Consider the following 50228-nt stretch of genomic DNA (forward strand, 5'->3'; position numbering starts at 1 on the left):
CGCCGGGTGCTGGTAGAGGTGTCTGAGCCGTCCTCCGGCCGCGATGACGAATTCCGCGTTCGTCAGGCCCTGCCGCATGTTGTGCGCCATGCGGTTGCCGCCGGGCTGGGCGGTCAGCACTTCCTCCCTGGCCGACCGCGAGGCGTTGCGGATGGCCGCGCGAATCCGGTCCTGGCCTTCGATCACGGTGATCGAGTGGTTGGGGTCCTCACCGGCCATCGCGGCCAGCGGCATCAGTGACCGGGTCAGCGCGGTGGTCAGCCGGAGGCGTGCGTCGATCTCCCGGCTGAGGGGACCGAGCAGTTGCCCCAGGGCCGCGGACGGGGGTACGGGACGCAGCCACGCGTCGTCCCGCGGATCGGGCAGGAGCAGGGCGAGGCCGACGAGGCAAGAGGCGGGCTCGATGGCGCTCCGGGCGATGCGGCCTGCGGTGAGGGCCTCCGCGTAGAGGGCGAGGCCGGCTTCGCACAGCTCCTGCCCGCCGTGGGGGTGCGGCACCGTCACCTCACGGCGCCTTCCGTGATGCCGGTCTGGACGAGCAGGGCGCCGAGGTGGGTGCGGCTGGTGGCGCCGAGGGTCTGCATGAGCCGGGAGATGTGGGCGCGGCAGGTGCGGACGCTGATGCCGAGCTTGCGGGCCACGACCTGGTCGGTGTTCCCCTCGACGAGGAGGCGGGCGACGCTCAGTTGGGCGGCGGTGACCGCGGTGTGGGGCGGAGCGGCCTGGAGGGGGGATGTGAGCGGTTTGGCCTGGGCCCAGAGCACTTCGTACACCTGGACCAAGTAGCGGACGAGCGCCGGGTGGCGGATCTCCAGGGCGACGTCGCGGCTGGCGCTGGCGGGGATGAAGGCCACGGTGCGGTCGAAGACGATGAGCCGCTCGACCGTCTGCTCAATGGTGCGCACCTGGATGTGGCCGGGCGGCACCTCGTTCAGATAGGCCTTGATGGCCGGGCTGTAGCGGGCCGGGTGCTGATAGATGTGACGCAGTGCCACACCTCTCTCGACCATGGCCAAGGCGCGCCCCAGCGCCTTGGAGAGCCTCTCCTCGTGCCCGGTGCCACCGGGTTGCAGGGTCAGGACCTCGTTCCGTGTGCTGTCCAGGGCGTTCTCGATGGCAGAGTCGATCAGCGGGACGCCTTCGAGAACGGTGATGGCGAGATTGGGATCGGTGCTGGCGACGGAGGACAGGGGGGCGAGGGAGTCGGCCAGGGCGGCCGAGAGCCTGATGCGGTCGTGAACCTCCCGTATGACGGGCTGCAGCAGGTGGGTCAGCGCCGCGGACGGCGGCACGGGACGTATCCAGTCATTGTCCTGGGGGTCCGGGTGGACGAGCGCCAACTCGATGAGACAGGGAGCTGGTCCGAGCGCGGTACGGGGTACCCGGCCCGTGCTGAGTGCCTCGGTGTAGACCCTGATCCCCGCATCGCAGAGTTTGAGGTCACCGTGCGGGTGATGCGATATGTCCTCGTCCTTGCCCATTCGTGACCCCCCACTTTCGACAGTGCAGCAAGATGACGGTGGTGGAAGCGTAGTCCCCGGGCCACTGTGGGGGGTGTCGGGGAAGCCGGGAACTTCCCCGGCTGATCCAGGGCATGGCCACGCTTCTCCCCCGTTGGGTGGCCACGCCTTGCCGGCCCGGGGGGTGGGGGTCTTTGGGGTCCGGTCCGGTCAGGAGTCCTGTTCCAGGATTCCTGACCGGGCGATCAAGTAGCCGAGCTGGGCCCGGCTGTTGCTGCCGAGCGCGGCGCTGAGCTTGGCGACATGCGCGCGGCAGGTCCGTACGTTCATGCCGAGTCGGCGGGCGATCGCCTCGTCGACGTAACCCTCGATGAGAAGCTTTGCTATGGAGCGCTGGATGCCGGTGATGCCGTCGTTGGGCGGAGTGTACGGTGCCTCGTCGCTGAGCGGGGTCGCCAATTGCCAGAATTGGTCGAACACGGAGATCAGGTACTCGACGAGTCCGGGATGGCGTAGTTCGAGCGCTACCTGCCTGTCGCGGCGGGCAGGTATGACGGCCATGGAACGGTCGAAGATGATCATGCGGTCGATGAGCTCTTCCAACGTCCTGATTTCGACGTTTCCCGCGTGGAGCCGCTCCAAGTAGGCGAAGACACCGGCCCCATGGCGAGCTGTGTGCTGGTAGAGCGTGCGCAACCGCACGCCACGGCTGAGAGGTCCCTCCACGCGTTCGAGAGACTGGGTGAGCACATCGAGGTTCCGGACGCCGCCGGGCTGGATTGTGAGAATTTCCTTCGTGCACTGGGCCGTCGCGGTGTCCAGCGTCGCGTTGATGGCCTGAAGCCCCTCCAGAACGGTGATCGCGTGTGTCGTCACTGAAGGCTGTGAGCTGATGGCCATGAATGGCTCGAACGCGTCGGCCAATTCGATGGTGATGCGCCGGCGGTCCCGGATTTCGCGTTCCAGTGGGTGCAGGCGCTGAGCGAGCACGGCCGACGGCGGAACGGGACGGAGCCAATTCGCGTCGTCCGGGTCCGGGCGCAACAGACCGAACTCCAACAGGCACGGTGCCGGGCCGATCTCCGACCGGGCGATCCGGCCGGCACCCAGGGCACTGCCGTACAGCCGTGCCCCCTCGTCACAGAGCTCTGTGATGAGGTGAGGATGCGTAGGTTTGATGCTTGTTGTGAGCAAATCTCCGCCCCCCAGGGTCCTGAACGTACAGGAACATGATGCATCGCTCCTGTGGCTTCGACGTGCCCAGTTGCGACATGGTCTTGGTAGAGCCGGGGGAGAGGGACCTACCAAGTGAGGACGAAGCTGACCATGTACAAAAAATTGCTTCGCTCGGTTCTCGCCGTTGCCTTTGCCGCTACGGCGTTTGCCGTGGCGGCTGGGGCGGACGTCCTGAGTCCAGGCGGGGGGGACGTGTCCTGGAACAACACGTCTCTGAACGAGCTCAGCACCTCTGACGTTTCATGGGATGTCCTGCCTGCACGTAAGGTCACGGCCCCATGACCACCCCGCCGGACGACCGGACCTTCCGGCGCGAGATGGCGACCGCCTACCGGTCAGGGTGGCATTTCATCGATCTCGTCACGGCGCTGCCCCACCGTGGTGACTCGTTGATGGTCACTCTGTTCGGCGACCCGGTCGTCGTCGCCCGCGAGGACGACGGCGAGGTCCGCGCCTACCGTTGCCTGCGCAAGCCGCGGGGCGCGCCGCAGCCGGTGCGCTGCGCCATCCGGTACGACATGATTTTTGTGAACCTCGCACAGCGTGACCACCAGCTGTTCGAACCCGAAGCCATTTCCGCCACCCCCCGCAGTGCCTGAGCGATCCCCCGTCGTTCCACGTCGCTCAGTCACTCCCCCACACAACGGCGCCACCGTGACCTGAACACGGTGGCGTCGTTGTGCTGTGTCCGGACGCGCTCAGCCGCGACCGAGCGCCCGGTCGAGGGTGATCTCGATGACGACCCGGTTCGGGTTGGGCGAGGGAACGCGCCCGTAGCGCTCCGTGTGGCGGCGTACCGCGTCCGCGACCCTGTCCGGCTCTGTGCTGACCCGGGCCACGCCCTCCAGGGTCGCCCAGCGGCGGCGGTGCACCTGGCACGCCGCGACGCGGGCCCCGTCCGGGCCCGCGGCCAGGATGTTGGCGACCTTGCGGCTGTGCTTGTTGGTGATGACGCGGGCGAGACCGGCCTCGGGGTCGTACGTCACGCAGACCGGCACCACGTGCGGGGTGCCGTCGGGGCGGACCGTGGTGAGCGTGCACACGTGGTTTTCACGCCAGAACGCGAGGTAATCGGGACCGGGATGGTGTACGTCGACTGCCATGGGCCCCAGCGTAGGCGGGCCCCGGGGCGCTGCGGTGGCGGGCTCCCGGGGTGGCCGCTTCACTCGAACGAGGGTCGGGTCACGTTTTCGCCTTGAGTGGAATGGGCTCAACCTGAGCGCGACCGGCCTTGAGTGGAATAGACTCAACTTTGTACACGTTGACCGTGTCAGACCAGTGAGTACGGACCCCGTCATCGCGAGGAGGAGACAGCGCACGTGGACGCCGAGCTGACCAACAGGAGCCGGGACGCCATCAACGCGGCCACCAGCAGGGCCGTGAAGGACGGCCACCCCGATCTGATCCCGGGGCATCTGCTGCTCGCGCTGCTCTCGGGCGAGGACAACGAGAACCTCATCGATCTGCTGGCCGCCGTCGAGGCCGACCAGATCGCCGTACGCACCGAGACCGAACGGCTCCTGGGCGCGCAGCCCAGCGTGACCGGGTCGACCGTCGCACCGCCCCAGCCCAACCGGGAACTGCTCGCCGTCATCGCGGACGCCGCGCAGCGCGCCAAGGACCTCGGCGACGACTACATCTCCACCGAGCACCTGCTGATCGGGACCGCCGCGAAGGGCGGACGCGCCGGTGAGATCCTCGACGGGCAGGGGGCCAGTGCGAAGAAGCTGCTGGACGCGTTCGAGAAGAGCAGGGGAGGGCGACGGGTGACCACTCCCGACCCGGAGGGCCAGTACAAGGCCCTGGAGAAATTCGGCACGGACTTCACCGCCGCCGCGCGCGAGGGCAAGCTCGACCCGGTCATCGGGCGCGACCAGGAGATCCGCCGCGTCGTCCAGGTGCTCTCGCGGCGCACCAAGAACAACCCGGTGCTCATCGGTGAGCCCGGCGTCGGCAAGACCGCCGTGGTCGAAGGGCTCGCCCAGCGCATCGTCAAGGGCGACGTCCCGGAGTCCCTGAAGAACAAGCGGCTCGTCTCGCTGGACCTGGGCGCCATGGTCGCGGGCGCGAAGTACCGCGGCGAGTTCGAGGAGCGCCTGAAGACCGTCCTGTCCGAGATCAAGGAGAGCGACGGCCAGATCATCACGTTCATCGACGAGCTGCACACCGTCGTGGGCGCGGGCGCCGGCGGCGACTCCGCCATGGACGCGGGCAACATGCTCAAGCCGATGCTGGCCCGCGGCGAGCTGCGGATGGTCGGCGCCACCACGCTCGACGAGTACCGCGAGCGGATCGAGAAGGACCCCGCCCTGGAGCGCCGCTTCCAGCAGGTGCTGGTGGCGGAGCCGTCCGTCGAGGACACCATCGCGATCCTGCGCGGGCTCAAGGGCCGTTACGAGGCCCACCACAAGGTGCAGATCGCGGACGCCTCGCTGGTCGCCGCAGCGACCCTGTCCGACCGCTACATCACCTCCCGCTTCCTGCCCGACAAGGCCATCGACCTCGTGGACGAGGCCGCCTCCCGGCTGCGCATGGAGATCGACTCCTCGCCCGTCGAGATCGACGAACTCCAGCGCTCCGTCGACCGGTTGCTCATGGAGGAGCTGGCCCTCAAGAACGAGTCCGACCCCGCCTCCAAGCAGCGCCTGGAGAAGCTGCGCCGCGACCTCGCCGACAAGGAGGAGGAGCTGCGCGGCCTCAACGCCCGCTGGGAGAAGGAGAAGCAGGGCCTCAACCGGGTCGGTGAGCTGAAGGAACGCCTGGACGACCTGCGCGGCCAGGCCGAACGCGCCCAGCGCGACGGCGACTTCGACACCGCGTCCAAGCTGCTGTACGGGGAGATCCCCGGCCTGGAACGCGAGCTGGCCGAGGCCGACGAGGCCGAGCAGGAGGCCGCGCGCGAGCCCAAGGAGACCCTGGTCAAGGAAGAGGTCGGGCCGGACGACATCGCCGATGTCGTGGGCGCCTGGACCGGCATCCCGGCCGGACGCCTGCTGGAGGGCGAGACGCAGAAGCTGCTGCGCATGGAGGCGGAGCTCGGCAGGCGCCTCATCGGGCAGACGGAGGCCGTCCAGGCCGTCTCGGACGCGGTGCGCCGCACCCGCGCCGGCATCGCCGACCCCGACCGCCCCACCGGCTCGTTCCTGTTCCTCGGCCCGACCGGTGTCGGCAAGACCGAGCTGGCCAAGGCGCTCGCGGACTTCCTCTTCGACGACGAGCGGGCCATGGTCCGCATCGACATGAGCGAGTACAGCGAGAAGCACAGCGTCGCCCGCCTGGTCGGCGCCCCGCCCGGATACGTCGGTTACGAGGAGGGCGGCCAGCTCACCGAGGCGGTCCGCCGCCGCCCGTACAGCGTCGTCCTGCTCGACGAGGTCGAGAAGGCCCACCCCGAGGTCTTCGACATCCTGCTCCAGGTCCTGGACGACGGCCGGCTCACCGACGGGCAGGGCCGGACGGTGGACTTCCGCAACACCATCCTGATCCTGACGTCCAACCTCGGCAGCCAGTTCCTCACCGATCCCCTGACCAAACCGGAGGAGAAGAAGCGGCAGGTCCTGGAGATCGTCCGGGCCTCCTTCAAGCCGGAATTCCTCAACCGGCTGGACGACCTGGTGGTCTTCTCCGCCCTGTCCGGCGACGAGCTCGCGCACATCGCGGGGCTCCAGATCGACCGCCTCGCGGCGCGCCTGGCCGACCGCCGGCTCACCCTGGAGGTCACCCCTCAGGCCCTGTCCTGGCTGGCCGAGGAGGGCAACGACCCGGCGTACGGCGCCCGGCCGCTGCGCCGCCTCATCCAGACGGCGATCGGTGACCGGCTCGCGAAGGAGATCCTGGCGGGCGAGATCAAGGACGGCGACACGGTCCGCGTGGACCGGTTCGAGGACGGGCTGATCGTCGGCGCGGCGACGTGAGCGGTGCGCCGACGCCCGTAACCGGAACCCGCACGGCGTAACCGGAACGCCCAGGGCCCCGTTCCCCACCGGCCGGATATCAGCTTGTGGCGGATCGGGGCCTTCCGGGCTTGCCATGCCCCGCCCGGCATGGGAGAGGATGGCAGCCAACCGCACGAAGGGAAATTACGGTGAGCATCGATCCGTCCTCGATTCCTAACTTCGGGGGCCAGCCCGAACCGCAGGCGGCAGGACCGGAGGGCCCCGTCGTCCCTGACCAGGACCTCGTCAAGCAGTTGCTGGACCAGATGGAGCTGAAGTACGTCGTCGACGACGAGGGCGACCTCGCCGCGCCGTGGGAGGAATTCCGCACGTACTTCATGTTCCGCGGCGAGGGCGAGCAGCAGGTCTTCTCGGTCCGCACCTTCTACGACCGCCCGCACGAGACGGACCAGCGCCCGGTCCTCCTCGACGCGATCGACGACTGGAACCGCCGCACCCTGTGGCCCAAGGTCTACACGCACACCCACGAGCCCGAGGAGGGCTCCGAGGAGGCCGGCCCCTCGGTCCGCCTGATCGGTGAGGCGCAGATGCTCATCGGCACCGGCGTCTCCCTGGAGCACTTCGTCTCCTCGACGGTCAGCTGGGTGCGCGCCTCCATCGAGTTCGACAAGTGGCTGCTGGAGCGCCTGGGCCTGGCCCCGGCCGAGGAGAAGGCGGCTGATGGCGCGGACGGCACGGAGACGGCCGCCCCGGACGCCTGAGCCACCACCGCACCACACCGCGAAGCCCGGCACGGGAACCTCCGTGCCGGGCTTCGCGGTGTGTCGAGCTTCCTGAGCCGGTTGACGGCCTCCTGCACTTCGGGCCGTTTGCAGAAGGTGAACGCGCGCGCATCGAAGGCCGGACGGTCCCCCTTGAAATCAGATCGTGATCTGAGTAAGCTCTGATTATGTCTACCGTGCGTCTGGAAGCCGAAACGGAATCCGTCTCCTTCACCGATCTCTCCCGCAACCCCAAAGGTGTCGCCGCCAGAGCTGCTGCCCTGGGACGGCTTCGGGTCACCCATCGGGACGCGCCGGACATGGTGCTGACCACGGCTGTACGCGCGGAGGGTGCGGAGGAGAACCTGACCACCGCCTCGCGGCTCTTCCTCGCACTGATGAAGCAGGACGACGGTGCCAGGGCGCTCCTCCTCGCGCTGCCCGAGGTGTTCCCCTGGGCGCGACACCTGGACGCGGAAGAGGTTCGGGCTTTCACTGTCGAGCTTCTTGAAGCGCTGTCGGACGCCGCCGAACTAGGGGCGGGAGAGGCTGTGCACCGCGCGATCGTCTCCTGGCGCGCCACGGCACGCATCAATGCCGATCCCGAGCAGCTCAGGGAATCGCTGCGTCCGCTCGACGGTGATGACCTCGGTCAGGTCGAGGTGCGTGGGTGAGCCCGAAGAAAGGAGACCGAGTGAGCGTTCCGCCCCTCGACGGGTGGAACGTCGTCTTCGGGACCACAGAGGCGGTGACGGGCTGGGAGGAACTGTGTCGTGTGGCCCTGCCGAGCGCGCATCGCTGCCTGGATGCTCTCCGAGGTGCCCCCCTGACCCGGTCGAACTGGAATCGCCAGCACCAGTTGCGCGGCAGGCACGCCACCAAAGTGTGGAAGGGCTCCGACCTGGACCAGTGGGAGTACGAGGTCACCAGCGGTGGTCGAGTGCGCTACCTGGTCAGCCCGGAGACTTCCACCGTGATCCTCGTGTACGCCTCCCCGCGACATCCCAAAGACACCGAGTGAACCGTGATCACTTCGGGAGCGGGGCTTGAGCAGGTCCCGCACCCCGAAGCGAACCGGCGGCGCTCTTTTCGCGCCCCCTGTCAGACCGCCAATCGCTTGAGGCGGGTAACCGTCTCTTCCAACACACCCTTCCGCTTGCAGAACGTGAAGCGGACGAAGGGCGCGCCCTGGTCCCGGTGGTCGTAGAAGACGGCGTTGGGGACGGCCACCACACCGCACCGCTCCGGCAGCGCCCGGCAGAACGCGATCCCGTCGCCGGACGCGTCGAGCGGGCGGATGTCGGTGGTGACGAAGTACGTGCCGGCCGGGCGGTAGACCGCGAACCCGGCCTCCGTGAGACCGGCGCACAGCAGGTCCCGCTTGGCCAGCAGATCCGCGCGCAGCTCCTCGTAGAAGCGGTCGGGCAGCCGCAGCGCCTCGGCCACGGCGTACTGGAGGGGCCCGCCGGAGACGTACGTCAGGAACTGCTTCGCCGAGCGGACCGCCGTCACCAGCTCGGGGCTCCCGGTGACCCAGCCGATCTTCCATCCGGTGAACGAAAACGTCTTGCCGGCGGACGAGATCGTGACCGTGCGCTCGCGCATGCCGGGGAAGCCGGCCAGCGGCAGGTGCTCGCCCTCGAACACCAGGTGCTCGTAGACCTCGTCGGTGACGACCAGCAGATCGTGCTCGCACGCCAGCTCGGCGATCGCGCCAAGTTCCTCGCGGGTCAGGACGGTGCCGGTGGGGTTGTGCGGGGTGTTGATCAGCAGCAGCCGGGTACGCCGGGTGACGGCCGCGCGCAGCTCGTCCAGGTCCAGCCGGTAGGTGCCGGACGAGGTGTCGGGACGCAGGGTGACGGGAACGCGGGTGGCGCCCGCCATGGCGATGCAGGCGGCGTACGAGTCGTAGTACGGCTCCAGCGCGATGACCTCGTCACCGGGCTCCAGGAGCGCCAGGAGTGATGCGGCGATGGCCTCGGTGGCGCCGGCGGTGACCAGGACCTCGGTGTCGGGGTCGTAGGCCAGGTCGTATCGGCGCTGCTGGTGGGCGGCGATCGCGGTGCGCAGCTCGGGGACGCCGGGGCCGGGCGGGTACTGGTTCCCCTGCCCGGCGCGCAGGGCGCGGACCGCGGCCTCGCGGACCTCCTCGGGGCCGTCGGTGTCCGGGAAGCCCTGGCCGAGGTTGATGGCTCCGGTGCGGACGGCCAGCGCGGACATCTCCGCGAAGATCGTCGTGCCGAACTCGGCGAGGCGGCGGTTGAGCAGCGGTCGTCCCTGTGTCATGACCGTCATCCTGCGCGCAAGCTCTGGAGTTGCTCAAGTCTGCTTTGGGCCCGCCGGGGCGAGGGCATCTCCCCTCCACGCCGGAACCGGCGCGGAGCGGGGGCCTCGCTTCGGGGGACGGAAGGACGTGAGGTCATGCGTGGTGTCGTGGTCTGGGTGATCCCGGTCGTATTGGTCGTGGGCCTCGTGGCCTTCGTGGCCTTCGTGGCGAAGCCGGCGGGGGCCGGCGGGCAGGGGCGTACGCCGGTTCGCGGCAGGCGGCGCGGAGTGGTGGGCGGCGGGACGGCCGGGGGCAGCTGGTGGGCCGGTGGCGCGGACGGGGGCTCGTCCTGCGGCAGCGGCGGCCACTCGGGCGGCCACTCGGGCGGTCATTCCGGTGGCCACTCCGGTGGCCATTCCTGCGGAGGCGGCCATTCGTGCGGCGGGGGTTCCTCCTGCGGCGGCGGGGGCGGATGCGGCGGAGGCAGCTGACACGGGGCAGCTGATCCGCGAGGTGCCCGGCGGGACGTGCGTTGCGCGCCCCAAGTCCCGCCGGGCACCTTTTTGTTGGGCCCTACGGCGCGTCTGCGGTGAACAGATGAGCGGAAGGCCCCCGGGGGGATGGAAACCCCGGCAAGTTGGGCAAAAACGCTGTGAGTGCGGCGTAGTTCGTGATTCCCTCGGTGGAGAGAACATCCAGCCCTCGGACCCCAGTTGGACCTGATCGGGCGCTTCCCACCTCCCACGCGCACGACGCGGGGGCGTCCCCTGTCCATGTGTCCATGCGTGTTTGCGGAGCCGACCCATGCTCACGACCCTTCATACGGCCTATTCCGATACCCGTGCCGCCGATCTCGCCTGGGCGCTGGGGCGTGAACCGCTCCCGGCGCTGGCCGTCCTCGACCTCCAGCTCGCGGGCGCCACGATGCAGTTGCGGCTGCTCGGCGCCTCCCACCAGGTCCTCCTGGAGGAGGAGCACGGCAGCTGCTCCGAGACCGTCGCCTGCATGCCCGGCAGCAGCACCCCGCTGCCCCTGGGCGTCGCCAAACGCATCGGCGACTGGGAGTACGAGTTCGCTGCCCGCGTCGAGACCCTCGGCGCGGGCTCCTTCGCCGGCCGCGCCCAGGAGCTGCTGGCGCTCGTCGCCGACCACCCCCACGGCCTGGCCGGTACGTTCCCGGGCAGCCCGCACGCCTTCACCGCCATGCTCGCCCAGCGGACCGAGGGCCAGGTGCGGTGGCGCACCTGGCACGCGTACCCGCAGGAGGGGCAGCTCGTGGTGACGCGGACCCGGGTGGGCGTGCGCATGCCTGCGGCGGCGCTGTGACGGGCGCCGGCTTCGCCGCGGGTGCGCCGGTTACACACTTGTGGGTGACAAGCGGCGACGGATCAGTGACGTAGCGTTCGCGGCATGATCGACCAGCATGTGTCGCTGCGAGGGGGCGCGGCGCGGCTTCCCGTCCGGCCGAGGACCGGTCGGTATCTCGTGCTGGCGGCCGTCTTCGTCTGCGCGGCCTGCGGACTGGTGTACGAGCTCGAACTGGTCGCACTCGCCTCCTACTTGATCGGTGACTCGGTCACCCAGGCGTCCGTCGTGCTGTCCGTGATGGTGTTCGCGATGGGGATCGGCTCGCTGCTCGCGAAACGTTTACGCAGCCGGGCCGCGGTGGGCTTCGGGCTGATCGAGGCGGCGCTCGCCCTGGTCGGTGGCTTCTCGGCGCTCGTGCTCTACGCGTCGTTCGCCTGGTTCGGGGAGTCGCGGTACGCCCTGGTCGGGTTCTCGCTGACGATCGGCATCCTGATCGGTGCGGAGATCCCCCTGCTGATGACGTTGATCCAGCGGGTGGACCGGCAGGACGCGGGCGGGGCCGTCGCCGATCTCTTCGCCGCGGACTACGTGGGGGCGCTCGTCGGCGGGCTGGCCTTCCCGTTCCTGCTGCTGCCGGTGCTCGGGCAGCTCACCGGCGCCCTGCTGACCGGCGCGGTGAACGCGGCGGCGGGCGGGGCGCTGGTGCTGTGGGTGTTCCGGCGGGACGTCCCGGCCCGGTCCCGGTGGCTGCTGATCGCCGCCAACGTGACGGTGATCGCCGTGCTGGCCGCGGCCGCGATGCTGGCCGACGACTTCGAGCGGGCGGCGCGGCGCGCGGTCTACGGGGACCAGGTGCGGGTCGCCGTGCAGACCGATGTGCAGGAGGTGGTGCTGACCGGTGCGGGCCGCAGCTCCCTGGACCTCTATCTGGACGGGCGGCTGCGGGTCAGCTCGCGCGACGAGTACCGCTACCACGAGGCGCTGGTGCACCCGGCGATGAACGGGACGCACGCCCGGGTGCTGATCCTGGGCGGCGGCGACGGGCTGGCGGCGCGGGAGGTGCTGCGCTACCCGGACGTGCGGAGCGTGACGCTGGTGGAGCTGGACCCCACCGTCACCCGACTGGCCCGTACGGACCACGCGCTCTCCGCGCTGAACGGGCACGCGCTGGACGATCCCCGGGTGACGACCGTGACCGGCGACGCGTTCACCTGGCTGCGCACGGCCCACGGGCGCTACGACGTGGTGATCTCCGATCTGCCGGACGCGGGGATCTCGGCGAGCACGAAGCTGTACTCGGCGGAGTTCTACGGCCTGGTCGCCGAGGCCCTGGCGCCGGGCGGCCGTGTGGTGGTGCACGGCGGCCCGCCCGTCGGCCGGCCGCGCACGTACTGGACGGTCGACGCGTCGATGCGGGCGGCCGGACTGCGTCCGCGCCCCTATCGGGTCAGCGGGCGCTGCTCGGGTTACGCGGTGGGCCCCAACCGGGCCCCGGGCGGCACGGACGGAAACCACGGCTGGGGGTTCCTGCTGGCCGCGGCGACCGCGCGGCCCGGTCTCGGCCTGGACCCGCGGGCGCCCGCGCTGCGCTCCCTGACCCTGCCGGGGCTGCTGGACGCGGGGCGCAGGGCGGAGGCCGGGCGGCTGTCCGGGCTGGAGCCGTCGACGCTGGTGCACCCGCGCTACTGGGAGGAGCGGTGAGCCATCCGGCGGGCGGTCCCGGGCGGCTGCGGGTGCGGAAGCGCTGACGCGACGGCCGGGGCTGAGTAGGCTCGGTTTCCATGGAGCATGAGGTGTTCGTTCCGGTTCCGGTCCCGGCCCTGCGGCGGACGCTGGGCGATCCCGTCCGGGTCGCCCGCTGCGTCCCCGGGCTTCAGCAGGACGCCGACGCGTCGACGGGCCCGCTGGCCGGCCGGCTCAGAATCCGGGCGGGCGGCCACACCATCACCTACCGGGGCACGCTGCGCCTCACCCCACTGCCGGACGACCCGGACGTGGACTCCGCGTACGCCGTCCTGGTGGAGGGTGAGGGCGCGGAGGCCCGGGGCGGCGGCTCGGCGAAGCTGACGCTGACCCTCCGGCTGACGGAGGGCGACGAGGGCACGTCGATCGCCTTCGACGGCACGGTGAGCGGGGAGGGGCGCCTGCGGGACCTCGAACCGGCGGCCGCGCTGTCTACGGCCCACCGGCTGCTGGACCGGTTCGCGCAGCAGCTGGTGACGGAGTCGCTGGCCGCGCACGGGGAGTCCTCGGGCGGTTCGGGTGGTTCGGGTGGCGAGGCGCCGGGCGGTTCGGGTGGTTCGGGTGGCGAGGCGCCGGGTGGCTCGGGTGGCGAGGCTGCGGGGGATGGGGTGGCCGGCGGCGAGGCGCCGGGTGGTGAGGCTTCCGGCGGGGACGCGGGTGATCCGGGCGCGGCCGCCGTTTCGGCGGACGAGCTGGCTGTCGGGGAAGCTGTGGAGCAGGCCCTTGAGGAGGCCGCCGAGGAGGCGGACCAGACCGGCCCCGAGCCCTCGGCCGGCTCCCCGATCACCGCGTCCGGGCCGCTGGGCGGCGCCGACGAGGTCCTGCCCACGCACGAGGCCGCCGCCGACGAGGCGCCCGGCGGAGAGCAGCGGGGGGAGCAGCCGGGGGAGCAGGACGGGGAGCAGTCGGCGGAGGGCGAGTCCGTGTTCGACGCCCCGATTCCGCCGTCGTCGCTGGACCCGGTCGCCGGGATCGAGTTCACCGTCCCGGACGAGCCGCCGGCCGAGGCCGCGCACGCCCGGCGCACCATGATCGGGCGCAGCGCCGAGGAGGTCGACCATGCCCCGCCGCGCGGCCGGTACTCACCGGTGCCCTCGCCCGACGCGGGCGGCGCGGGTGCCACGCTGCGCTGGGTCGCCCCGGCCGCCGCGCTCGCCCTCGCCTCGGCGGTGGTCGTGAGCCGGGCCTTGCGGCGCCGGAGGTAGCGGCGCCAGTAGGCTCGTCCTGTGAGCAGCAGCGAGAAGGACGTCCGGCTCTCCGTCGGCGACACAGAGTTGACCGTGAACCCCGCCAACGGCTGCCGTATCAGCAGCCTGCGGATCGGCGGCACCGAACTGTTGCGGCAGGGGGAGCGGTACGGCTGCTTCCCGATGGTGCCGTGGTGCGGGCGCACCGAGAACGGACAGTTCCGCGACGGCGGTGTCCTGCACCAACTGCCGTTGACCGCCCCGCCGCACGCCATCCACGGCACCGGCCGTGACACGGCGTGGCACACCGCGCTGGAGAGCGATACGCAGGCGTCGTTCTACTACGACCTGACCGACCCCTGGCCGTACCCGGGCCGGGTGACCCAGACCTTCGAACTGGCCGAGGACTCCCTCACGTTGGCCTTCGGCATCGAGACGTACGGGGACTCCTTCCCGGCGCAGGCGGGCTGGCACCCGTGGTTCCGCCGCCGCCTCGACAGCGGCGAGGAGGTCCGGATCGACTTCGACGCCGCCTGGCAGGAGGAGCGCGGCGAGAACCATCTGCCGACCGGCCGCCGGATTCCGCCGTCGGCCGGGCCGTGGGACGACTGCTTCGGGATGCCGGACGGCGTCGACGTGACCCTCACCTGGCCGCAGCGGCTGGCGCTGACCGTGAAGAGCCGGTCCGAGTGGGTCGTGATCTACGACGAGCAGGACGAGGCGGTCTGCGTGGAACCGCAGTCCGGCCCGCCGAACGGGCTGAACACCGCCCCGCGTTATGTCACCCCGGTCGATCCGCTGGAGATCGCGACCACGTGGAGCTGGCGCCGACTCTGAGCACGGGGCCGCCTCCGAAGCGTTGGCGCCGATTCTGAGCACGGGGCCGCCTCCGAAGCGTCGGCACCGGGTCTGAGCACGGGGCCGCCTCCGAAGCGTCGGCACGGGCTCGGAGTGCGGAGCCGCCTGCGAAGCGTCGGTACCGGCTCGGAGGCGTCGGCGCCGGCGCTCGGAAGCTCCGGCACTGGCTCCGAGCCCGGACACCGGCCGGAAGCGGGCGCCTTATCCTCGTAGCCATGACTGACGTACGCGCTGAGCTGCTCCAGCAGATCAAGGACAAGGCCGTGGTACACGGCAAGGTGACGCTCTCCTCCGGCCTGGAGGCCGACTGGTACATCGATCTGCGCCGCATCACGCTGGACGGCAAGGCCGCTCCGATCGTCGGTCAGGTCATGCTCGACGCTACGGCGGAGCTGGACTACGACTGCGTGGGCGGTCTGACGCTGGGCGCCGACCCGGTCGCGACGTCGATGCTGCACGCCTCCGCGGCCCGTGGCCAGGAGCTGGACGCCTTCGTCGTCCGCAAGGCGCAGAAGGCCCACGGGATGCAGCGCCGGATCGAGGGCACGGACGTCAAGGGCCGGCGCTGCCTCGTCGTGGAGGACACCTCGACGACCGGCGGCTCGCCGCTGACCGCAGTCGAGGCCGTGCGCGAGGCGGGCGGCGAGGTGGTCGCCGTCGCCGTGATCGTGGAGCGCGGTGCGGCTCCGGCCATCGCCGAGGCGGGCCTCCCGTACGTCCACGTGTACACGGTTTCGGACCTCGGCCTGGGGTGACCTGCGGTTCTCCGCGAAGGCGGTCGGTTTCACGTGAAACCGACCGCCTTTGTCGTACCTCTGCGAACCGGGGCCGTGAACGCTGGGGGACTCCGCCGGGTGGAGCCGGGACCGGAGTCTGGGAAGATGGGGGCGACGATGACGTCGCCCCCAGGTCAGGGACCCAGCAACGCACACCCGCACATCCCAAGGAGCGGACAGATGCCCATCGCAACCCCCGAGGTCTACGCCGAGATGCTCGACCGGGCGAAGGCAGGCAAGTTCGCCTACCCGGCCATCAACGTGACGTCGACCCAGACCCTGCACGCTGCCCTGCGTGGCTTCGCGGAGGCCGAGAGCGACGGCATCGTTCAGATCTCGACCGGCGGCGCGGAGTTCCTGGGCGGCCAGTACAACAAGGACATGGTCACGGGCGCGGTCGCGCTGGCCGAGTTCGCGCACATCGTCGCCGCCAAGTACGACATCACCGTCGCGCTGCACACCGACCACTGCCCGAAGGACAAGCTGGACGGCTACGTCCGCCCGCTGCTCGACGTCTCCGCCGAGCGCGTCGCCAAGGGTCTCAACCCGCTGTTCCAGTCGCACATGTGGGACGGCTCGGCCGAGACGCTGGCCGACAACCTGGCCATCGGCCAGGAGCTGCTGGCCAAGGCCGCCGCCGCCAAGATCATCCTTGAGGTCGAGATCACCCCGACCGGCGGCGAGGAGGACGGCGTCACCCACGAGATCAACGACGAGCTCTACACGACCGTCGACGACGCGCTGCGCACCGCCGAGGCGCTCGGCCTGGGCGAGAAGGGCCGCTACCTGCTGGCCGCCTCCTTCGGCAACGTGCACGGCGTCTACAAGCCGGGCAACGTCGTCCTGCGTCCGGAGCTCCTCAAGGACCTCCAGGAAGGTGTCGGCGCCAAGTACGGCAAGACCTCCCCGTTCGACTTCGTCTTCCACGGCGGCTCCGGCTCCACCGCCGAGGAGATCTCCACCGCGCTGGAGAACGGCGTCGTGAAGATGAACCTCGACACCGACACCCAGTACGCCTTCACCCGCCCGATCGTGGACCACATGTTCAGCAACTACGACGGTGTGCTGAAGGTCGACGGCGAGGTCGGCAACAAGAAGGTCTACGACCCGCGCAGCTGGGGCAAGTCCGCCGAGGGCGGCATGGCCAAGCGCGTCACGGAGGCCTGCGCCAACCTGCGGTCCACCGGCACCAAGCTGAAGTAATTCCGTACGGATGTGTGGCGTGGGCCCGGCAACCCCCTCGGGGTGCCGGGCCCACGGCATGTCCGTGTCCGGCACGCACGATCCGAGGGAACAGCTGTGAGCACGTCCTACGACTTCGACACCGTCATCGACCGCCGCGGAACCTGGTGCGTCCAGTGGGACGGGGTCGCGGACCGGTTCGGGGTGGACGGGCTGCTGCCGTTCACCATCTCCGACATGGACTTCGAGACGGCCCCCGAGGTGCTGGCCGCCCTGCGGGCCCGGCTCGACCACGGCGTGTTCGGCTACACGGACTGGCGGCAGGACGACTTCCGGTCGGCCATCGCCCACTGGTACGCGACCCGGTACGGCACCACGATCGACACGGACCGGCTGGTGTACGCACCCTCCGTGCTCAGCCAGCTCTCCCAGCTGCTCCAGATGTGGACGGCCGAGGGGGACGGGGTGGTCCTGCACACCCCCACGTACGACGGTTTCCGCAAGGCGGTCACCGGGCTCGGGCGGGAGCTGCGGGGTGTGCCGCTGGGGGACACGGACGCGCTGGAGCGTGAGCTCGCGCGGCCGGACAGCACGGTCCTCGTGGTGTGCTCGCCGCACAACCCGTCGGGGCGGGTGTGGACGGAGGCCGAGCTCGCCGAGATGGCGGCGCTCGCCGCACGGCACGGGGTGGCCGTGATCAGCGACGAGATCCACGCGGACTTCGTGCACGACGGGCGGCCGCACGTGCCGTGGACCCGGGTGGGCGGTGACGGTCGCTGGGCGGTGATCACCTCGGCCTCGAAGGCGTTCAACTTCCCGGCGCTGACCGGCTCGTACGGCCTCATCGGGCGGCCGGAGGACCGGACGGAGTTCCTGCGCCGGATGGAGACGGCGGAGGGCCTGGCGTCCCCGGCGGTGCTCTCGCTGACCGCGCACATCGCCGCGTACCGGGAGGGCGGGGCGTGGCTGGACGCGGTACGCGCGTACGTCGCGGAGAATCTGGCTCTCGTCGCCGAGCGGCTGAACGGTGCGTTCCCCGCCCTGGAGTGGGAGCCTCCGCAGGCCGGGTACCTGGCCTGGATCGATCTGCGGCGCGCGGGAGTCGAGGACGACGAGGCGCTTCAGCGGGTGCTGATCGAACGCGAACGCGTCGCGGTGATGCCTGGGAGCACCTACGGGGCGGAGGGCTTCGTGCGGCTGAACGTGGGGTGCCCGCGGAGCAAGGTGGAGGCGGGGCTCGCGGCGCTGATCCGGGGCGTGGAGGCGGTGCGGGGCGCCGCGTAGCGGCGGTGTGGGCGCGGCTGCGGCCGGTTTCGGGGCTCTGCCCCGGACCCCGCTCCTCAATCGCCGGAGGGGCTTGAAGGGAAAGCCGCCGGAGGGCACAGCCGCCGGAGAGGCTCGAAGCGCGGGCTCGAAGCGCGGGCTCGAAGGGCGGGCTTGAAGGGCGGGCTCGAAGGGCGGGCTTGAAGGGCGGGCTTGAAGGGCGGGCTTGAAGGGCGGGCTTGAAGGGGCGCCGGGGCCAGGCACACTTGGATGCATGTCGATCCACGAGAACCTGCTCGGGGGCCCTCCCCCGACCCACCTGCCCGACGACCCGGAGCCGCGCGAACTGCTCGCCGCCGACACCGCGCCCGCCGACGTCGCCGCGAAGTACCCGACCTCCTCGCTGGCCTGGGCGCAGCTCGCCGACGAGGCGTTCGAGGGCGGCCGGGTCGTCGAGTCGTACGCCTACGCCCGCACCGGCTACCACCGCGGTCTCGACGCGCTGCGCCGGGCCGGCTGGAAGGGCCACGGCCCCGTACCGTTCGAGCACGAGCCGAACCGCGGCTTCCTGCGGGCCCTGCACGCCCTCGCGCGGGCCGCACAGGCGATCGGCGAGCAGGAGGAGTACGAGCGCTGCGCGACCTTCCTGCGCGACTCCTCGCCGACCGCCGCCGAAACCCTCGGCTGACCCGACCCCGTACCGCAGGCCCCGCGAGCGCGCACCCGCGCCCGCGGGGCCTGCGCGTCCCCGGGGGCGGCGTTTAGGATGCGGACAGGGGACCGGAGCTCCACCACCTCACGGAAGGGGCGGACCGCTACCCGGAAGCTCGTGTCGAGGAGACAGCGATGTCGTCGATTCACCCCGACCCCGAAGCCACCGGTGCGCAGACCCCGCACCTCGACTTCGCGGGAACGACTCCGTACGAGGACTACGTCCAGGCGGATGTCCTGACCCATCTCCAGCAGCTCCGCTCGGACGACCCCGGCGAGATGGTCTTCCTGGTCACCACCCAGGTCATGGAGCTGTGGTTCACCGTCATCGTCCACGAGTGGGAGACCGCCGCGCACGCGATGCGCGGGGACCGGCTCGACGTCGCGCAGGACGCGCTGAAGCGGTCCCTGCGCGAGCTGGAGGCGCTGAACGCCTCCTGGACGCCGCTCGCCCAGCTCACCCCCGCCCAGTTCAACTCCTACCGGTCCTCGCTCGGCGAGGGCTCCGGCTTCCAGTCGGCCATGTACCGGCGGATGGAGTTCCTGCTCGGCGACAAGTCCGCGTCCATGCTCGTGCCGCACCGGGGCGCGCCCCGCGTCCACGCGGAGCTGGAGAAGGCGCTCGGCGAGCCCGGTCTGTACGACGAGGCGCTCGCCCTGCTCGCCCGGCGCGGTCACGCGATCCCCGAGGCCGTGCTCGGCCGGGACCTGACCCGGAAGTACGAGCCGTCGCCCGAGGTCGAGGCCGTCTGGACCGCGATCTACGCCAACCCGGACCAGAACGACGAGCTGGTCCGCCTCGGCGAGGTGCTCACCGATGTGGGCGAGCTGGTGTGGCGATGGCGCAACGACCACCTCCTCGCGACCCGGCGGGCCATGGGCTCCAAGACCGGCACCGGCGGCTCGGCCGGGGTGGCCTGGCTGGAGAAGCGCGCCACGAAGAACGTGTTCCCCGAGCTCTGGACGGCCCGCAGCCATGTCTGACCTCCGGGAGCGCGCACAGGCGCTCGACACCGCCGACGCCCTGGCGCCGCTGCGCGAGCTGTTCACCCTCGACGACACCGTCTACCTGGACGGCAACTCGCTCGGCGCGCTGCCGCGCCACGTGCCCGCCCGGGTGCAGGAGGTCCTCACCCGCGAGTGGGGCGAGCTGCGCATCCGGTCCTGGAGCGAGAGCGGCTGGTGGACGGCGCCCGAGCGGATCGGTGACCGCATCGCCCCGATCGTCGGGGCCGCCGCGGGCCAGGTCGTCGTCGGCGACTCGACCAGCGTGAACGTCTTCAAGGCCCTCGTCGCCGCGACCCGGCTGGCACCCAAGGACCGCGACGAGATCCTGGTGGACGCGCACACCTTCCCCACCGACGGCTACATCGCGGCCTCGGCGGCCCGGATGACCGGGCACCGGATCGTCCCGGTCGCCCCCGCCGACGTCCCGGACGCGCTCGGTCCGCGTACCGCCGCCGTCCTGCTCAACCACGTCGACTACCGCTCGGGCCGGCTGCACGACCTGCCGGGGCTCACCGCCGCGGTACGGGCCGCCGGCGCGGTGGCCGTCTGGGACCTGTGCCACAGCGCGGGGGCTCTCCCGGTCGGTCTGGACGAGCACGGCGTGGACCTGGCGGTGGGCTGCACGTACAAGTACCTCAACGGCGGCCCCGGTTCGCCCGCGTACCTGTACGTCGCCGAGCGGCACCAGGCGGCCTTCGACTCGCCCCTGCCGGGGTGGACGTCGCACGCCGACCCGTTCGCGATGACGCCCGGCTACAGCCCGGCCGAGGGCGCCGTCCGGGGCCGGGTCGGCACCCCCGACATCCTGTCCATGCTGGCGCTGGAGGCCTCCCTCGACGTCTGGGACGGGGTCGGGATCGACGCGGTACGGGCCAAGTCCCTGGCGCTGACGGACTTCTTCCTGGAGTGCGTCGAGGCGTACGCCCCCGAGGGCCGGGTCACCTCGGTCACCCCGGCCGCCCACCGGGAGCGCGGCAGCCAGGTCGCGCTGCGGTGCGAGGACGCCGAGCCCGTGATGGCCGAGCTGATCGCACGCGGTGTCGTGGGCGACCTGCGCCGGCCCGATGTGCTGCGGTTCGGTTTCACACCGCTGTACGTGGGGTTCGCCGACGCGGAACGCGCGGCGCGGGTGCTTGCGGAGGTTCTGGGCGCCCCGGCGGCGTAGGCTGCCGCATCCGTCCGGTGACCGGCTCGCCCCGGTCGCCGGACGGCGTCGCGCCCGATTCGGCACGGGTCGCGGAGGGGGTAACGGACGGCGTCGCGCCCGATTCGGCACGGGTCGCGGAGGGGGTAACGGAGGGCGCGCGGAGGCGTCCGTCCCGCTTCGTACACGGTGGTCCCCGGCGTCGATTCCCGGTGGGCGTGCCGGACTCCCGTACTGGTACCGTCCCCGCAGGTCAGGCCAGTTGGCCGGGTGACAGTGAGGGTGGGAGCAGCATGTCGGATTCTGCCGAGCGCGACCGGGACGCCGCCGAGACCGAGTCGGCGTTCTCGCATCCGTCCGTCGCCCCCGACGCGTCCGCCGCCTACGGCAGCCACCCGGACCAGGTCATCGACTTCTACGCCCCGCGCGAGGGGCGCACCGGCGCGCCCGTCGTGGTCGTCCTGCACGGCGGCGCATGGCGTGGCCCGTACGACCGGGCCCATATGTCGCCGTTCGCGGACTTCCTGGCCCGGCGCGGGTTCGCCGTCGCCAGTGTCGAGTACCGGCGCGGCAGCGAGCTTCCGCAGCAGCGCGGCTCCGGCCCGGTCGCGGGCCGCTGGCCGGAGACCTTCGACGACGTGGCCGCCGCGATGGACGCGCTGCCGGAGCTGTTGGCGCGGGAGCTGCCCGCGGCCGACGGCCGCCGGATCGTCGTCACCGGGCACTCCGCGGGCGGGCATCTGGCCTTGTGGGCCGCCGCCCGGCACGTCCTGCCGGAGGGCTCGCCGTGGCGGCTGCCGAGGCCGCCCGCGCTGCGGGGTGTGGTGGCGCTCGCGCCGATCGCGGACTTCGCCTCCGCGGTCGCGCTCGACGTGTGCTCGGGAGCGATCGGGCAGCTCCTGGGGCCGGCGGAGGACTTCGCCGAGCGGAGCGCGTACGCCGACCCGGCCCGGCTCCTGCCCACCGGGATCGCGACGGTCGTGGTGCAGGGGACCGCGGACCTAACGGTTCCGGCGGCCGTCTCCGAGGCGTTCGTGGACGCGGCGGCGAAGGAGGGCGAGACGGTGGGGCTGACGCTGCTGCCGGACGTCGGGCACTTCCCGCTGGTCGACCCGGCCGCCGACGCCTGCGCGGTGGTCGCCGAGGAGATCGCCCAGCTCGCCTGGTAGGTCTGCGCGGTGGTCGCGTAGTACTTGCGACGGACGGGCGGGAATCCGCATCACTGCTGACGACCCGGCCCGCCGCCCCGCCTACCGTGGAGGCGTGACCGAGACCAAGACCAGAAGCCCGGAGCTCCGGATCGCCGCCGGCGCCATCGGCGATATGCGGCAGGATCTCTTCCAGGACCCGTTCGCCTACCGGCCGATGGCGCCGATGCGCACCGACGGGCCGTTGACCAGGCGGTTGCCGGAGCGGATCGGGGCCGGTTTCGCCTGGGCCCCGCACGCGCTGGTGCTGTTCGCCGCGCTGATCACCTTCCTGGCCGGATTCGCCGCCACCGGCAACGCCGGCGTCCTGCTGGCCGGGCTGCTTCCCGCCGCCTGTGTGGCGATGACCCTGATCAGGCCGGTCGGGGCGTTCTGGGTATCGATGGCGCTGACACCGGTGACCGTGATCGTGCAAGGCAGCAACGAACCGTGGGGGCCGAGCCTCTTCTTCTCCCACCTGGTGGTGCTGACCGTCGTCGCGGCCAGGACCCGGCCGCGCACCGCCGCCCGGATGTGGGTGCTCACGCTGCTGCTGGGCCTCCTCGTCGAGGGCGTCGCCGGTGCGGGCGGCGGGGCGGCCACCGCGGCCATGGCGGTGGCCTCGGCGTTCGCGCTGCTCCTGGTGAGCCTGGTGCAGATCCGGCGGGAGGCGCAGCGCGAGGTCACCGTGCAGCGCACCGTGACCGCCGTCGAGCGCGACCGGCGCACGCTGCTGGAGGAGCGCACCACGATCGCCCGCGAACTGCACGACGTGGTCGCCCACCACATGTCGGTCGTCGCGATCCAGGCCGAGGCCGCCCCGTACCGGGTGGAGAACCCGCCGCCGGAGCTGGAGCAGGCCTTCGTCACGATCCGGGAGAACGCCGTCGCCGCCCTCACCGAACTGCGCCGGGTCCTCGGCGTCGTACGGGCCGACGACTACGAGGCGCCGGACGCCCCGCAGCCCACCCTGGCCGACCTCGACAGGCTGCTCGCCAACGTGGGGGAAGCGGGCCTGGAGACGGAGAAGGCGGTGACCGGCGCGGTGCGCGAACTGCCCCAGGGCGTCGAGCTGTCGGCGTACCGGATCATTCAGGAAGCGCTCAGCAACAGCCTGCGGCACGCGCCGGGCGCCACCGCCAGGGTCGAGATCGGCTACGTCCTGGGCGGGCTCGGGCTGCGCGTCGTCAACGGGCCGCCGACCGGTCCGGTGAAGCCGTCACCGGGGGCCGGGCACGGGATCACCGGGATGCGGGAGCGGGTCGCGATGCTGAACGGCGAGATGACCGCCGAGGCCACCGCGGAAGGCGGCTACGAGGTCACGGCCTTCATCCCCGCCCAGCCGACCGCCTCCGGGGCCTCCGGCACCTCCGGTACCCCCGTGGAGCAGGTGTGACCACCTCGCCCGCCGCCCCGATCCGGGTCCTGATCGTGGACGACCAGATGATGGTCCGCGAGGGCTTCTCGGTCCTGCTCAACGCCATGCCGGGCATCGAGGTCGTCGGCGAGGCGGTCAACGGACGCGAGGCGGTCTCCCAGGTCGCCGCGCTCAGGCCCGACGTGGTGCTGATGGACATCCGCATGCCGGAGCTCAACGGGATCGAGGCCACCCGCGAGATCGTCGCCGCCGACGCGGACGCGAAGGTACTGGTGCTGACCACCTTCGACCTCGACGAGTACGTCTACCAGGCCCTGCGCGCCGGTGCCTCCGGCTTCCTCCTCAAGGACGCCTCGGCCCGCCAACTCGCCGACGGCGTCCGCGTGGTCGCCTCCGGCGAGGCACTGCTCGCGCCCACGGTCACCCGGCGCCTGATCACCGAGTTCTCCAAGCTGGCGTCGTCCCCGCGGCCCCCGGCCCTGGCCCGGATCGGCGACCTCACCGAACGCGAGACGGAGGTGCTCGTCCTCATCGCGCAGGGCCTGTCGAACGCGGAGATCGCCGGGCACCTGGTGGTCGCCGAGTCCACGATCAAGACCCATGTGAGCCGCATCCTGGTCAAACTGGGCCTGCGCGACCGCACCCAGGCAGCGGTCTTCGCCTACGAGGCCCGCCTCGTCACCCCTTCCTGACCCCGGGCACCCGCACACGGCAGGGGCTGGCCCGGGTGCGGGTGGCCGGATAGCGTCGGTCCATGGAACAGCCCAGCGCCTCTCCCGCCCCGTTCGACCCCTGGTCGGCGGCGTTCGTCGCCGATCCGTACCCCGCCTACGCCGAGCTGCGGGCCACCGGCCGGGCGCACTACTTCGAGGCCACCGACCAGTGGCTCATTCCGCACTACGCCGACGTGTCCGCGCTGCTGCGCGACCGGCGGCTGGGGCGGACGTATCTGCACCGGTTCACACACGAGGAGTTCGGCCGGACGCCCCCGCCCCCCGAGCACGAGCCGTTCGAGACGCTCAACGGGCAGGGGCTGCTGGACCTCGAACCGCCGGACCACACCCGTATCCGGCGCCTGGTGTCCAAGGCGTTCACCCCGCGCACCGTCGAACAGCTCGTCCCGACCGTCCGGCGGCTGGCCGCCGGGCTCGTCGACGACTTCGTCGAGCAGGGCGGGGGCGACCTGCTCTCGGCCGTCGCCGAGCCGCTGCCCGTCGCCGTGATCGCCGAGATGCTGGGCATCCCGGAGTCCGACCGGGCGCCGCTGCGGCCCTGGTCGGCCGCGATCTGCGGGATGTTCGAGCTCAACCCCTCCGAGGAGACCGCCCGCGCCGCCGTCCGTGCCTCCCTGGAGTTCTCCGCGTACCTGCGCGAGCTGATCGCGGAGCGGCGTACGAACCCGGGCCCGGATCTGATCTCCGCGCTCGTCGCCGCCCATGACGAGGGCGAGCGGCTGACCGAGCAGGAGATGGTCTCCACCTGCGTCCTGCTGCTGAACGCCGGGCACGAGGCGACCGTCAACACCACGGTCAACGGCTGGTGGACGCTGCTGCGCCACCCCGAGCAGCTGGCCGCTCTGCGCGCCGACCACGGGCTGCTCCCGTCCGCCCTGGAGGAGCTGATGCGGTACGACACGCCCCTCCAGATGTTCGAGCGCTGGGTCCTGGACGACATCGAGATCGACGGAACGGTCATTCCGCGCGGCTCCGAGGTGGCCCTGCTCTTCGGCTCCGCCAACCGCGACCCGGCCCGCTTCACGGACCCGGACACGCTGGACCTCACCCGCCGCGACAACCCGCACATCACCTTCGGCGCCGGCATCCACTTCTGCCTGGGCGCCCCGCTGGCCCGCGTCGAGCTCGCCGCCTCCTTCGGCGAGCTGCTGCGCAAGGCGCCCGGCCTGCGGCTGGCCGCGGAACCGGAGTGGAACCCGGGCTACGTCATCAGGGGCGTGAAGGAGCTGCGCGTCGAGCTGTGAGGGCACGAGGCATCGACCTGTGGGGCCGGGCCACGGGGCGGCCGTGCGCCCGAAGCCCCGGCGCTGCCCGCGCCGGGGCGCTGCCCGCGCCGGGGCGCTGCCCGCCCCGGCGCGGGCAGCGCCGGGATGCCTACCGCGCCGGAAGCATCAGCCCCAGGCCCCCGCCCGCACCGTCCAGGTCCGCGTCCGCACCGGTCCGCCCACCTGTATGTCCGCCCGGTAGCGGAAGTCCGCCCCCGAGACCGTGACGGCCTTGGCCTCCGCGATGACCGGGGCGGTGTCCGGCGCGGCGATCGTCACCTCCGCCACGCCGTCGTCACCGGACCCGGAGGTCACCGTCACCGAGGCGACCGGGCGGTCCAGGTCGTTCAGCACGACACCGTCCGCCTCCACGCGGAGCCGGTGCGTCAGGGGCGCGTCGGGCGGCTCCGGAGGCGCGGGGCGCACGAGGGTGCGGACCAGGGAGCGGCAGCTGTCCCAGACGGCCGTGATGCCCGAGCGGCCGGTGCCCGTGCCCGGGGCGCCGTTCAGGGCAGGGATGCGCAGCGCCCCCAGGACCACGCCGTCGCTGTCGTCGACGAGCAGGTCCAGCCGGCGCACCGCCCCGTCCAGCGCCGTGCGCGCCGCAGCCACCGCGCCCGTCGGCACGCCGAGCGAATGCGCGAGTTCCAGGGCGGCCGAGGTGCCGACCGGTACCAGCGAGAGCGCGCTCATGGCCGGTTCCCGCTCCCGGTGCAGCAGGGACACCGCGCGCCGCAGCGCCCGGTCGTCGCCGATCACCACCGGCCGCCGGCCGCCCCGCCGGGACAGGGCCCGGGCGAACTCCCCGGGGCTGTCCGGGAGACAGATCTTGGCGTGCGAGCCCGCGCTCAGCACGTCCTTGGCGATGCGGACGGACTCGCCGTCCGTCCGGCGGGCGACCGGATCGATCACCACCAGCAGATGGGGCGCACCGTTACCGGGGGGCTGGGCAGCCGACACCTCGGTCCTTCCTCGGGTAGCATCTTGGTGCAAGAGCCCCTTGCGCTATTGCGCCAGGGGCTTCGTCTATTCCGGGGCACCCGGTTCGACGGTTCAGGCTGTGCCGTACAACGTCGTACGGCATGTACGGCGTTTTCGTACGCCCCCTGACCTTGGACATGCCCCGCCCGGAAGGGGTGTACGCCTGTGCCCGCACTTGTGCTGCTCGGTGCTCAGTGGGGTGACGAGGGCAAGGGAAAGGCCACCGACCTCCTCGGTGGATCCGTGGACTACGTGGTGCGCTACCAAGGCGGCAACAACGCCGGTCACACGGTCGTCGTCGGCGACCAGAAGTACGCACTGCATCTCCTCCCCTCCGGAATCCTGTCACCGGGATGTACCCCGGTCATCGGTAACGGTGTCGTCGTCGACCCGGCGGTCCTGCTCTCCGAGCTGAGTGGGCTGAACGACCGCGGCGTGGACACGTCGAAGCTGCTGATCAGCGGCAACGCCCATTTGATCACCCCGTACAACGTCACCGTCGACAAGGTGACGGAACGGTTCCTCGGGAAGCGCAAGATCGGCACGACCGGGCGCGGTATCGGCCCGACGTACGCCGACAAGATCAACCGGGTCGGCATCCGCGTCCAGGACCTCTACGACGAGTCGATCCTGGAGCAGAAGGTCGAGGCGGCCCTGGAGCAGAAGAACCAGCTTCTGGCCAAGGTCTTCAACCGGCGCGCCATCGAGGCCGGCAAGGTCGTCGAGGACATGCTCCAGTACGCGGAGCAGATCAAGCCCTACGTCGCCGACACGACGCTCGTCCTGAACGACGCCATCGACGCGGGCAAGGTCGTCCTCTTCGAGGGCGGTCAGGGCACGCTGCTCGACGTCGACCACGGCACGTACCCCTTCGTCACCTCGTCGAACCCGACCGCGGGCGGTGCCTGCACCGGTTCCGGTGTGGGCCCGACCAAGATCAGCCGGGTCATCGGCATCCTCAAGGCGTACACGACGCGCGTCGGCGCCGGCCCGTTCCCGACGGAGCTGCTGGACGAGGACGGCGAGGCGCTGCGCCGGATCGGTGGCGAGCGAGGTGTCACCACCGGCCGTGACCGCCGTTGCGGCTGGTTCGACGCGGTCATCGCGCGGTACGCGACCCGGGTCAACGGCCTCACCGACTTCTTCCTCACCAAGCTGGACGTGCTGACCGGCTGGGAGCAGATCCCGGTGTGCGTGGCATACGAGATCGACGGCAAGCGCGTCGAGGAGCTTCCGTACAGCCAGACCGACTTCCACCACGCGAAGCCGGTCTACGAGATGCTCCCGGGCTGGTCCGAGGACATCACCAAGGCGAAGACCTTCGCCGACCTGCCGAAGAACGCGCAGGCGTACGTGAAGGCGCTGGAGGAGATGTCCGGCGCCCCGATCTCCGCGATCGGCGTCGGCCCCGGCCGAACCGAGACCATCGAGATCAACTCGTTCCTGTAGGCACACGGGCGCGGAGGAGGGCCGGGGCGGAGGTCGCGCCCCGGCCCTCCGGCATGTCCGTGCGGGGGCGGCCGCTGCTGGTCTAGACCTTGACAGGTCCAGACCAGCAGCGGTTGGGTGTCGGGATGCCCGGACGGCCCGCCCCGCCAGGGTCTGTCCGGCGGATCTTCGTGGGCCCGCGAGCATTCGCCGGACACACCTTGGGTGCGCGGCGAGCCATGCCCGTCCTTGTCGAAGGAGTGAGCAGCGCTGAACCGCATCAAGAGCGTTCTGACCGTACTGAGCGCCGTCATCGCGACGGCGGCCTTCCTGCCCGGGGTCGCCACCGCCGCGCCGGCCGGCCCGGAAACCACCGGCTCCACCTCGTGCGCGCCCCTGTGGAGCTCCTCGACCGCCTACTCGGCGGGCGGCACGGTCTCGCACCACGGCCGCAACTGGACCGCGAAGTGGTGGACGCAGAACGAGAACCCGGGCGCCACCACCGTCTGGGCCGACGCGGGTGCCTGTACGGGTGGGGTCTCCGACTTCGTCATCAGTGAGGCGGAGTTCAACGAGATCTTCCCCGACCGCGACCCCTTCTACACGTACCAGGGCCTGATCGACGCGCTGCACGCGTACCCACGGTTCGCGAACACCGGTACCGAGCAGACCAGGAGCCGGGAGGCGGCGGCGTTCCTGACGCACGCCGACTTCGAATCGGTCGGCCTCCAGTACGTGAAGGAGATCAACGAGGCCAACTACTGGATCAAGTGCGACTACAGCCAGCCGTTCGGCTGCCCGGCGGGCCAGTCCGCGTACTACGGGCGCGGACCGATCATGTTCAGCTGGAACTTCAACTACAAGGCGGCGGGGGACGCGCTCGGCCTCGATCTGCTCAACGACCCCTGGCTGGTGGAGCGTGATCCGTCGGTCGCCTGGCAGACCGCGCTCTGGTACTGGAACACCCAGAACGGCCCCGGGACCATGACCTCGCACGAGGCGATGGTGGGCGGCGCCGGCTTCGGCGAGACGATCCGGTCGCTCAACGGATCGCTGGAGTGCAACGGCGGCAACCCCACCTCGGTGCAGGCGCGGGTCGCCAAGTACGAGCACATCACCGGTGTCATCGGGGTCAACCCCGGGACCGGGCTGACCTGCTGACGTCACATCGGTACCTCGGGGCCCACCGCGATCCCGCATCGCGGACGGGCCCCGAGGTTTTACCTTCGGAACCCCGTCAGTGTTGGTCTAGACCTTGACAGGTCCAGACCAAGCGCGCTTGAGTGACGGGAACCCCCCACAGCGGTGCACCGGGTCAGCGATGCGCCGCGCCGAAGGAGTGTGCAGATGTTCCGACGTGTCATGGGCCTGCTCGCCGCGCTGGGCGTGGTCGTCGCAGGGCTCGTCGTACTCCCCGCCACGACCGCGTCGGCCGCCGACTGCGCGGCCGCCTGGAACGCCTCGTCCGTCTACACGGGCGGCGGCTCCGCCTCGTACAACGGGCACAACTGGACCGCCAAGTGGTGGACGCAGAACGAGACCCCCGGCAGCTCCGACGTCTGGGCCGACCAGGGCGCCTGCGGAAGCGGCGGCGGCACGGACCCGGGCGACCCCGGCTCCTCCTCCGGCTTCGTCGTCAGTGAGGCCCAGTTCAACCAGATGTTCCCCGGCCGCAACTCCTTCTACACCTACAGCGGGCTGGTCGCCGCCCTGGACGCCTACCCGGGCTTCGCCAACACGGGCAGCGACACCGTCAAGAAGCAGGAGGCCGCGGCCTTCCTCGCCAACGTCAGCCACGAGACCGGCGGCCTCGTGTACATCGTCGAGCAGAACACCGCCAACTACCCGCACTACTGCGACAGCGGCCAGCCCTACGGCTGTCCGGCGGGCCAGGCCGCGTACTACGGGCGCGGCCCGATCCAGCTCAGCTGGAACTTCAACTACAAGGCCGCGGGCGACGCGCTCGGCATCGACCTGCTGGGCAACCCCTACCTGGTCGAGCAGGACGCCGCCGTGGCCTGGAAGACCGGCCTCTGGTACTGGAACACCCAGAACGGCCCCGGCACCATGACGGCCCACAACGCCATCGTGAACGGCGCGGGTTTCGGTGAGACGATCCGCTCCATCAACGGCTCGATCGAGTGCAACGGCGGCAACCCCGCCCAGGTCCAGAGCCGCATCGACAAGTACCAGGCGTTCGTGCAGATCCTCGGCGCCACGCCCGGCTCCAACCTCAGTTGCTGATCCACGAATTCACACGTGTGGGGGACGCCTCCGGCCGCGCGGCCGGAGGCGTCCCCCACCTCGTTGTCAGTGGTGGCCTCTAACGTCGAAATCGTCGGGACCGCAGGCGGTCGGCGCACGAGGGAGAGGCACCACGATGGAGTTCCGGATCGAACGCGGCGAGCTGACGGACGCCGTCGCCTGGGCCGCTCGCGTGCTGCCCACCAGATCGCCCGTGCCCGTCCTGGGCGGTCTGCTGCTGGAGGCGGCGGACGGCAGGCTGAGCATCTCCGGCCTGGACTACGAGGCGTCCGCCCGTATCGAGGTGGCGGCGCGGACCGAACGGCCCGGGAAGGTCCTGGTCATGGGCCGCCGCCTGCTCGATGTGTGCAAGGTGCTGCCCGAGGGGGCGGTGGAGTGCGCGGTCGAGGGGTCGCGGTTCACGGTGACGGGCGGCGGCGCCGGATTCGGCCTGTCGGTCCTGCCGTTGGACGACTACCCGGCGCTGCCGCCGCTGCCCGATGTCCTCGGCGCGGTGGACGGGCAGGAGTTCGCGGCGGCCGTCGCCGATGTGTCGGTTGCCGCAGGCCGGGACGACACCCTGCCCACACTCACCGGCATCAGGCTCGGGCTCGACGGCGAGCGGATGACCCTCGCGGCCACGGACCGCTACCGCTTCGCGGTCCGTAAGCTCGACTGGCTCCCCGCGGAGCGCGGCGTCACGGCCGACGTCGTCGTCTCGGCCCGCCGGCTCAGCGAGATCGCCCGCTCCGTCGGCGCCCGCCCCGGCCCGGTCCGCCTGGCCCTGGACAACGGCTCGGCGGGTTTCGAGCGGGAGGGCATGCGTACCACGGTCCGGCTGCTCGACGGCCGGCTCCCGCGCCACGACAAGCTGTTCGTGCTGAACGGCCCGGTCAGGGCGGTGACCGGGCGCGAGCCGCTGGTCGAGGCCGTGAAGCGGGTCGCGGTGGTGGCGGACGGGGACAGTCCGCTCCAGTTCGCCTTCGCCGCCGGCTCCGTTCTGCTCCAGGCGGGATACGAGGACGACGTGGCCTCCCAGCGCCTGCCCGCCGAGCTCGCGGGCGCCGACGAGATCACGGTGGCGTTCAACCCCTCGTACCTGACGGACGCGCTGGCCTCGTTCGACAGCCCGGTCGTCCGGTTCCAGCTCATGGGCCGGGGCCAGCGCGCCATGATCACCGGACACCGGGACCACGAGGACGCGGTGGCCGCGGCGGACGGGGCGGGGGACACGGCCCACCAGCACCTGCTCATGTCGGTCAAGCCGCTGGTCCAGTGAGGACGGACGCGGCGCCGGGCCCGCCGCCCGCCCGGCCCGGCCTTGGTCACGCGGCCGAGTGCGGTCCGTCAGCCGGACTTCGTGGCCCGCCGGCCGCCTGCCCCGGCTTCGGTCACGCGGCTGAGTGCGGTCCGTCAGCCGGACTTCGTGTACGTGAGCTTCTCGCCGCTGGATGTGTTCTCGCGGCTGAGCGTGCCGTCCGGGAGCAGGGTGAGGGTGGTCGGGCTGCCGGGGGTGCAGGACGCCATGGGCTCGCCCTCCGTCACGGTGGACGGACCGATCTCCACCGTCTCGCCCTCGGCGGCCTCGGCCGTCAGCGGCGCCTCGAAGACGCAGCGGTAGGTGCCGCCCGTGGCCAGCGGGCCCTCGGCGGTCAGGGTGAGGACGGTGTCGCCCACCTCGCCCTGCCGGATGACGAGTTCACGGGTGGAGTGGCCGGTGGCGTTGTCGATGCTGCCGGACCAGGACCCGAGGTAGCCCTCGGGGACGCCGCCCTCCTCGCCGTTCTGCCCGTCGTCGCTGGGCGAGGGGTCGGGGGAGCCGTCCGGGGAGGGGGAGCTGACGACGTCCTCGGTCGGGGACGGGCCGGTGGAGTGGGTGGGGTTTGCCGTGGGCGTCCCGCCCTTGTCGTTCATGAGCGCGTAGACGGAGCCCCCGGCCCCTATCGCGACCAGCACGGCGACGACGACCAGGGCGATGGTCGAACCGCGGCTGCGGCGGCCGGGTTCCGGAGCGGGGGCCGGGTGCGGGGCGCCGACCGGGTAGCCGGGACCGTACGGGGGAGTCGCGCCGAGACCGGGCTGCTGCGGGTACCCGTAGGGATAGCCCTGACCCGGGGCCGGCTGCTGCGGAGAGCCGTAGCCCGGGGCCGGGTTGGGCTGCTGGGGGTGGCCGTAGCCCGGGGCCTGGTGGGGCTGCTGGGGGTGGCCGTAGCCCGGGGCGGGCTGCGGCTGCTGGGGGTGGCCGTAGCCCGGGGCCTGGTGGGGCTGCTGGGGGTGGCCGTAGCCCGGGGCGGGCTGCGGCTGGGCCGGCTGGTGCGGGTAGCCATAGCCGGGGGCCGGCGTCATGGCCGGGGGCGGCCCGGTCGGTGGCGGAGCGGCGGGACCGGGTGCGGGTGCGGCGATCGCGGTGGGGAGCGCGTGGACGGACGCGGGCGGCGCCCCCGAGGGCTCGGCGGGCGGCACGGGAAGCACCGCGGTGGGCGACTCGGGCGGGGACCCGGGCGCGGGCTCGGGCGGGGTGCCGGCCGCCGCTCCGGCCGGGGCCGACTTGGTCAGGGGCACCGCGTCCTGCGGCCCGGCGGCCTGTGGCCCGGTGGCCTGTGGCCCGGCGTCTCGTGGCCCGGCGTCTCGTGGCACCGAGTCCTGCGGCCCCTCGGCCCGCGGCCCCGAGTCCCGCGGCCCCGAGTCCCGTGGCTCGACATCCTGTGGCCGCGCGTCCGCCGGCCCGCCGCTTCCCGGTCCCGCGTCCGCCGGCCCGCCGCTTCCCGGTCCCGCGTCCGCCGGCCCGCCGCTTCCCGGTCCCGCGTCGGCCAGCTCGCCGCTTCCCGGTCCCGCGCCGTCCGGTCCCGCGTCGGCCGGTCCCGCCCCGGCCGGGACCGCGTCCTCCGGGTCCTCCGAGTCGAGCAGTTCCACGGCGTGGCGGCCGAGTTGGGCGATGAGCGCGCCCGGCAGCCAGGGCTCCGCGCTGTTGTCGCCGTCCGCCAGCAGGGCAAGGATGTCGTCCGTGGAAGGCCGGGCCTCCGGGTCCTTGTGGAGGCAGCCCCGGATCAGGTCGTCGAGGCCGGCCGTCACCCCGGTCAGGTCGGGGTCTTCCTGCGCGATGCGGAACAGCAGGGCGTGCATCTCGTTGGCAGCCGCGCCGAAGGGAAGCCGCCCGGTCGAGGCGTACGTCAGCACCGAGCCCAGGCAGAACACGTCGCTCGCCGCGCTCACGCGCTCGCCCCGCACCTGCTCGGGCGACATGAAGCCGGGCGAGCCGACCAGTGCGCCGGTGCGGGTGAGACCGCCGTCGGTGACGGTGTCCAGGGCTCTGGCTATCCCGAAGTCGATGACGCGCGGACCGTCGATCGTGAGGAGGATGTTGGACGGTTTCAGGTCGCGGTGGATGAGGCCGGCCGTGTGGATGGCCTTCAGGGCGTGCGCGAGACCGGCGCCCAGGATGCGGACGGACCGTTCCGGCAGGGGGCCGTACGTGCCGGGGGCGGGCCCGGACGAGGTGCCCGGACGGCCCGAGACGGTGGCGTGGAGGGAGGGGCCCGCGACATAGCCGGTGGCGACCCACGGCACGTCGGCCTCGGTGTCGGCGTCCAGCACGGGCGCGGTCCAGGTCGAGCCCACCCGGCGTGCGGCCCGTACCTCCTGCCGGAACCGGTCGCGGAATTCCTGCTGGGCGGCGAGTTCCTCGCGTACGAGCTTGAGCGCGACCGTACGGCCGCGGTCGGAGCGGGCCAGATACACCTGGCCCATGCCGCCGGCGCCGAGGCGCCCCAGCAAGCGGTAGGCGCCGATGCGCTGTGGGTCGGTGGACCCGAGCTTCTCCATGGTGTGCGGCCTCCCCCGTACGACAACACGCCGGACGGGGACGAGAATAGCGGCGTGGTTCGCCGTGTCGCGGCCCCTCCGGGGCTCCGGGCCGGTCCGGCACCGGTCTAAGGTGACCCGGAACCGAACCGGGGAGGGGCGCCATGTGCGCGAGCGGAGCCGTCACGCGCAGCACCCTGCGGCAGCAGATCGCGGACGCGCTGCGTGACGAGGTGCTCGCCGGGCGTCTGCTGCCGGGGCGGGAGTTCACCGTCAAGCAGATCGCCGAGCAGTACGGGGTCTCCGCGACGCCCGTCCGCGAGGCGCTGTTCGACCTGTCGGCGCAGGGGCTCCTCGAATCCGACCAGCACCGCGGGTTCCGGGTGCACCAGTTCTCCGTCGCGGACTACCGGGCGATGGTGGGGGCCAGGGCCCTGGTCATGGACGCGGTCATCCGGGACGTCTTCCACGAGCCGGCCCCGGCGCAGCAGGCGGCCTACCGGGACGCGCTCGTCTCCGTACGCCGCCGTGCCGAGGAGGCGGCCCGCGCGGCGCGCTGCGGGGACCTGGACATCCTCATCGGCTACGACCTGCGCTTCTGGCGGGAGTTGGGCGGGCTCGTCGGCAACGCCTACATCAGCGACTTCCTGCACCGGCTGCGCGTCCAGGCATGGGTGTTCGCCGTGCCGTACCTGCGTGGTGACGCCGATGTACGGGACTGGCTGTGGAACGGCCACGCGGAGCTCGTCGCCGCGATCACGCACCGGGACCGCGAGGCCCTGCGCGCGGCGATCGGCGACTACAACAGCCATGCGCTGAGCTGGGCCGACCGGCTGGCCGATCCCCCGACCGCCCCGGGACGCCCCTGACCCCGGCCGGCCCCGCCCCGCCCCGCCGCCCACCGCGTACCTGGGGGCGGCCACTGTGCGTGGGGTGCCGCCCGCATTACGCTGTCCCGACCACCGCACGCCCCCGTTGGAGAGCGAGACTTCGTGGCCTGTGACCTGTGGCTGGTCCCCCTCGTCGATGTGCTGTGCCACAGCCCCGACAACCCCTTCGCCGAAGAGATAGCCGTCTACGACAAGGCCCTGGGCGAAGCGGGACTGCCGCCCGTCCCCGTCTACGCCTACATGCCGGGGCTGACCGGCGACGTGGCTCCGGTCGCGGGCTTCGACTACGACGCGCTGCACTTCCTGCGCCGCGCCTATCTGCTCCAGCTCAGCGGCCTCGCCGTCACCCCGGTCGACGCGCTGGGCGGGGACTACGAGCAGCTGCTGGAGATGTTCGAGCCGACGGCCCGGCAGTCGCACCTGGTGTGGCACTACGACCACGCGGGGGCGTACGTGCCCCTCGACTTCCCCGCCCCGGTCTCCACCGACGACCTCCTGGAGGCCGGCGGGCCGCTCGGCTCGGCGCACGGGCTGCTGCGGGAGCTGGAGTTCGTCGCCCCGGCCATCGGCATCGACCCGGCGAACCCGCCGGCCGCGCCGCTGCCGCCCGCCGCGCCCACCGAGCTGGACGAGCCGGCGAGCGTCCCGTACGACGACAACCCCTTCGCCCGGGAACGCCACGTCTGGCTCGGCCTGCACGCCGCGGTCACCCGCAGCCTCGCCCAGGGATCGATGATCGTCTTCAGCTGACGCGGCCCGGCGCCACCGCCGGGGCCCCCGTACTGCCCGGAACCGGTCAGCGCGGGGACTCCGGCGGCCGCTGCCGCGGCATGTTCGGCCGGCCCATCGACTGGAGCGGGAAGCGGCCGGGCGCCGTCCCCTGCTCCGGGCGCCCGCTCCCCGAACTGCCGGTGACCAGCGCCTGCATCCCCATCGGCGCGGGCCCGGCCCGGAACTCCACCATCCAGTCGGCGGTCTCCGAGCGCACGAGCTCCGTGATGTCCTCGGAGAAGCGCCGCAGCACCCCCAGGCACCGCTCGGTCGCCTCGCTCGCCGTGCCCTCGGTCGGGCCGAGCACCTCCCGTACGCACTCCGACGACCAGTCGAACCGGAGCACCTGGAGCCGCCGCTGCACCGCCTGCGCGGTCGCGAGATTCCTTATCCAGCCCGAGGTGAGGCCGAAGTACCGGTCGCACGCCATGCACGCGGCACCCAGCAGCAGCGACAGATACCCCCAGCCGGCCGCGTCGTGCAGCGCGCCCGCCAGGTCGAGCAGGGGCAGGGCGGCGCCCGCGACCACCCCGGCCGCGGTCCCCATCCGCAGCGCCCTGGCCGTGCGCCGCTTCCACAGCCGGTCGTTCAGATACCAGTCTGCGGTGCGCAGGGCGTCCGCCTCCGCCCACCGGTACAGCTCGTCCAGCCGCTGGGACGGTTCGCCCCAGTCGCCCAGCGGGAACGGCTCCCCGGTCAGGTCACGGCCTCGATCGCCGCGGCCCTCGGCGCCGGAGCCCGTACCGGAGGGAGCGGCCGCACCCGCCGGACCGGGCGTGCCGGACTTGCGGGGCGGCACTTCGGGCTGCATCTCCGGCTGACTCACCGGGGTACTCCTCTGCATGCTGCGTGGCGACGCGTGCTCTCGACCGCGTACTCGACGACGGGGCGGATCTCTGCTCCCCAGCTGCTCCATGCCCCTGGACGCGACGGGCAGTCCCCCATGCGTAACCATGCGTGACGGGAGGTGTGCGCGTGCGTTCCGGGACGCATGCCCTTCCTACCGCCGAATGGTGGGCCGCGGGGTCGGAATCGCGGTATTCCCGGGTGCGTACGGCCTCTGGTCAGGTATAGGAGTCCCGGCACGGCCCTCCCAATCTCACTCGAAAGAGTTGCTCGTCGGCGGGTGGGGCGCGCCGCCCGGCGACCACGTAGGCTCGGCGTACCGAAACCTTTGTCGTCGAAATGCCTGGAGTGACCGTGATTCCCGGTGGTGGTCAGCCCAATATGCAGCAGCTGCTGCAGCAGGCCCAGAAGATGCAGCAGGACCTTGCCCAGGCCCAGGAGGAGCTTGCCGGGACCGAGGTCGACGGCCAGGCCGGCGGCGGCCTGGTCAAGGCGACGGTCAACGGCTCGGGTGAGCTGCGCGGCCTGGTGATCGACCCGAAGGCGGTGGACCCGGAGGACACCGAAACCCTCGCGGACCTCGTCGTCGCGGCGGTCCAGGCGGCCAATGAGAACGCCCAGCAGCTCCAGCAGCAGAAGCTCGGCCCGCTGACCCAGGGCCTGGGCGGCGGCATGCCCGGCCTGCCGTTCTGACCGTCCGCATACCCAAGACCGTACGTACCCCCTACGGTACGTACCACGACTCAGCCGGCTCAGTGAGGAAGGCGTTCCGTTGTACGAAGGCGTGGTCCAGGACCTCATCGACGAACTGGGCAGGCTGCCCGGCGTCGGTCCCAAGAGCGCGCAGCGGATCGCCTTCCACATCCTGCAGGCGGAGCGCACGGATGTGCGGCGCCTGGCCCATGCCCTCCTGGAGGTCAAGGACAAGGTCCGCTTCTGTGCGGTCTGCGGCAATGTGGCACAGCAGGAGGAGTGCGGCATCTGCCGCGACCAGCGCCGCGACCGGTCGGTCATCTGTGTGGTCGAGGAGCCGAAGGACGTCGTCGCGATCGAGCGGACCCGTGAGTTCCGGGGCCGCTACCACGTGCTGGGCGGGGCGATCAGCCCCATCGAGGGCGTCGGTCCGGACGATCTGCGCATCCGCGAGCTGCTGGCCCGCCTCGCCGACGGCTCCATCACCGAACTGATCCTGGCGACCGACCCCAACCTGGAGGGCGAGGCCACCGCGACGTACCTGGCGCGAATGGTCAAACCGATGGGCCTGCGCGTCACCCGGCTGGCCAGCGGCCTGCCGGTGGGCGGCGATCTGGAGTACGCGGACGAGGTCACCCTCGGCCGCGCCTTCGAGGGGAGGCGACTGCTGGATGTGTGACGCCCGCGTTCCGCTTCCCGACTCTCACCACGGCTTTACGTTCAGCGCGGTTATCTTCTACTCACCGTCTCCGACCGTGCCCACGGGAGGTCTCCTCGATGTCTGACGTCACGTTGAACACCGTCACGCAGGACCCCGGCGACTTCGCGGTCCAGATCGCCGACCAGATCAAGACGTTCATCGTCGCGGTCACCGAGGTGTCCAGGGTCGAGGAGCCGGAGGAGGCCGTTCCGGTCCTGCTCCTCCAGGTCTCCCAGCTCCTGCTGGCCGGCGGCCGGCTCGGCGCGTACGAGGACATCGTCCCCGACGAGCGCTACGAGCCGGACCTGGGCGCCGAGCCGGACGCGGACGGCCTGCGCGAGCGCTTCGCGGCCCTGCTGGAGCCGATCGACGTCTACTCCGAGGTCTTCGACCCGTACGAGCCCCGCAAGGCCCCGGTCGCCGCCCGCATCTCCGACGACCTGGCCGACCTCGTCACCGACCTGCGCCACGGCCTGGCCCACTACGAGGAGGGCCGCACCACCGAGGCCCTGTGGTGGTGGCAGTTCTCCTACTTCTCCAACTGGGGCTCGACCGCCTCCGCCGCCCTCCGCGCCCTCCAGTCCCTCATCGCCCACATCCGCCTCAACCAGCCCCTCCAGGAGCTGGACGGCCTGGACACCGACCAGGACGCCGCCGACGACGAACTGGCCGAGGAGGCGGGCCGCGTCATGGTCGAGGAGATCGCGGGACCGCTGGGGCTGCGCCCGGTGAAGTAGCCGGGCGGCTCCCGCCCCTGGGTGTGGGCTGGGCCACATAGGGGAATGCGTACGGGTTCGGTGGGCAGCAGCGCGGTACGAGCGGTTCGGCGACACGCCGATGATCACGTGGTGAGCGGGACATCTCAGCATGTGGTATCAGCGGGGTGTTTCCGGGCTGCTCGTTAAACTGAGCCGACCGCAGTAATGGACTGAGCGAGGAGCGCACGTGGGCCTTGTCGTGCAGAAGTACGGAGGCTCCTCCGTAGCCGATGCCGAGGGCATCAAGCGGGTCGCCAAGCGAATCGTCGATGCCAAGAAGAACGGCAACCAGGTGGTTGTCGTGGTGTCAGCGATGGGCGACACGACGGACGAGCTGATCGATCTCGCCGAGCAGGTATCCCCGATACCGGCCGGGCGTGAGTTCGACATGCTGCTGACCGCGGGAGAGCGGATCTCCATGGCACTGCTGGCCATGGCGATCAAAAACCTGGGCCACGAGGCCCAGTCGTTCACCGGCAGCCAGGCAGGCGTCATCACCGACTCGGTCCACAACAAAGCGCGCATCATCGATGTGACGCCCGGCCGTATCCGTACGGCGCTGGACGAGGGGAACATCGCGATCGTCGCGGGGTTCCAGGGTGTGTCCCACGACAAGAAGGACATCACCACCCTCGGCCGCGGCGGGTCCGACACCACAGCCGTCGCGCTCGCGGCAGCGCTGGACGCCGAGGTCTGCGAGATCTACACCGACGTGGACGGCGTCTTCACCGCCGACCCGCGGGTCGTGACGAAGGCCCGTAAGATCGACTGGATCTCCTTCGAGGACATGCTGGAGCTGGCAGCGTCCGGCTCCAAGGTGCTGCTGCACCGGTGCGTCGAGTACGCACGCCGTTACAACATCCCGATCCACGTCCGCTCGTCCTTCTCCGGACTGCGCGGCACCTGGGTCAGCAACGAGCCGCAAGGGGACCAGAAGGTGGAGCACGCGATCATCTCCGGAGTCGCCCATGACGTCTCCGAGGCCAAGATCACCGTCGTCGGCGTACCCGACAAGCCGGGCGAGGCCGCCGCGATCTTCCGTACGATCGCGAACGCCGAGGTCAACATCGACATGGTGGTGCAGAACGTCTCCGCAGCCTCGACGGGCCTGACGGACATCTCGTTCACGCTCCCGAAGGCCGAGGGCCGCAAGGCCATCGACGCCCTGGAGCGCAACCGCGGCGTGATCGGCTTCGACTCGCTGCGCTACGACGACCAGATCGCCAAGATCTCCCTGGTCGGCGCGGGTATGAAGACCAACCCCGGTGTCACCGCGGGCTTCTTCGAGGCGCTTTCGGACGCCGGTGTGAACATCGAGCTGATCTCGACATCCGAGATCCGCATCTCGGTTGTCACCCGCGTCGACGACGTCAACGAGGCCGTGCGCGCCGTGCACACCGCCTTCGGCCTCGACAGCGACTCCGACGAGGCAGTCGTGTACGGGGGCACCGGCCGATGACCGCACGCCGCCCTTCGCTCGCGGTCGTCGGCGCGACCGGGGCGATCGGTGGCGTCATGCTCCAGATCCTCTCGCAGCACGCGGACATCTGGGGCGAGGTCAGACTCGTCGCCTCACCGCGCTCGGCCGGCCGCAAGCTGGTCGTACGCGGTGAGGAGAGCGAGGTCCTCGAACTCACCGAGGACGTCTTCGACGGCATCGACGTGGCGCTCTTCCTGGTGCCCGCCGAGGTCTCCGCACGCTGGGCCCCGCTCGCCGCGTCCAAGGGCGCCGTCGTCATCGACGACTCCACGGCGTTCCGGACGGACGGTGACGTTCCGCTCGTCGTGCCCGAGATCAACCCGCACGCGGTACGGATCAGGCCGCGCGGCATCGTCGCGAACCCGAACTGCACCACGCTGGCGCTGATCGTCGCGGTCGGCGCCCTGCACGCCGAATTCGGCCTGCGAGAGCTGGTCGTCTCCTCCTACCAGGCCGTCAGCGGCGCCGGACGCGACGGCGTCGCCGTGCTGCGGGAACAGCTGTCGATGGTGGCCGGCACCGAACTCGGTACGAAGCCGGGCGACGTACGACGCGTCGTGGGCGACACGCACGGCGGCCCGTTCGCCGCGCCGGTCGCGCTCAACGTCGTCCCGTGGGCCGGGACGGAGGCCGGGGACGGCTGGTCGTCCGAGGAGCTGGCCATCCGCGACGAGTGCCGCAAGATCCTCGACCTGCCGAACCTGCGGGTGTCGGCGACCTGCGTCTACGTACCCGTCGTCGCCACGCACTCGATGTCCGTGCACGCCCGCTTCGAGAACGACGTCGCGGTCGACCGGGCCCACGAGATCCTGGCGACCGCACCCGGCGTGGTGCTGTACGACAGCCCGGGCGCCGGTGACTTCCCCACCCCGTCGGACGTGGTGGGGACCGACCCGACCTGGGTCGGCCGGGTCCGGCGCTCGCTGGACGACCCCCGGGGGCTGGAACTCTTCGTCTGCGGCGACAATCTCCGCAAGGGCGCGGCACTCAACGTGGCCCAGATCGCGGAGTCGGTGGCCGCCGAATTCCCCCGGCCCTGACCTGGCACGATCACCGTGTTCCGATCGAACCTGTTTTGTGCGTTCTGTGAACGGTCTGTGAGCAACTCGCTGGTCTGAACCTCTTGAGCTGGGGAGTCGCCGTGACCGACGATGACCTTTCGGTTCGTTGCAACCGTGGGCCGGGCGCCAGGCGTCTAAGCGGTCACTTCTTGCGCGGCGGGGCGCATGTGCGGGGCATCTGGGGAAGAACGGGTTCGTATGAAGGCATATCGCAGGACCTCAAACGCGGTGCCGTATGCGTACAACCCTGACGGGGGGAAGCGTGTCCAACTGGCGTGGCAGAGGTTCTCGATATCACAGTGGTGGGCCCCTTGCGCGGCGCTTCGGTGCGACCGCTCCGACGGGCCCGTACAACCGGCGGCATGCCGGTGATCGCGCCCATGCCCGCCGCGCGTCACACGGGGCTGCCGTCGCAGCGCGAGGGCGCTGAAGAGAGCGTGGCAGCCGGAACCACCGTCGACCATCTCACCGAAACCTACCGCGCCCACTACCGTTCGCTGCTGGGCCTCGCTGCCCTGCTGCTGGACGACACGGCGTCCTGCGAGGACGTCGTGCAGGAGGCGTTCATCCGCGTGCACTCGGCACGCAACCGGGTCCGGGAGCCCGAGAAAACCCTCGCGTACCTGCGCCAGACCGTCGTCAACCTCTCCCGCTCCGCGCTGCGCCGCCGCATCCTCGGGCTGAAGCTGCTCTCCAAGCCGATGCCGGACATGGCGAGCGCGGAGGAGGGCGCGTACGACCAGCTGGAGCGGGACGCCCTGATCAAGGCGATGCGCGGCCTGCAGAGGCGACAGCGCGAGGTGCTGGTCCTGCGCTACTTCGCGGACATGACCGAGGCCCAGGTCGCCGAGACGCTGGGGATATCCCTGGGCTCGGTGAAGGCGTACGGGTCCCGCGGCATCGCGGCACTGCGCGTGGTGATGGAGGCGCAGGCATGAGCCGGCGCGGCGACCACCACGACCACGTTCCTGAACAGGACCTGCGGCTCGGGGACGGAAGCGGCCCCAGTCGTGGGCCCTCGCGCGGGCCCACGCGAGGGCCCACGCGAGGGCTGCCGACTGACCGGACTGGAAACGGAACTGTGAACGACGGGCCGGAGAACGCCCCGCACGCGGGCCGCGACGAGGCACCGGACGCGCGTCCCGCCGGGGACAGGATCGCTGGGGGCAGGTCGGCTGGGGACAGGTCCCCTGGGGACGGGATCGCTGGGGGCAGGTCCGCCGGGGACGGTGACACCGTGGGCTTCGCGAGCCCGGCCGACCTGTTCGGCGGCGGCGGCGGTCCCTTCGGCGGTGGCGGCGGCCCCCTCGGCGGCGGCGACCCCTTCGGCGAGGGCGACGGTCTCGACGAGGACGCGCTGCGCCGGATGATGCACGGCGTGGTGCAGGGCATGGAGCCCAGTGAGGGCAGCCTCGACCGCCTGTACCGGGCGGTGCCCGCCCGGCGCGCCCGCCGACGGCAGGCCCTCGTCGGCGCGGCGGCCGCGGCGCTGCTCATCGGCACGGCGATCCCCGCCTTCGTCCACGTCGCCAACTCGAAGGGCTCCAGCACCGCGAGCCCCGCCATCGCCGGCCACGGCGAACAGGCGCAGGGCGGCAACGGCGACGCCCCCGGCACCGACTCCGGCAACGGGAGCGGCGGCGACGGTGGCGACGGGCAGCACAACGGCGGCCCGGGCGTCCCGCAGAGCACCGTGAGCCCGTCCGACAGCAGCGGCCAGGGCATGGACGGCGACGCGACCGGTGCCTCCGCCGATCCGGCCGTCAGCGCGGAGGGCGTCATGCCCGCGTGCGACCCGGGGCAGCTCGGCGTCAAGTCGGCCAGGACCGGCGCCGCCGGTGCCGACGGCACGGTGTACGGGGCCTTCCGCATCGCCAACGTGTCCAGCAAGGACTGCTCGGTGAGCAGCAGCGGCACGGTGGGCTTCGAGGCGATGGGCGCGGCCGACCCGACCAGGATCGAGGTCGTCCGGCACACCGAGGGCGATCCGGCGTCCCGCCTGCCAGACCCCGCCACCGAGGAGGCCACCGTCCTGCTGAAGCCGGACATGGTCTACGAGGTGCAGTTCGCCTGGGTTCCCAAGGACACCTGCCCATCCACCGGCGGCACGCCCTCTCCGACGCCGACGGAGGGCGCGGCGGGCAGCGGCAACGGCGGCGGCACGGCCGGGTCCACCGCGGGCAGCGGTACGGGGGAGAGCGAGGCGGGTACGGAGACCCAGTTCGGCACCGCGGACGGCGGAGGGGCCGCACAGGGCAGCATCTCCGTGCAGCACACCCCGGAGCCCGGTGCACCGGTCGCCACGACGAAGATCGACAACGCGTGCGCGGGCACGATCTACCGGACCGGCGTCCTGGAACCTTCGCCGTAAGGGTGTATGGGCGTAATGGCGTATGGGCGTGCGTAAGAGCGCGTAATGGCGTAGGGGCGGGGCGGGGGTGACCCGACTGGTGGCGACCCGACCGGGGGACGACCCGACAGGGGGACGATCGGACCCGCACCCCAGTGTCCGCCCCGGCTGCCCGGCTCAGGCATGGGAAGGGGCCTCCGTGTCGGGGACCAGGCCCAGCGCCAGGTCCCTGGCGGCCTCGGCCTCGCGCCGGAGCAGCCGGAACCACATGAAGACGACGAACGCGGCGAAGACGAACCACTCACCCGTGTAACCGAGGTTCTGGAACGCCTTCAGGTCGAGCCCACTGCCCTCCGGCACGGTGGCCGGTACCGGACGCAGGGCGGTCGCACCGTCCTGCGCGGCACTGCCCGCCGCATCCGCCGACGCACCGGAGGTCCCAGAGCTGTCCGAAGTCCCGGAGGAGCTGTCCGAGGTCTCGGAGGAGCTGCCCGAGGTTTCGGAGGAGCTGTCCGAGGTTTCGGAGGAGCTGTCCGAAGTCCCGGAGGAGCTGCCCGAGCCGCCGGTGTCGCTCGTCTGCAGCGTCACCCACGCGTCGTATACGTCGTACGACACGAGGTTGACGAGCGACGCCGCGCTGATGATGCTTACCTGGCCGTCGGGCAGCCCGCCCGTCGCGTCGACCCCGGCGGTTCCCGCGCTCTCCGAGGCCTGGAGGTCGCCGGTCACCGTGACCCGGCCGGTAGGCGCGGCCGGTACCGGCGTCTGCCCCGCCCTCCCGGGCAGCCAGCCGCGCACCACCGGCAGGGCCTTGCCGCTGTCGGTCCGCAGCATGTCCAGGACGTAGAAGCCCTGCCGGTCGTCCAGCTTCCGGCCGGGCACCAGGAAGCGGTCCGCGTACCGGCCGGTCGCGGTGGCGGGCCGACCGGAGGTCTCCGTGTCGACGGGCAGCAGCGCGTCGAGCGGCTTGGCGGCCCGGGTGCCCGGCGCGGGCTGCTTCTCGGCGGCCTCGTGCGTGTGCACGCGGTCCTCGAAGCGGCCGAGCTGCCAGGTGCCCATGAACACGCAGAACGGGATGGCCAGCACGACGAAGAGGTTGATCCCCCACCATCGCGGGGTCAGCAGGAACCGGTACACCCCTCCACGGTACGGTCCCCGCTCCGGCCGGACGGAGCGGGGGCACCCGAAAAGCCGCCCCTTATCCAGGCCCTACGCGTCGCCCACCGGCTCCCCCTGACCGGGCCCGCCGGGCCCACCGGGGCCCTCGGGACCGACCGATTCCGCCGGGCCGACCGGGTCACCCGGCCCGGCGGGCGAGATCCCCGCCAGGTGGCGCCGTGCGAAGTCGAGCTCCAGCCGGACCTGCTTGATCCGCTCCTCCACGACCAGTGAGCCGTGCCCCGCGTCGTACCGGTAGACCTCGTGCACCGCGTCGCGGTCCTTCAGCCGGTCCACGTAGTTCTCCACCTGGCGGATCGGGCAGCGCGGGTCGTTGACGCCCGCCGAGATGTAGACGGGCGCCCGCACGGCGTCGACATACGTCAGGGGTGACGAGGCCTCGAACCGCTCGGGCACCTCCTCCGGCGTCCCGCCCAGCAGCGTGCGGTCCATCGCCTTCAGGGCCTCCATCTCGTCGTGGTACGCCGTGACGTAGTCCGCGACGGGGACCGCCGCCAGACCGAGGGCCCAGTCGCCGGGCTGCGTACCGAGGCCGAGCAGGGTCAGGTATCCGCCCCAGGAGCCGCCGGCCAGGACCAGCTTCGCCGGGTCCGCGAGGCCGGACTTCACCGCCCACTCCCGCACCGCCGCGATGTCCTCCAGCTCGATCAGCCCGACCCGGTGCTTCAGCGCGTCCGTCCACGCCCGTCCGTAGCCGGTCGAGCCGCGGTAGTTGACCCGGACGACCGCGTACCCGTGGTCCACCCAGGCGGCGGGCCCGGCCGCGAAGGCGTCGCTGTCGTGCCAGGTGGGGCCGCCGTGGATCTCGAAGACCGTCGGGAACGGCCCCTCGGCCGGAGCCGCCGGGCGCTGGACGAGCGCGTGGACCCGGCCGCCCGGCCCGTCCACCCACACGTCCTCGACCGGCACCGAGGCCGGCGCCTTGACTCCCGGCGGGTCGAGCACCACCGCACCGGTCGTGGAGCGGACGACGGGCGGCTCCGCCGCCGACGACCACAGGTACTCCACCGTCCCGTCCGGCCGGGCCGTGGCGCCCGAAACCGTGCCGGTGGGCGTCTCCACCCGCACCAGCGCGGCGCCGGCCGCGGCGGGCTCGTACCGCCACAGCTCGCTGCGGGCCTCGAAGCCGTGCTCGATCAGCAGCGCGGAACCGTCCGGATACCACTCGGCGCCCACATCGCCCGGCAGGTCGATGGCGAGGTCCGTCTCCGTGCCCGCCACCGGGTCCCAGATCATCGGCTCCCAGCGCCCGCGCCTCTGGTGCCCGACCAGCAGCCGGGTGTCCCCGTCGACCGGAGCGAAGCCGAGTACCGCGAGGCCCAGCTCCTTCGTACCGCCCTCGGTGTCGTCCAGCTCCGCGACCGTCGTACCGTCCGGCCGTACCACGCGCAGCGCGGAGTGCATCGCGTCCCCGTGCTCGGTGTGCTCCAGGGCGATCAGCGTCCCGTCGTAAGACAGGTCGCCGACCCCCGCCGACTCGCGGTGGCGGTAGATCTCCACCGGGGCTGCGCCCGGCCGTACGACATGGACCGTCGTGCCGTCCTCGTCCGTCGAACGGCCGATCACCGCCGTGTTGTCGCGGCCGATCGCGAGACCGGCCGGGTAGGACGCTTCGAGGCCGGGCGCGGCGGGCTCGACCCGGGCGTCCACACCGCCGTGGAACGGCCGGCGCATCCACACCCCGAACTCGTCCCCGTCGGTGTCGTTGAACCACCACACGGCCTCGCCGTCCGGCGTCAGCACACCGTCCGTCGTCCCGTTCGGCCGGTCGGTCACCTGGCGCTGCTCCCCGGTCGCCCGGTCCCACGTGTACAGCTCATAGGTCCCCGTCGCGTTGGAGACGAACAACGCGCGGTCCGGCGCGTCCTCGGCCCAGTCGGGCAGCGACACTCTGGGAGCCCGGAAACGCTGCTCCCACGGCGGGGCGGATGCGGTCGTCGACGAACCAGTGGCCTCAGTCATGTCCCCATTCTGCGTCGGAGGGCCGACAATCCGTTCGCCTCGTCCTCAGCCTGTGGATAACCTCGCGGGATGTCCACCGCTCCGATACCTCCCGTGCCTCCCGACTGGCGCGAGGCCAATCGCAGGATGTGGGATGAGCGTGTGCCCATCCATGCAGGCAGTGACTTCTACGACCTCGACTCCTTCCGCGCGGGCAAGGACTCCCTCAGACCCTTCGAGCTGGCCGAGGTCGGTGAGGTCACGGGCCGGACGCTGCTGCACCTGCAGAGCCACATCGGCCTCGACACCCTGTCCTGGGCGCGGCACGGCGCCGCCCAGGTCGTGGGCCTGGACTTCTCGGAACCGGCCGTCGAGACCGCCCGCTCCCTCGCCGAGGACCTGGGGTTCGGTGCCGACCGCGCGGCATTCGTCGCCGCCGACGTGTACGACGCGGCCCAGGCGGTCCCGGACTCCTCGTACGACATCGTGTACACGGGCGTCGGTGCGCTGAACTGGCTGCCCGACATCGACCGCTGGGCCGAGACGGCGGCCTCGCTGGTGGCGCCCGGCGGTTTCCTCTACCTGGCGGAGTTCCATCCGCTCACGGACTGCCTCGACGACGAGACGGGTTCGCGGATCGTGCACGACTACTTCAGCCGCGAGGCATGGGTGGACGAGACACCGGGTACGTACGCGGACTTCGACGCGCCGACCGTCCACAACCGGAGCGTCGAGTGGCAGCACCCGGTGGGCAGTGTGGTGTCCGCGCTGGCCGCGGCGGGCCTGCGGATCGAGTTCCTCCACGAGCACGACGTGTCGCTCTTCGCACGTTTCCCCGTGTTGAAACGCGGCGCGGACGATTTCTACCGCTACCCGCCGGACCGCCCCCGCATCCCGCTCATGTACTCGCTCAAGGCGACGCGCCCGGCATGACAGAGGTGCGGCGGTGCCCCACAAGGAAACCGGAACGCCGCCGCACCTCTTCTGCTTCTCCTTCTTCTTCTGCTGCTTCTTTCCCCTACGCCGCAGAGCGGAACGCGGGCAGATAGCCGCCCGACTGCCCCTCGGGCTTGGGGTGGTACGAGTCGTAGACGGGGATCGAGAGGCTGTGCAGCCACGGGTCGCCGGAGCACAGCTCGTGCCCGGTGAACTCGTCCGCGACCCCGGCGAAGGTGAGCCCGGCGTTCGCGGCCTGCTTGGCGATGACGCCGTTCAGCACGTCGGACGCGTTGTTGATGGCCGTGCGCTCCTTGTCGGAGAGCCCGGCGACGCAGCTTCCGCCGACCTTGTAGAAGCGCGGGTAGCCCAGCACCACGACGTGCGCCTGCGGGGCCTTGGAGTGGATGGAGTCGTACAGCGAACCCAGTCCGGACGGCAGGGTGTTGTTCATCTTCCCGACGGCCGCGTCCACGGCCGCGAGGCAGGCCGACTCGCCGGACAGCACACAGTCCTGCATGACGTCGGCGAACCCGACGTCATTACCGCCCGCCGTGACGCTCACCAGCGAGGTGGACGAGCTCAGCGCCCCGAGCTGGCCACTGGCCACGGTGCTCGTGGTGGCGCCCGAACAGGCGACGAAAGCGAATGAGGAAGGGGAGTTCGCCTCAGCCCAGAGGTAGGGGTAAGCCTTGGTGCTGCGACGGCAGTCACCGCTGTCGGAAATGTAGCTTCCCGCGCCGACGCCGGACGAGTACGAGTCGCCCAGGGCGACGTACCCGCCGGCGGCGGCCGAGGAGGATGCCGAAGCCGGCTGGGCCACGCCCAGAGCGGCTGCGGCGGCGAGGAGCAGAGTGGATGCGGACGCCCAGAATCTCCGTACTGACATAACTGTCAGCCCTCCGAAGTGTGGGGGGTGGGTGGGGGGTTGAGTGAGCGTCCCCTGTTCTAGCAGCTACCGGTACCAGTCGGTAATGGCTCTACGAGAACCCGCCCGAATTACCCGAATAGTCGCTCGCGAGCCATAGCTTCGCGCGTAGATAAACCTACAACTCCCCCTGAAGTAAAGGTTTTACGACGATCGGCTCATCACTTCGCAGGCGAGTGGGGCGGCCTGCCCGACGGGAGGCACGCTGCGTACTGACGTCGCGTCACCACATCTCCGCCGTTCACCAGATGGAGGGAAGTGAAAGCTCATCCGTATTCTTCGACGGACCGAACGGATACTCTCCGTTACATCTGGTCGGGGGAGGGGCCGTCCCGTTCAACGGGAACGGCCCGGGCGGCAGTGACGAGACCGGGTGGCGCTCCGGTCTCGTCACTGCCTCAAGGGCTGAGGGGCCACCAGAGACAGAGAGGTACCGCTCACGATGCAAGCCATCCTTCGTGCGACGGGCGTGGAGCTGTTCTACGGCTCACAAAGGGGGCGGCGACGACCTCCCCCTCCTCGCGAGCTGCACCGCCAGAACCCCGCGCACCGCCGCCCTGGCCTCACTTCCCCTCGCCCGCCGCCACGTCGACCCCGAACACATCCGATGCGACTGGCCAGGCAGCGCGACAGGACCCACAAACCCGGCTCCCCAACGGCCCCGGCTCCCAGAATGGGCCCGGCTCCCAGAAGGGGCCCGGAAACCACTCAGGGGCCCGGAAACCACTCAGGGGCCTGACCCGCTTTCGCGGATCAGGCCCCTGACCTGGTCTTACGGCTGTCGGGGTGGCGGGATTTGAACCCACGACCTCTTCGTCCCGAATGAGGGTCGGGCGGGATCGACACCTGCGAATCCTGTAAAACTGCAGGTCAGGTGATTGGTCTGAAGTGGCGCGGAGAGGTTCCGGTTGGCCTCTGAGGGTAGATCATCTCCCAGGAATCTCCCAGCGAGGGGTGCAGTGCTCTCGAAGCCGTGGTTCCGAGCTGCGTAGCGCAAGTAAATTTGCTCGATTTTCTCTTTCGGCTGTGTTGCCCAGTCATCTGACGCACGAGAGCCCAGGGTTCCCGGCGGGAAGCAGCTTCACCTGTCCAGCCGGAACACGTAGTGGGCGGTCGGCGGCGGCGTTCCACAGGACCACGTTGCCTTCGGCGACGCCGAACGATAGGTAGGGGGTGCTTGGTACAAGCGTGCCACCCTGCTCGTTCAGGGCGTGAACCGAGACTGTGGGACGGACGCAGACCCAGTCCGCTGAAATACCGAAATACGGTGGGGCCTTGGTGTGATGAGTTGCTGCTCGTTTCAGCTTGTCGGCCGCATGCTGCGGTGACGCGAAGGTCCACTCGGCGGCTGTGAGCAAGCCAAGGGCGAGGAAGAGTGCGGCCAGGGTGCCAGCGGAGACGCTTCGCGGCCGTATGAAGTGAAAGTAGCGCAGGACGCCCCAAACTGCTGCTATGAACAGGATCGCCGCAAGGGTGGGCCACAGCAGTTTCACCGCCGAGATGAGCTGGTACGCCCCGCTGACCGCCGTCTCTTCCGGTGACAGAGACAGCTCGTCCGCATAGCCGTCCTGCAGGATCCTCCCGGTAAGGGGCAGCGCCGCCACGAGCAGTGTGGCGAGTAGGGGAAGCGCCGTCGCGGCCAGTATCTGCCATCGCCAGCGGCGCCCCAGCAGGATCAGACCAGTCACGTAGAAGCCGATTGCTGCCGTCGCCCAGGTGGACCGGGAGTCGACGCCGTCGAAGAGCCCAGGTGAGGTTCCCCCGAGATGCGAAAGATGCTGACAGCGGGTCAGATGGGTGTCATGAGAGGAGCCCAGACGATGCCTGCCCCGAGAAAGTACCCGCTGGAGTTGCGTGAGCGTGCGGTCCGGATGTACC

At 71.4% G+C, this 50228-nt stretch carries 44 protein-coding genes and 1 pseudogene (1 of these 45 only partly in view); 33 read left to right on the forward strand and 12 right to left on the reverse strand.

All coding sequences use genetic code 11. From position 1 onward, the window contains the following. The 3 genes from E6P78_RS22470 to E6P78_RS22480 all read right to left on the reverse strand — a co-directional run. Window positions 1–504 carry the 5' portion of a LuxR C-terminal-related transcriptional regulator gene (locus E6P78_RS22470; RefSeq protein ID WP_136205432.1) on the reverse strand. 459 nt of this gene lie to the left of the window's left edge, so the window shows 504 of its 963 coding nt (coding positions 1–504); the start codon lies at window positions 502–504; its stop codon lies beyond the left edge, outside the window. Beyond that, window positions 501–1481: a LuxR C-terminal-related transcriptional regulator gene (locus E6P78_RS22475; protein WP_136205433.1), complete on the reverse strand. Its 981-nt coding sequence runs from the start codon at window positions 1479–1481 to the stop codon at window positions 501–503. The genes E6P78_RS22470 and E6P78_RS22475 overlap by 4 nt, the downstream gene beginning before the upstream one ends. A gap of 189 nt (window positions 1482–1670) precedes the next feature. Beyond that, complete coding sequence (locus tag E6P78_RS22480) at window positions 1671–2654, reverse strand: helix-turn-helix transcriptional regulator (RefSeq protein ID WP_206307880.1); 984 nt, start codon at window positions 2652–2654, stop codon at window positions 1671–1673. Between the two features lie 320 nt (window positions 2655–2974). Between E6P78_RS22480 and E6P78_RS22485 the strand changes: the two genes are divergently transcribed. Further along, window positions 2975–3295: a hypothetical protein gene (locus tag E6P78_RS22485; RefSeq protein ID WP_018522262.1), complete on the forward strand. Its 321-nt coding sequence runs from the start codon at window positions 2975–2977 to the stop codon at window positions 3293–3295. 99 nt (window positions 3296–3394) lie between these two features. Here the strand turns inward: E6P78_RS22485 and E6P78_RS32900 are convergent, their stop codons facing one another. Next, a complete protein-coding gene (locus E6P78_RS32900; RefSeq protein ID WP_168712682.1) occupies window positions 3395–3799 on the reverse strand; it encodes a TIGR03618 family F420-dependent PPOX class oxidoreductase in 405 nt (134 codons plus the stop codon). Window positions 3800–4015: 216 nt separating this feature from the next. Here E6P78_RS32900 and clpB point away from each other — a divergent pair, with 216 nt between their 5' ends. The 4 genes from clpB (at window position 4016) to E6P78_RS22510 (ending at window position 8374) form a co-directional block, all read left to right on the forward strand. Further along, the gene (gene clpB, locus E6P78_RS22495) at window positions 4016–6610 is read left to right on the forward strand and encodes an ATP-dependent chaperone ClpB (RefSeq protein WP_136205435.1); all 2595 of its coding nucleotides are present in this window, start codon (window positions 4016–4018) and stop codon (window positions 6608–6610) included. Between the two features lie 170 nt (window positions 6611–6780). After that, on the forward strand, window positions 6781–7353 hold the full coding sequence (locus tag E6P78_RS22500) for a YbjN domain-containing protein (RefSeq protein ID WP_136205436.1): 573 nt from the start codon (window positions 6781–6783) through the stop codon (window positions 7351–7353). 188 nt (window positions 7354–7541) lie between these two features. After that, a complete protein-coding gene (locus E6P78_RS22505) occupies window positions 7542–8027 on the forward strand; it encodes a prevent-host-death family protein (RefSeq protein WP_136205437.1) in 486 nt (161 codons plus the stop codon). A 20-nt stretch (window positions 8028–8047) separates the two neighbouring features. Beyond that, window positions 8048–8374 (forward strand): hypothetical protein, encoded by a 327-nt coding sequence (locus E6P78_RS22510; RefSeq protein WP_240799322.1) that lies wholly within the window; start codon window positions 8048–8050, stop codon window positions 8372–8374. Window positions 8375–8454: 80 nt separating this feature from the next. On the opposite strand, the gene E6P78_RS22515 is transcribed toward E6P78_RS22510, so the two are convergent. Next, the gene (locus E6P78_RS22515) at window positions 8455–9639 is read right to left on the reverse strand and encodes a pyridoxal phosphate-dependent aminotransferase (protein WP_136205439.1); all 1185 of its coding nucleotides are present in this window, start codon (window positions 9637–9639) and stop codon (window positions 8455–8457) included. A gap of 784 nt (window positions 9640–10423) precedes the next feature. On the opposite strand from E6P78_RS22515, the gene E6P78_RS22525 reads away from it, so the two are divergent. The 14 genes from E6P78_RS22525 (at window position 10424) to E6P78_RS22590 (ending at window position 25342) form a co-directional block, all read left to right on the forward strand. Next, a complete protein-coding gene (locus tag E6P78_RS22525; protein ID WP_136205441.1) occupies window positions 10424–10945 on the forward strand; it encodes a DUF2617 family protein in 522 nt (173 codons plus the stop codon). Between the two features lie 84 nt (window positions 10946–11029). Next, window positions 11030–12628, forward strand: a complete 1599-nt coding sequence (locus tag E6P78_RS22530) for a polyamine aminopropyltransferase (protein ID WP_136205442.1) — start codon at window positions 11030–11032, stop codon at window positions 12626–12628. A 92-nt stretch (window positions 12629–12720) separates the two neighbouring features. Then, the gene (locus tag E6P78_RS22535; RefSeq protein WP_136205478.1) at window positions 12721–13875 is read left to right on the forward strand and encodes an SRPBCC domain-containing protein; all 1155 of its coding nucleotides are present in this window, start codon (window positions 12721–12723) and stop codon (window positions 13873–13875) included. Window positions 13876–13896: 21 nt separating this feature from the next. Next, entirely contained in the window at window positions 13897–14694 is a 798-nt protein-coding gene (locus E6P78_RS22540) for an aldose 1-epimerase (RefSeq protein ID WP_136205443.1), read from the forward strand. A 236-nt stretch (window positions 14695–14930) separates the two neighbouring features. After that, a complete protein-coding gene (pyrE, locus tag E6P78_RS22545; protein ID WP_136205444.1) occupies window positions 14931–15470 on the forward strand; it encodes an orotate phosphoribosyltransferase in 540 nt (179 codons plus the stop codon). A 201-nt stretch (window positions 15471–15671) separates the two neighbouring features. Further along, complete coding sequence (gene fbaA, locus E6P78_RS22550) at window positions 15672–16694, forward strand: class II fructose-bisphosphate aldolase (protein WP_136205445.1); 1023 nt, start codon at window positions 15672–15674, stop codon at window positions 16692–16694. A gap of 96 nt (window positions 16695–16790) precedes the next feature. Next, on the forward strand, window positions 16791–17957 hold the full coding sequence (locus tag E6P78_RS22555) for a MalY/PatB family protein (protein ID WP_136205446.1): 1167 nt from the start codon (window positions 16791–16793) through the stop codon (window positions 17955–17957). Between the two features lie 253 nt (window positions 17958–18210). Further along, a complete protein-coding gene (locus E6P78_RS22560; protein ID WP_136205447.1) occupies window positions 18211–18624 on the forward strand; it encodes a DUF3151 domain-containing protein in 414 nt (137 codons plus the stop codon). A 158-nt stretch (window positions 18625–18782) separates the two neighbouring features. After that, window positions 18783–19631 carry a tryptophan 2,3-dioxygenase family protein gene (locus tag E6P78_RS22565; protein WP_136205448.1) on the forward strand — a complete coding sequence of 283 codons (849 nt, stop codon included), beginning with the start codon at window positions 18783–18785 and terminating at the stop codon, window positions 19629–19631. Continuing rightward, window positions 19624–20820 carry a kynureninase gene (kynU, locus tag E6P78_RS22570; protein WP_136205449.1) on the forward strand — a complete coding sequence of 399 codons (1197 nt, stop codon included), beginning with the start codon at window positions 19624–19626 and terminating at the stop codon, window positions 20818–20820. Before E6P78_RS22565 ends, kynU begins: the two co-directional genes overlap by 8 nt. A gap of 272 nt (window positions 20821–21092) precedes the next feature. Then, window positions 21093–21968: an alpha/beta hydrolase gene (locus E6P78_RS22575; RefSeq protein WP_136205450.1), complete on the forward strand. Its 876-nt coding sequence runs from the start codon at window positions 21093–21095 to the stop codon at window positions 21966–21968. 94 nt (window positions 21969–22062) lie between these two features. Continuing rightward, the gene (locus E6P78_RS22580) at window positions 22063–23382 is read left to right on the forward strand and encodes a histidine kinase (protein WP_136205451.1); all 1320 of its coding nucleotides are present in this window, start codon (window positions 22063–22065) and stop codon (window positions 23380–23382) included. Further along, window positions 23379–24056 carry a response regulator transcription factor gene (locus E6P78_RS22585; RefSeq protein WP_136205452.1) on the forward strand — a complete coding sequence of 226 codons (678 nt, stop codon included), beginning with the start codon at window positions 23379–23381 and terminating at the stop codon, window positions 24054–24056. Before E6P78_RS22580 ends, E6P78_RS22585 begins: the two co-directional genes overlap by 4 nt. A gap of 62 nt (window positions 24057–24118) precedes the next feature. Then, window positions 24119–25342: a cytochrome P450 gene (locus tag E6P78_RS22590; RefSeq protein WP_136205453.1), complete on the forward strand. Its 1224-nt coding sequence runs from the start codon at window positions 24119–24121 to the stop codon at window positions 25340–25342. Window positions 25343–25489: 147 nt separating this feature from the next. Here E6P78_RS22590 and E6P78_RS22595 read toward each other — a convergent pair whose 3' ends face one another. Beyond that, window positions 25490–26323 carry a diacylglycerol kinase gene (locus E6P78_RS22595; RefSeq protein ID WP_136205454.1) on the reverse strand — a complete coding sequence of 278 codons (834 nt, stop codon included), beginning with the start codon at window positions 26321–26323 and terminating at the stop codon, window positions 25490–25492. Between the two features lie 186 nt (window positions 26324–26509). On the opposite strand from E6P78_RS22595, the gene E6P78_RS22600 reads away from it, so the two are divergent. The 4 genes from E6P78_RS22600 (at window position 26510) to dnaN (ending at window position 31295) form a co-directional block, all read left to right on the forward strand. Beyond that, a complete protein-coding gene (locus E6P78_RS22600; protein ID WP_136205455.1) occupies window positions 26510–27793 on the forward strand; it encodes an adenylosuccinate synthase in 1284 nt (427 codons plus the stop codon). Between the two features lie 309 nt (window positions 27794–28102). Continuing rightward, window positions 28103–28933 carry a glycoside hydrolase family 19 protein gene (locus E6P78_RS22605; RefSeq protein WP_240799328.1) on the forward strand — a complete coding sequence of 277 codons (831 nt, stop codon included), beginning with the start codon at window positions 28103–28105 and terminating at the stop codon, window positions 28931–28933. 186 nt (window positions 28934–29119) lie between these two features. Beyond that, window positions 29120–30016, forward strand: coding sequence for a glycoside hydrolase family 19 protein (locus E6P78_RS22610; RefSeq protein WP_136205457.1), 897 nt, complete (start codon window positions 29120–29122; stop codon window positions 30014–30016). A gap of 136 nt (window positions 30017–30152) precedes the next feature. After that, window positions 30153–31295: a DNA polymerase III subunit beta gene (dnaN, locus tag E6P78_RS22615; protein WP_136205458.1), complete on the forward strand. Its 1143-nt coding sequence runs from the start codon at window positions 30153–30155 to the stop codon at window positions 31293–31295. A 134-nt stretch (window positions 31296–31429) separates the two neighbouring features. Here dnaN and E6P78_RS22620 read toward each other — a convergent pair whose 3' ends face one another. Continuing rightward, a complete protein-coding gene (locus tag E6P78_RS22620; RefSeq protein ID WP_136205459.1) occupies window positions 31430–33838 on the reverse strand; it encodes a serine/threonine protein kinase in 2409 nt (802 codons plus the stop codon). 143 nt (window positions 33839–33981) lie between these two features. On the opposite strand from E6P78_RS22620, the gene E6P78_RS22625 reads away from it, so the two are divergent. Together E6P78_RS22625 and E6P78_RS22630 are read left to right on the forward strand one after the other, a co-directional pair. Continuing rightward, window positions 33982–34686: a GntR family transcriptional regulator gene (locus tag E6P78_RS22625; protein WP_136205460.1), complete on the forward strand. Its 705-nt coding sequence runs from the start codon at window positions 33982–33984 to the stop codon at window positions 34684–34686. Window positions 34687–34809: 123 nt separating this feature from the next. Continuing rightward, on the forward strand, window positions 34810–35457 hold the full coding sequence (locus E6P78_RS22630; RefSeq protein ID WP_136205461.1) for a hypothetical protein: 648 nt from the start codon (window positions 34810–34812) through the stop codon (window positions 35455–35457). A gap of 46 nt (window positions 35458–35503) precedes the next feature. Here E6P78_RS22630 and E6P78_RS22635 read toward each other — a convergent pair whose 3' ends face one another. Further along, window positions 35504–36304, reverse strand: a complete 801-nt coding sequence (locus E6P78_RS22635; RefSeq protein ID WP_240799323.1) for an SLATT domain-containing protein — start codon at window positions 36302–36304, stop codon at window positions 35504–35506. Window positions 36305–36678: 374 nt separating this feature from the next. Between E6P78_RS22635 and E6P78_RS22640 the strand changes: the two genes are divergently transcribed. From E6P78_RS22640 to E6P78_RS22670, 7 genes are all read left to right on the forward strand, one after another. Continuing rightward, window positions 36679–37017, forward strand: a complete 339-nt coding sequence (locus E6P78_RS22640; protein WP_136205480.1) for a YbaB/EbfC family nucleoid-associated protein — start codon at window positions 36679–36681, stop codon at window positions 37015–37017. 79 nt (window positions 37018–37096) lie between these two features. Beyond that, complete coding sequence (recR, locus tag E6P78_RS22645; RefSeq protein ID WP_136205462.1) at window positions 37097–37696, forward strand: recombination mediator RecR; 600 nt, start codon at window positions 37097–37099, stop codon at window positions 37694–37696. A 98-nt stretch (window positions 37697–37794) separates the two neighbouring features. Then, complete coding sequence (locus E6P78_RS22650) at window positions 37795–38454, forward strand: DUF5063 domain-containing protein (RefSeq protein ID WP_136205463.1); 660 nt, start codon at window positions 37795–37797, stop codon at window positions 38452–38454. Between the two features lie 208 nt (window positions 38455–38662). After that, window positions 38663–39934, forward strand: coding sequence for an aspartate kinase (locus tag E6P78_RS22655; RefSeq protein ID WP_136205464.1), 1272 nt, complete (start codon window positions 38663–38665; stop codon window positions 39932–39934). Then, a complete protein-coding gene (locus E6P78_RS22660) occupies window positions 39931–40995 on the forward strand; it encodes an aspartate-semialdehyde dehydrogenase (RefSeq protein ID WP_136205465.1) in 1065 nt (354 codons plus the stop codon). The genes E6P78_RS22655 and E6P78_RS22660 overlap by 4 nt, the downstream gene beginning before the upstream one ends. 383 nt (window positions 40996–41378) lie before the next feature. Beyond that, window positions 41379–41954, forward strand: a complete 576-nt coding sequence (locus E6P78_RS22665; protein ID WP_136205466.1) for a SigE family RNA polymerase sigma factor — start codon at window positions 41379–41381, stop codon at window positions 41952–41954. A gap of 299 nt (window positions 41955–42253) precedes the next feature. After that, entirely contained in the window at window positions 42254–43387 is a 1134-nt protein-coding gene (locus E6P78_RS22670) for a hypothetical protein (protein ID WP_346765599.1), read from the forward strand. 156 nt (window positions 43388–43543) lie between these two features. On the opposite strand, the gene E6P78_RS22675 is transcribed toward E6P78_RS22670, so the two are convergent. Beyond that, window positions 43544–44503, reverse strand: a complete 960-nt coding sequence (locus E6P78_RS22675) for an SURF1 family protein (RefSeq protein ID WP_136205467.1) — start codon at window positions 44501–44503, stop codon at window positions 43544–43546. Window positions 44504–44575: 72 nt separating this feature from the next. Beyond that, window positions 44576–46507, reverse strand: a complete 1932-nt coding sequence (locus E6P78_RS22680) for a prolyl oligopeptidase family serine peptidase (protein WP_240799325.1) — start codon at window positions 46505–46507, stop codon at window positions 44576–44578. Between the two features lie 69 nt (window positions 46508–46576). Here E6P78_RS22680 and E6P78_RS22685 point away from each other — a divergent pair, with 69 nt between their 5' ends. Then, on the forward strand, window positions 46577–47419 hold the full coding sequence (locus E6P78_RS22685) for a class I SAM-dependent methyltransferase (protein ID WP_136205468.1): 843 nt from the start codon (window positions 46577–46579) through the stop codon (window positions 47417–47419). Between the two features lie 85 nt (window positions 47420–47504). Here the strand turns inward: E6P78_RS22685 and E6P78_RS22690 are convergent, their stop codons facing one another. Both E6P78_RS22690 and E6P78_RS22700 read right to left on the reverse strand, forming a co-directional pair. Next, window positions 47505–48311, reverse strand: a complete 807-nt coding sequence (locus tag E6P78_RS22690; RefSeq protein ID WP_136205469.1) for an SGNH/GDSL hydrolase family protein — start codon at window positions 48309–48311, stop codon at window positions 47505–47507. Window positions 48312–49387: 1076 nt separating this feature from the next. Then, window positions 49388–50228, reverse strand: a pseudogene (locus tag E6P78_RS22700) (hypothetical protein); the annotation flags it as partial.

This window comes from Streptomyces sp. A0958 (assembly GCF_004795035.1).
Classification (GTDB): Bacteria; Actinomycetota; Actinomycetes; order Streptomycetales; family Streptomycetaceae; genus Streptomyces.

Excerpts from the sequence above, each read along its gene's own strand:
- E6P78_RS22475 (WP_136205433.1), bottom strand. The coding sequence starts at position 1,481 with ATGGGCAAGGACGAGGACATATCGCATCACCCGCACGGTGACCTCAAA.
- E6P78_RS22485 (WP_018522262.1), top strand. The coding sequence starts at position 2,975 with ATGACCACCCCGCCGGACGACCGGACCTTCCGGCGCGAGATGGCGACC.
- E6P78_RS32900 (WP_168712682.1), bottom strand. The coding sequence starts at position 3,799 with ATGGCAGTCGACGTACACCATCCCGGTCCCGATTACCTCGCGTTCTGG.
- E6P78_RS22505 (WP_136205437.1), top strand. The coding sequence starts at position 7,542 with ATGTCTACCGTGCGTCTGGAAGCCGAAACGGAATCCGTCTCCTTCACC.
- E6P78_RS22515 (WP_136205439.1), bottom strand. The coding sequence starts at position 9,639 with ATGACACAGGGACGACCGCTGCTCAACCGCCGCCTCGCCGAGTTCGGC.
- E6P78_RS22525 (WP_136205441.1), top strand. The coding sequence starts at position 10,424 with ATGCTCACGACCCTTCATACGGCCTATTCCGATACCCGTGCCGCCGAT.
- E6P78_RS22530 (WP_136205442.1), top strand. The coding sequence starts at position 11,030 with ATGATCGACCAGCATGTGTCGCTGCGAGGGGGCGCGGCGCGGCTTCCC.
- pyrE (WP_136205444.1), top strand. The coding sequence starts at position 14,931 with ATGACTGACGTACGCGCTGAGCTGCTCCAGCAGATCAAGGACAAGGCC.
- fbaA (WP_136205445.1), top strand. The coding sequence starts at position 15,672 with ATGCCCATCGCAACCCCCGAGGTCTACGCCGAGATGCTCGACCGGGCG.
- E6P78_RS22560 (WP_136205447.1), top strand. The coding sequence starts at position 18,211 with ATGTCGATCCACGAGAACCTGCTCGGGGGCCCTCCCCCGACCCACCTG.
- E6P78_RS22565 (WP_136205448.1), top strand. The coding sequence starts at position 18,783 with ATGTCGTCGATTCACCCCGACCCCGAAGCCACCGGTGCGCAGACCCCG.
- kynU (WP_136205449.1), top strand. The coding sequence starts at position 19,624 with ATGTCTGACCTCCGGGAGCGCGCACAGGCGCTCGACACCGCCGACGCC.
- E6P78_RS22575 (WP_136205450.1), top strand. The coding sequence starts at position 21,093 with ATGTCGGATTCTGCCGAGCGCGACCGGGACGCCGCCGAGACCGAGTCG.
- E6P78_RS22590 (WP_136205453.1), top strand. The coding sequence starts at position 24,119 with ATGGAACAGCCCAGCGCCTCTCCCGCCCCGTTCGACCCCTGGTCGGCG.
- E6P78_RS22610 (WP_136205457.1), top strand. The coding sequence starts at position 29,120 with ATGTTCCGACGTGTCATGGGCCTGCTCGCCGCGCTGGGCGTGGTCGTC.
- dnaN (WP_136205458.1), top strand. The coding sequence starts at position 30,153 with ATGGAGTTCCGGATCGAACGCGGCGAGCTGACGGACGCCGTCGCCTGG.
- E6P78_RS22620 (WP_136205459.1), bottom strand. The coding sequence starts at position 33,838 with ATGGAGAAGCTCGGGTCCACCGACCCACAGCGCATCGGCGCCTACCGC.
- E6P78_RS22625 (WP_136205460.1), top strand. The coding sequence starts at position 33,982 with ATGTGCGCGAGCGGAGCCGTCACGCGCAGCACCCTGCGGCAGCAGATC.
- E6P78_RS22650 (WP_136205463.1), top strand. The coding sequence starts at position 37,795 with ATGTCTGACGTCACGTTGAACACCGTCACGCAGGACCCCGGCGACTTC.
- E6P78_RS22660 (WP_136205465.1), top strand. The coding sequence starts at position 39,931 with ATGACCGCACGCCGCCCTTCGCTCGCGGTCGTCGGCGCGACCGGGGCG.
- E6P78_RS22665 (WP_136205466.1), top strand. The coding sequence starts at position 41,379 with ATGCCGGTGATCGCGCCCATGCCCGCCGCGCGTCACACGGGGCTGCCG.
- E6P78_RS22680 (WP_240799325.1), bottom strand. The coding sequence starts at position 46,507 with ATGACTGAGGCCACTGGTTCGTCGACGACCGCATCCGCCCCGCCGTGG.
- E6P78_RS22685 (WP_136205468.1), top strand. The coding sequence starts at position 46,577 with ATGTCCACCGCTCCGATACCTCCCGTGCCTCCCGACTGGCGCGAGGCC.
- E6P78_RS22690 (WP_136205469.1), bottom strand. The coding sequence starts at position 48,311 with ATGTCAGTACGGAGATTCTGGGCGTCCGCATCCACTCTGCTCCTCGCC.